The following is a 44,223-nucleotide window of genomic DNA, read 5'->3' as shown; positions in this document are numbered from 1 at the left end:
CTTTAGTTTTAGGTATTCAAATGGATTTCTAGAAGGCATTAATAATAAATCGAAGGTAATGAAACGAAATGCTTATGGTTTTAGAAGTTTTAAGCATTTTAAAGCAAAGATTTTATTAAATAATTTATATAAAGAAATCGGGGTTCATTTAGGTTAACAAGGGTGACGTGCAAGAACACATCACCCCAACATTTGACTAAGAACCCAAAAAGGACGAAGCACTACAAGCAGCATCGCCCTCAAGCATAATTTCTTCTCCTATTAGAACTCCAATACTTTTCTTAAATCATTAATATATGATTGACTTACTGGAAGCTCTATCCCACTTTTTAACTCCACAATAAAATTCGATGCTAAATCTTTAGAAATCCTTTTAATAAAATAAATATTAAGGATATATGAGCGATGTATTCTTACAAAAAACTCAGGCAGCTTTGTTTGTAGTTCCTTCAAAGTAATATTTGTTTTATATTGTTCATTATGCGCGTAGAACCATGTTCGTTTTTGTAAACTTTCAATATATGAAATTTGTTCAATGGGTATCGGTGTCCAATCTTCTTCTTGTTTTCCCGTTAAAAACTTATAAGGCTTTCGCTTTTCCTCTGTATATGAGGATGGAAGAATAACGATTAAGGCGGCTTCTTGCTGTTTGAAATAAATTGGATACCCTATTGCATAATAGGGTTCACCCAAAACTGTATGATCCATAAGTGCTTCTGTTTTTTTTCTTGTTTTGAGGACACGTGAAGCAATGCTCTCTGGATGAATAGAACTTTCCAAATCTAAGTGAAAATGATGTTTACTCTTCGAATGGTAAACATACGAATCCCCCATAGCAATCGCGATTGAAGCATCTTTAGATATCCAGTCTTCTAATATAACTTTAAATTGATCAAATTCTTCCCTCGAAATTTGAAAATTTTCATTCCCCATGTAAAAATATCCCCCTTTGTTTCTTTCTTAATTTGAACTTCATCTTACTTAAATACCCTTTTATCCCAAAAAAACACTATTTCGTCAGAAAATAATGAAAATATTTAAATACTGTTATATATTAATTTACAACAAATACTTCTGTTATGGAACAGTTAAAAATGAATTATTTCACAAAACAGAGTATTTAAACAAAGGGGAAGGTGTTTATATAATGGTAACAAGACAAGAAAGAATCGATGCAATTAAGAAAGATTGGGCAGAAAATCCTCGTTGGAAAGGGATTGAACGCGGATACACTGCTGAGGAAGTAGTAAAATTACAAGGATCATTCGTTCAAGAGCAAACTTTAGCTAAACGTGGTGCTGCTCGCCTATGGAAATCTTTACATGAAGAGCCATTCATTAATGCGCTAGGAGCACTAACAGGTAATCAAGCAGTACAACAAGTAAAAGCTGGTTTAAAAGCAATCTACTTATCTGGTTGGCAAGTAGCTGCAGATGCAAACGTAGCTGGTCAAATGTATCCTGACCAATCATTATACCCAGCAAACTCTGTACCACAAGTTGTTAAACGTATCAATCAAGCTTTACAACGTGCAGACCAAATCGATCACGCTGAAGGTCGCGAAGATGGTTTTGATTGGTTCGCTCCAATCGTAGCAGACGCTGAAGCTGGTTTTGGTGGACCATTAAACGTATTCGAACTTGTTAAGGGTATGATTGAAGCAGGTGCATCAGGCGTACACTTAGAAGACCAATTAGCTTCTGAGAAAAAATGTGGTCACTTAGGTGGTAAAGTATTACTTCCAACACAAAATGCTATTCGTAACTTAATTGCAGCTCGTCTTGCTTGTGACGTTATGGGTGTAGATACAATCTTAATCGCACGTACAGATGCTGATGCTGCTGACATGGTAACATCTGATATTGACCCACGCGATGCAGAATTCTTAACTGGTGAACGCACTCCAGAGGGATTCTATCGCACAAAAGCAGGTATCAAACAAGCAATCGCACGTGGTTTAGCATATGCACCATATGCTGACTTAATCTGGTGTGAAACTTCACATCCATCATTAGAGGAAGCTCGTGAATTCGCTGAAGCAATCCATGAGAAATTCCCTGGAAAAATGTTAGCTTATAACTGCTCTCCATCATTCAACTGGAAAGCAAAATTATCTGATAAAGAAATCGCAGAATACCAACGCGAGTTAGGTAAACTTGGATACAAATTCCAATTCATTACACTTGCTGGTTTCCACAGCTTAAACTACTCAATGTTCGAGCTTGCGCATGATTACAAAGATAACGGTATGGCTGCATACTCAAAATTACAACAAGCTGAATTCGCTGCAGAGTCTAAAGGCTACACAGCAACTCGTCACCAACGTGAAGTAGGTACAGGTTACTTTGATGAAGTGGCACAAACAATTTCTGGTGGTCAGTCTTCAACTACAGCAATGGCTGGTTCAACTGAAACAGAGCAATTCGTATAATAATTATGGAGTGCCTTGGATAAAATCTATTAATTAATCAAATATGTAAGAGATTTATCAGAGGTACTTTAAATATAAAGATAGTTTTGGTACTTAAAGCACAATGTTCGTTGATGTACTTATAGCAAAACAAAGGGAATTTATTGGGGATAAAAGAGCGATTTAAACATGGGGTTCAGATTATCAAAAGGTTGCCTCCTAAATTGATAATCTAATAAATAATTCAATAGCAAATGGGGATGTCTGCCTTACTAGTAACTTTTCTAGTAAGGCTTTCTTTATAACAATAACTATTAAAAGAGCTTTGAAAAAGGGATTTTTGTGGATTTGTAGAATATAAGACTAAACTTCATACATAGCAAAGGGGAGATTATGGATGAGAAATAAAGAATTACTTTTGGTACCGGGTCCTACACCGGTAGTAGATGAAATCTATGATGCATTAGCAAGTGAAACAAGGGGGCATACAGATCCTCGCTTTGTATCAATTTATAAAAGTGCCATCGAGAGAACAAAAGAATTACTGCAAACAGATGGGGAAGTATTTGTAGTAGCAGGTTCTGGCACTCTTGCAATGGAAATGGCCATAGTCAATACAGTTGGCAAAGGGGAAAAATTACTTGTCATTAGTCACGGATATTTTGGAGACCGATTTACACCACTGGCTAAAAGTTTTGGCATTGAAGTTGAAGTTCTACAGTCGGAGTGGGGCAAACAAGTTGATGCAGCTTTAGTTGAAGCAAAGCTAGCAGAAGGGCAATATAAAGCTGTTACGATTACCCATGCAGATACTTCAACAGGGGTTGTATCGGATTTAGATGTTCTTGTACCAATCATTAAGGCTTCAGGAGCATTAGTAATCCTCGATGGTGTTGTAGCGACTGCAGCACTTGAAGAAAATATGAGTAAATCATATGGGGAGCCTGACTACAAAATTGATGTAGTATTAACAGGGTCTCAAAAAGCAATAGGGATTCCTCCAGGGCTTGCAATTGTTGCGTTTAATCAGACAGCATTAAAAGCGAGAGAAGAATTGGGACAGGTATCTGCTTATTATAGCGATATATATAACTGGCTACCGATTATGCAAGATCCATCAAAATACTTTGCAACACCTCCTGTTAATTTAATTTATGCTTATGATACAGCATTAAAAATTGTACTTGATGAAGGCATTCAAAAGCGTGAAATACGTCATATTGCTTTCGGTCAAGGAGTACGTGCAGCATTACGTACTTATGGAATGGTCCCTCTAGCTTCTGAAGAAGTTGCAGCTCCAACTTTAAGCTGTATTTTATATCCAGATGGAGTAAATGATATAGCTTTTCGTTCAAAACTTGCTGAAAGAGGCGTAATTGTTGCTGGTGCTCTAGCTCATTTAGCAGGCAAAGCTTTCAGAATTGGACATATGGGGAATACAACAGCCCAAATGCTTGAACAAGCTATTCAAACAATTGGTGAAGTTCTTCAAGAGCAAGGATTAAAAGTTAATCCAGAAGCTGCCGTAAATGCTCTGAATAATGTAATAGGTGAAGTTGTTAATTCTTAAATAAATCAAAAGGCTCCTTAAAAACAATTTGTTTCTAGGAGTCTTTTCATATTAAGAAGTTTAATTAAATATATTATCAGAAGTAATAATATGGCTAGAGAAGGAGCTGTTAAGATGGATATCCAAAAATTGAAGAAGCAAATCGATTTTTCACAAAATAGAGTTGAGGCAGATTTTATTTTAAAGAACGCTAATATTGCAGATGTCTTTTCACTCTGTTGGAGAAAAGCTGATATTGTTGTAGCGAACGGCATGATTGTTGCACTGGATGAGCAAGAAAAGTTTAATGCAAAGTCAATTGAAGATGCGAATGGAAAATATGTCGTTCCAGGTCTTATTGATGCACATATTCATATAGAATCTTCTATGTTACCTCCCTCTCAGTTTAGCGAAATTTTATTACCCCATGGAATTACTTCAGTTATTTCAGACCCTCATGAAATTGTTAATGTATCAGGTGCAAAGGGTATGCAGTTTATGTTGGATGATGCAAAAAATGCACTAATGGACATCTATTATATGTTGCCATCAAGTGTACCAAGTACCTCTTTTGAGCATGCAGGTGCCACTATGAAAGCAAAAGATTTAGCTCCATTCATTCAAAATGAAAATGTATTAGGTCTTGCAGAAGTCATGGATTTTCCAGCGGTATTAAATACTGATTTCGATATGTTAGATAAACTATCTTTAGCAAAACAGTATAATAAGGTTATTGATGGCCATGGAGCAGGTTTAACTGATGAACAACTACGAGGATACCGTGCAGCAGGAATTCGCACCGATCATGAATGTGTTACTGCAGAGGAAGCTAGGGAGAGAATTAAACAGGGGATGTATGTTTTAATTCGTGAAGGCTCTGCAGCTAAAAATTTGCAGGATTTATTGCCCGCTGTTACACCTATCAATGCCCGCCGTTTTGCTTTTTGTACGGATGATAAGCATTTGGATGAGTTAATGGAAGAGGGAAGTATAAATTATGCAGTAAGCCTTGCAATTAAGTATGGCATGAATCCTCTTCAGGCAATTCAACTTGCAACCATTAATGCTGCTGAATGTTATCGTCTTGATGGTAAAGGTGCTATTGCAGAAGGGTATATTGCTGATTTTATTATGCTAGATGATTTACATAAAATGAAGATTGCAGCCGTTTGGAAAAATGGTGAGAAAGTTGTTACAGATGGAAGTTTACTAAAGACGTGTAAGCAAACAAAGGAGATTGATCAAACTATACTTCATTCAGTTAATATTCCAAAGCTATCAAAAAAAGATTTCGAAATTCGATTTAATGAAGGGAATCGAGCAAATGTTATCGAAATAATACCAAACCAGATAATAACCAAGCATGTTGTGAAAGAAGTCGATGTACAAAATGGAGTGTTTATCCCTTCAATAGAAAATGATTTACTGAAAATTGCAGTGATAGAACGACATCATTCTCTTGGTTTAAAAGGGCTTGGGATTGTTCACGGATTAGGTTTAACAAAAGGTGCAATCGCCACAACCATTGCCCATGATTCGCATAATGCGATTGTTGTTGGAACAAATGATGAAGATATGTTAACTGCACTTGAAGCGTTACAATCGATGCAAGGTGGTTTAGTCGTAGTAGAGGGAGGAAAAGTAATTGGCTCATTAGCTTTACCAATTGCAGGGTTAATGACAACACTATCTCCTGAAGAAGCTGCTATAAAAATTAAAGAGGTTCATGATGCACTAAATGAAGTACATCATGATATATCATTTCATCTATTTTTAACTGTTTCATTTTTAAGCTTACCAGTAATCCCAGAGTTAAAGTTAACGGATACAGGTTTGTTTGATGTTAAAAGTTTTCAACATATACCAGTGGAAGTAGTTTCTAAGAATACTGTTGTGTAGGGCAGTATTCTTTCGTTTCCATTGAATTCCAAAGTTTAGAGAGATAGAATTTATTATAGGTTTAAAACTTTTTACAGAGGGGATGCACTGTGGTAAGAACAGTTGTAGTTATACCTGCACTTAATCCATTAAAATTAATCATAGATTATGTGATTAAGTTAAAAGAATTAAATATTGATAAAATTATTATTATCAATGATGGTAGCGATGAAAAATATAATACGATATTCAAAAAGCTACAGAGTATTGAATGGTGTACCGTATTAGATCATAAAGAGAATTTAGGTAAGGGTAGAGCATTAAAAACAGGCTTTTTATACGTCTTAACTCAATATAAAAAAGTAGATTCAATTATCACTGTAGGAGCGCATGGACAACACAGAATTGAGGAAGTAGGACAAATTCTTCATCATGCGGAACTTTTTTCAGATGGAATAATTCTTGGCGTAAGAAATTTTCATACAAAAGATATGCCTCTTATTAGTACAATCGGAAATAAAGCTGCTTCCGTGTTATTTGAACTGTTCTTCCATAAACGTTTGCTTGATACACAAACAGGCTTACGTTGTATTCCAAAGCAAGCTCTTCCTTGGTTAATAAAGGTAAAAGGGGAAGATTTCAGTTTTGATACAAATATGTTGGTGGAGGCATTGAAAAGAAAGGTACCAATATATGAAATTCCGATAGGTCATGCGCGGGTTAAGAAAAATTCAATTATGTTTTATGATGAAATTACAAATGCACATAAACTGATTCAACAAATTATTACTACATATACAAGAAGTAAGAAGCAACATGAGTAAATGGAACCTTTGCTCTTCCAACTCGTAAACATAGATGTACTGCAAAAAGGGCTGATTTATAAAGTATCTTTATGTAGTACTTTTTTAATTAGTTGGTAATGCTATAAAAGACAGCACTGTATGTACTTAAGGAGGATGTAACATGGATGAAAAGTTGGAATTAGAAACCGTTATAAAAGGAAAAGGAAAACATTATGCGCCTAATAAATTTATAAATAAAGTGAAAACTTATGGACTAAATTTAGGTTTTAGAGCTTTACATGCAGCGGCTACATTATTTAGTGCGTTGAAAAGTCCAAATTTACCAAAAGAACAAAAGCTGTTGATTCTTGGTGTTTTAGGATACTTTATTCTGCCGATTGACCTTATAGCGGACTTTTTACCAACAGTTGGTTTAGCCGATGATGCGGTTGTTATATTTAAAGCCTTGTCTGTTGTATATTCTTCCATTACTGATGAAATGAAAGAAGAAGGTCATGAATTATTAAAGAAATTGTTAGGTGATAAATATATGCCGACAATTGAGTATGAAATTTAAACTTGTTTAAAATCCAAAGCCGAAATCTCTGAGGTGAAGTACTGTGTTAAAACGAATAACATTTCTCGTCATTGTCATTGTACTTATTAAGCCGACGTATGATTTCGGCTTAACTTTCTTTGAAGAAGCAAAGCAATACTTCAACGAGAACAATATTACGATTGAAGATGCAACTACCCAAGTAATTTCTACTGTATCCAATACTGCTAAGGATACGCTTATTTATACCGCTGCAACTGTGAAAAATGCTGAATTACCAAGCACAGTGAAAACAGTTGATGAACTAGCTGATGCGTTTTACTACTATTTTAGTAATTGGGTAACAGATTTTGAAATAACCTATGTAGGTAGTACAACGGATATAGAAAACTTAATTGAGAGTGCGGTAGAGTTAGCTGCGCAGCGGGATCATTATATTCTAGGACACTTATCAAATCGAAAAATTGAATACGAGTATGGCCGCTTTGATGCAAAAATTAAAGTTCATCAAACGTATTTAACAAATGCTGCCCAGGAACAAATCGTTAATGAAAAAGTAGCATCAATCCTTGCAACAGCAACACCAGAAACAATGTCTGATTTTGAAAAAGTAAAATTTGTAAACGACTATATTGTGAAAAATACAGTGTACAGTGAAGATTCTATCGCTAGTCCACATAGTGCATGCGCGGTAGTTGCTGAAGGAAAAGGTGTTTGCCAAGGATACGCGCTCTTAGCTTTAAAATTGTTGCAAGGCTTAGGTATCGAAACGAAATACGTTGTAGGTGAGGTTTATACAGGTGGACATGCTTGGAATCTAGTAAAGGTTGATGGAGAATGGTATCATCTCGATACAACGTGGAATGACCCAACGCCAGATCGTAAAAATGTTGTTCGTTATGAGTATTTTTTAATGAATGACGCAAAGATGAAAGAAGACCATACGTGGATTTTATCTGATTATCCAAAAGCAACTAGTAATAAATATGCTTTTATGGCACAAATCGATCATGCCTATGAAGTAGACGGGATCATTTATTATAGCAATGTAAATGAGGATAATATTCTTTACCGTATAAATCTAAACACAGGTGAAAATGATCGTTTAACCGATAGTCGAGCTCAGTATATTGTAGGATTTGGGGATTGGATTTACTTTAGTAATTATTCAAAAGGAGCATATTTATCGAGAATACGAAAAGACGGCTCAGATGAAATGGTTTTATATAGAGAAAAAGTAGAAGACTTATATATACAGGATGGGTATCTATACTTTTCGACAGATGATGGATTAAAAAGGTTTGAATTATAGAAATCGCGGCTTACAATGGTAGGCCGCGATTTTTCGCTCTTCGTACAATATATTCAATTGGAGGTTCTTCACATAAATGAAAATGAATCATTGGGAAGTGATCATTCATTAACCTTTGAAATTGGCTTAAAATATATGGATGATATCTAAAGATACTTCCATTTAAAAATAATGTGAAGGATTCATCAATGCTAGGTAACTTTTTCAACGTTGAAACAGCTAACTCTGCTAGTTCTTTAGCAGCTTGTTGACTAATCGTAAGTGCCACTTCATCACTTAACTCAACTGCTTTAGGTAATACGGCACTAATGCTAGCAAGCTTTGCATTCGTATAATCTGGAGCATATAGCCAGGTCATAAGTTGTTCGGTATTTTTTATATTTAATTTTCCGAATACAAGTTCCTTTAAAATGGTTGGCGTTTGATTGCGCCCGTCTTCTAAGCGAAATAAGGAATTTACGATTTCTTTTCCAATCCAATAGCCGCTACCTTCATCACCAGTACGATGTCCCCAACCACCAGTTCGATAAATATTATCTTCCTGGTCTGTTGCAAAGCAGATTGCCCCTGTACCAGAAATAATTAAAGCCCCACATTTGTTTGAGTCGACTAATCCTAACAAAGTGGCTTGAACATCATTCTCAACAATGATTGTGTTAATGGCTAGGGGGCTTTTTTCAATTGCATTTATAATCATCTCTTTGACAATGGTTAAATCCTGCTCTGTATCAATACCCGCCATGGCAAAAATAGCTACATCTATCGTTTTAAGTTTAGTAGAGTTATAAATATCGATAAGCAGTTGTTCAATTAATTTCTCCACTTGTTCTATTCCTATTGCTTGATAATTAGAGCCTGTAGCTGTTTTTTCGAAGATACATTCTCCGATACAAGAACGTACCGAAATAGTCGTTTTCGTGGCGCCACCATCAACGGCTAACAGTATTGGATTAGTCATGTTTATTCCAGCCTTCAAGGAATTGATACAGCTGTTTTTCGCAATTTTGAAGGTGTGTTGTTTTTCCTGTTAACCAGTTTTCAAGTAAAGGGGAAACTGCTTGAGCTTGAGTTAAGGAATTACGCATTGTTTCTGGCGCAGGTCCACCTGTTAATGAACGTACATGGACAAAAAATTCGGGTTTTAACACTTTATAAAACTCTTCTTTTGATATTTTCAAAGGTTTACCTGTAATTTCAAGGGATTTTTCATTGGCCAATTCCCACGTTAATTTTTCTAACGATTCTTCTTTAGAATTTAATAGCGTTTTAACGCAGCTGCTCACAATACGATGTGATTGACGGAATGAAATACTCTCCGAACGAACTAATGAATCCGCAAGTTCCGTTACATTAGCAAAGCTATTTTCTGCCCGTTTCAGTAATTTTTCTTTGTTAACATCCATCGTAACAACTACACTGCCAAATAGCTTATAAATGCCTCTTAACTTTTCCATAGCACGCCATAAATAGGGCTGCATATCGTCTTCTGTATCTACAATATCCCCGAACGGTGTATTATGAATCATTTGTAGCACGGTAGAGGCATCACCATACACAGAGGATAAAAGGGATCTTGTATGCTCTATAGAAACTGGATTGCGTTTTTGAGGCATAATAGAACTTACTTGCACATATGGACTTGCAAGATTAATAGCATTAAACTCTTGAGTAGCCCAAAGTAAGAAATCTTGCGAAGTGCGACCAAGATTCAATGCAGCAAGTTGTACGACACCTGCTAATTCAGCAATATAATCTGCACCCGCAACAGCGTCCCATGCATTTTCAATGACCCCGTCAAATCCGAGGAGTTCTTTCATTCGATCACGATTAATATTAAAACCGGTAGTTGTTAATGCAGCTGCTCCCATACTACTTTGATTGACTGTTTCATATGCTGCCTGCATCCGTTTAAAATCTCGAGAAAGCTGGTCAATTACTGCTTTTAAATAATGGGCAAAAGTAGTTGGTTGTGCTTGCTGTGTATGTGTATAACCAATCATAATTGTATCCACGTGTTCCTGTGCAAAAGCAATTAATGATGATCTAAGGGCAAGTAGTTCCTCCATTAATGCAAGCAATTTTTCTCTTAGAGTCATACGATAAATAGCAATGCCCATGTCGTTGCGAGAACGTCCAATGTGTAAGTTTCCCGCAACATCACCAGCTAATTCAATCAGTTTATTTTCAATACGGAAAAATAAATCTTCAAACTGAGGGTTATAGTCTCTTTGTTCAAAATAATTTAAATCCAGTTTAGCTATCGCCTGCCCGATTTGCTTAGCATCCTTATGTGAGATAAGTTGCTGTTCCTCAAGCATTTTTAAATGGGCGATATGTATATGCACCATCGACTTTAAAAAATGCTTTTTTGCTTCGTCATAGGCAGGTTGAAGCACCATTTGACGATAACTATTAGAAGGAAATCGGTCTCCTTCGATTTTATTTATTCGGCTCCTAAAATCTTGAAACACCATAGAATCGCCTCCGAAAAAATACATATCCATCCCCATTTTATCTAAATTGAAGCCTACTTGTACTATATATCAACGCTTTAAAGCACAATATTATGAACATGATACTTACTACTATTAGATGTTAGATTAATTTTTTTCTTTGGGCTAGTACAGTTGGTAAGGTCATGCCAATAAGAACTAGTACAATCCCGAAAATTTGTAACATCGTTAATTTTTCATGTAGTACAAGACTTGCTGCTAGTATTGCAACAGGTAATTCCATCGCACTTAAAATAGACGATAGCCCTCCACCAACTTTAGGACCTGCAATAGAAAATAATAGAATAGGCAGGATAATTCCAAAAAATCCTAGTGCTAAGCCAAACCACAGTAAGTTCGTTTGGATTAATGTACCATTCCAAATAATTTCTGGTGTTAAAAAGATGCTGATCATAATGAGTGCGACAAAGGACATGAAAAATGTACGAGTGATGGTCGAAATGCCCTCAACTTGTCGTGAATTGATTTGTAAAAAGATTGCAAAGCTTAGTGCTGATGCTAAACCGAATACCCATCCTTGCCACGGGATATTGGATAAGTCAACATCCAAAACGCCTGCTGAAAGAATTGTTCCAGCAAATAAAAAAAGAAGGGAAAAACCTTCTGGACGACTAGGTAATCTTTTTCGTCTGATACAATCGATGAGCATTCCAATCCATGTAAACTGAAATAACATAACAACTGCAAGAGAGGCTGGTAAATAGTCTAACGATTTGCCATAAACAATACCTGTTGTTGATGTGAAAATACCTGCAAAAATTATCGTTATTACACCGGCTTTCGTTAAGCGCGGCATTGTTCTTTGTGTAATGAGAAATAAAATAAGCGCTAAAATAAAACCGACTACATATTGACTTGTTACAGCTTCGGCAGAAGTAAACCCATATCCCATCGCTACTTTAATAATTGTGGATAAGATTCCATAGCTACTAGATGCTATTACAATAAGAAGTGCATAAATTAGTTGTGAATTCATGTTGTGACCTACCTACTATTTAATTAGATTTTCTTGACCATATGATAAAAAGGTTCATCAATAATCGTCCATGGTTCTGTAATGACATACCCAACTCGTTCGTATAAATTGCGTGCTTGCTCCTTTTGAATTTCGACATTTAAAGATATTTTTGAAAAGCCTTTGCTCTTTGCTACTTGTTCTGCAAAGTTTAGCAATTTTGTTCCAATTCCTTGTCCTCGTGCAGAATCGTGTACACAAATGGTATCCACATAAAATTCATCATCATGCGCTTCAATTTCAATGGTTGTTACGGGAGCGTTTTTTGATTTAAGACGTTTTTCTAACGATTTATCTAAATTTCTACCATCTAAACCACTGTACACCACAAGGATTCCTGCTATATCTGTTGTCTCAATATTAACTGCAACATACGTATTTAAATAGGAGTGACGATTATCCGTATGGGTAAATAACGTTTCTAGTTCATCAATAATTTGATTGTAATCAGATTGACCTGTTAAACGATTTGCAATTTCCCCGATTGCATCATAAATTAATGGTGCTACATACTTTGCATCACTTGGTTCTGCTTGTCTTATGGAGATATTCATATAATCCTTCCTTTCAAAAGAATTATAGCAAAATATTGAAGGGAATTATGACTTTTTCCCTTGTCTGAATAGTTTAAAACTTTAAGGCTATGTAAATTTTATGTTAATCTTAATTCAGCACATATTCGGAGGTCAGACAACTTTATGAGTCACCCAAACAAAGACTTTGTTTTAGTATACGGAGACGCTTTTGTTGATTATATAGCGAATGATAAAACAAACACATCCTTTACAACTTTTTTAGGTGGGGCAACTGTGAATGTAGCAGCAGGTATTAGCCGAATTGGTGCACCTTCAGCACTAATCACTATTACTGGCGATGATAAAACATCAGAATTTGTTCGATCTGAAATTAGTAAAGAGGGCGTAAATATAGATTATTCCATTATCGTTCCAGAAAAACGTGTTAGTGGGGTATATGTACACTTAACAGAAGAGTGTGAGCGAGTATTTAAAGATTATGTAGATGAGACGCCAGATTTACAAGTAGAACCACATCAGTTAAATGAAGAGGCTTTTAAAAGAGCATCGATTTTTAATGTTTGTTCTGGTACAATGTTTCATCCAACAGCTCTAGATACGACTAGAAAAGGTGTAGAAATGGCGAAGGAGAAGGGCGCTATTATTGCTATTGATGCAAATATTCGTCCTTTACGTTGGAGTAGTGAAGAAAATTGTAGAGAAACAATCATATCCTTTTTTGAGGATGCTCATATTTTAAAATTAACAGATGAAGAACTATTTTTCTTAACACAAACCGATAATCTTCAAGATGGCATAGAAATACTTAATCAATATTTGGTGCCAATTGTGTTAATAACTGTTGGTGCTGATGGAGCATATGCAGTGTTAAATGGTGAGGTTATTCATGTGCCAACTGAAAGAGTAGAAGCAGTTGATACTACTGGAGCAGGAGATGCATTTATGGCGGGAGTATTACGAACTGTCCATTACAATGGGTTACCAACTACTCAAGATGAACTAATCAAATGTGTTAGTTTTGGAAATAAACTTGGTGCATTTGCTGCAACAAAGGCAGGCGCATTATCAGCGCTTCCTAAATTAGTAGAAGTCAACCAATGGTTATAAAAATCGACCGCCGACAACGATTGTTCCGTTGTCGGTTTTTTTATTCAAAATTATACTTAAGGTAACAAATGAAAAGTATAGGAGTGGAGAAAATGGGAGAGTTACAAGCAGTTCCGTGGGCGTTAATTGCTCCATTATTATTCATACAATTAATCTTAATGGTTGTAGCTTTAATTGATTTATCAAGAATCCATGCAACAAACGGACCGAAATGGCTATGGGTGATAATTATCATTTTTGGTAATTTACTTGGATCTATTGTGTACTTTATTATAGGGAGAAAACAATCATGACTCTTATTACCGTATCGGATTTAACAAAAACTTTTGGCAATCAAACAGTAGTTGACAATATATCTTTTTCCATTGAGCCTAATACGTCAACAGCGTTAATCGGACCAAATGGAGCAGGAAAGACAACGACTTTGTCCATGCTAACAGGTTTATTGAGCCAAACATCCGGTAGTATTAAGATGGAGGGCGTAAAAGATATGCGTTCTGTTATTGGATTTTTGCCCCAGTATCCAAAATTCTTTTCATGGTTATCCGCTCTTGAATATACAGAAATGGTCGCGAAACTAAGCGGTATAGAAGTAAAACAAGCAAAATTACAATCACAAAAAATATTAGAGTATGTTGGTTTAGGTGCTGCCCTTCATAAAAAAACAGGTACGTTTTCTGGGGGAATGAAGCAACGTTTGGGTATTGCACAAGCCCTTGTCCATAAACCAAAATTACTTTTATTAGATGAACCGGTTTCTGCTCTTGATCCAGTAGGACGTAGAGAAATTATGAATTTATTAAAGGAAATTCAAAATGAAACGACAATTCTTTATTCTACTCATATTTTAAATGATGCAGAAGAAATGACAGATCAACTTCTCTTTTTAAGAGGTGGGAAATTAGTAGAAAAGGGATCTTTAAAAGAAGTGCGAGCTCGTTTTGAAGAGCCTCGATTCAAAATTAAATTTAGCTCCAGTCAACAAGCATTACAATTTGCTAGTCAGTCAGAACTTCATTGTCATGTAGAAGGAGAAAAGGTTTTTGTAGAAATTGTTCATGAGCAACCAACGATGCAACAGATGCTAAACCGTCTTGCAAATAGTCAGTTCTCCATTGAAAGCATTGAAAAGGTCACAGCAAGTTTAGAAGAAATCTTCATGAAGGTGGTTGGAAGCTATGAGTCAGTTTAAAGTATTAGTAGGTAAAGAGTTACGTGAGAGCTGGCGTAGTTTTAAATTATTATGGCTTCCCCTTGTGTTTATTTTACTAGGTGTGAGTGATCCAATATTAAATTATTACATGATGGATATTTTAAAGGCAGTGGGAGGTATTCCAGAAGGATTTCAAATGGTAATGCCTGAATTTTCAGCTGCCGATATTATTGCAGCATCAACAGGCCAATTTCAATCAATTGGATTAATAGTTTTAATTGCAACCTTTGTTGGTACGATTAGTAGAGAGCGCCAAAATGGAACTGCAACGCTTTTATATGTTCGCCCTATATCACATAGTGCGTTATTTTTAAGTAAATGGTTTGTGGCGACTCTTGTGGCAATGATTAGTGTTATTGCAGGGTATGCAGCAAGTTTATATTACACAGTAATTTTATATGGTCCTGTAGAATGGAATCGTTTTATCGCAATGCTTGCAACCTATTTATTATGGATTTGTTTAGTAATGGCTTTAACAGTAGCAATGAGTGCTTCTTTTAAAACCGTTGTTGCAGCAACATTAACGATTTTCCTCGTAATTGGAGGTACAATCTTTGAAAGTTTAGTTGGTAGTTTTATATCTGTTTCACCATGGAAATTACCAAGCTCATCTTTAGCGTTATTAAGCGATTTTTATGATGGAACAGATTTTATAATAAATTTATGTTTATCCTTTGGGTTGCTAATTATCTTTATCCTGATTGGCATAATGATGTGCAAAAGTAATGCATCGACAACTAAAATATAAATTATAGCCTATCACATATACGTGATGGGCTATTTTATTTAGATTTCAATTGGAATATAATAGTATTTGACTATAAATATCCAGATTTTTCTTAAAATAAGATTGGGAGGTGGATTGGATGACTACCAAGTTAAGAAATTCAGATCGCTTTTTAATAGCTTTTAATCGAATTAGTTTAACATTAAGGGAAATTATTGAAGCAAAAGAGTTTATGCCCTTTTACCGATTAGTAGATTTCGGAAAAAAGAAAAGTGCATTAGTCCGAAAATATGAAGATGATTTACGCTCATTTGCAGATTTACGCAACGCCATCGTTCACCATCGTACGTCAGCAGAATTTGTCATTGCTGAACCTCACACAAAAGTAGTAAGCCGAATTGAATATATTGATCACGTATTATCAAAGCCAAGATTAGTAGGACAAGTTTTTCACAAGAAAGTGCTTTGTTTTCAAATAAACGATTCATTAAAGTATGTATTAAACGTTATTCGTCAACGAAAGTTTACGCAATTTCCAGTTTATGAAGGTCACGAATTTCGTGGACTTGTTACAACAGTAGGTATTACCAATTGGTTAGCGACTACAATTTCAGGCAACCAAATTCCGAAAAAGATGCCTACATTATACGATATTTTGCACCACGAGAAAAATCGTGTAAATTATAAATTTGTTAGTCGATACATAACAATTTACGATGCTGAGGAAATTTTCAAACAGGGTGTAGAGCGCGGGAAACGTTTTGAAGCACTGTTAATTACTGAGCATGGAAAACCACAACAAAAACTGTTAGGCATTATCACACCGATTGACATTATGAAAGTAGATTAAAAAATAAAGTGGTAAAGTTAATTAGGTTCTTTACCACTATCATTTCGTAGGCTAATATACAATGAGCCATTTTCAAGCACTTGTGCATAATAAACATCTTTTAAATTTTGTATTTTTTTCTTACGAAGCTTATTCAAAACCCATTCTTCTGTTAATCCAATCTCCGTTAAGTTTTCTGAGAGTATTTTGCCATTTGAAATTACCTCGGTTGGAGCGTAGGGAGGAATGGATACGTCAGCTTTCACATCTTGCTTTGTTGCTGAATCATGGGCAGGCTTTTTTAATACACTGAGTTCTCCATTTGTTTCGAAAATTGCATAATGAACTTCATCGAAGGAGAAGATACTTTGCTCTCTTAATAACATGGCAAGTTCATCAACATGTAAGCGAGACTTCTTCAAAGCTTTATCCATAATAACTCCATTTTTTACTAAAATCATTGGTTTATCATCCAATAATACACGTATCTTTTTTGAACGTAGCGTAAGAAAACCTACGAGTAATGTTAAAAATGTCCACCATACTAATCCTGTTATTCCATCCCAAAAAGACCCATCTGCTTTTGAGGATATTTCTGCAGCGATTGAACCGAATGTTATGCCAGTTGCGTAATGGAAAAAGGTAAACTGACTTACTTGTTTTTTTCCAATAATCCGGGCAACTATTAACATTGCTGAGAAGGCAATCGTTGTTCTTACTATCATTTCAAAGAAGTGTACATTTGTAAAATCTCCCATGTTGAATCTCCCTTCCTTCATTTCTTAGCATGAACAAAAGAAAGATTTGTATACGAAAAAAGGAGGTGTCTGAAAAGTCATTTTGAGACAACTCCTTTGTGACTGTCGCTTACGCTTTCGTCACAGATAAATTGCGACGAGGATGGTGATAACCACCGCAGGAACAATAATTCATAAGAGATATTTATCGAGAAAGAAAAGAGGTGTCCAAAAAATTATTACTTTTTGGACACCTCTTTTAATGCTTATAGACTAATGAATTGGACTCAATATTGAATGAATGAGGTGTGGATTACTAACAAAACCTTCTTTAATCGTTACTTCATTCATTTTGTTTTCATAAGAAAATTTGAATATACCATTATCAAAATCTGTCCCAATTTCTTTAAAGAATATTCCTTCTAAATATTCTGTTTTAGGACAAGTGAATACAATTTTGTAGTTCTCTACATCACGGATTACATAAGCACGGACACCCTTTTCAAATGTCCCATATAATTCATCTTCTACTGGACGTTTTACAGCAACGATGTGGAAATCGGCAAAAGGAACTTCTTTAAGTAACACATTTAAAAATGATCCTTTTGTTATCTCTTCCCATCTACTTTGGGCACTTTGTCCAACGATAATTTGTGTTATTCCATAATTTTTAGCAACTTCTGCAACAACCTTTTGAATAGGGCGTTTTTCATTGTCACATATAATGAATTTTTCAACTTGTAATTCTTCGGCTAATTGCGTCCATCGTTCAATATACCCTGACTTCTCTGCATCAAAACTATCGATTGGTTTTGAGTCAACAGTTAGTATATAGAGTGGACAATCCAATAATGTCGCAAGTTTATGTCCACGACGAATAAGTCGTTCACCATTAAGTCCGTAATATACACAAACTAAAATACTCTCATCCAATCTCTTTACATGATTCATCGTAGTCTGCTCCTCTTAAAAATAGTTCAATATATCAAAATAATAATGGCAACTGAGAAAAATGACGTTTTAAAAAGAATATAGGGAAGCTAATTAAGTGCAAATGGGTAATTTCTATTGTATACTTTTACATGTAATAATAATTATTATTTTAGTACATTTAACAAAAAAATTACAACTTCGGAAAGTAGTACCTGTTTTAATTTAATCGCCATCTCTATATGACACAATATTATGATGTTCAACCTTTCATAAGTCAAGGGATTGGGATATAAAAAGATAGGAGCTATTACGAAACTAGGAGGTCAGTAGATTGTGACATTTGAGCTTGCCATTATCCTGTTACCTTTTATTGTAGCAGCGTGCATTCCTATTTTTTATAGGCGACTACCCAAAAAGGTTATCGGTTGGGTTGTTTTAGTGGTCCCATTAAGTTTGTTCCTTTTATTAACTACATATATTCCTCGTATTGCGAAGAATCAAACGTTTTCCAATAATTATGAGTGGATCCCCTCATTTAATATAAATTTCACAACATACCTCGATGGTTTAAGTTTAATATTTAGTTTACTTATAACGGGTGTTGGAAGTTTAGTAATCTTATATTCCATCTTTTATTTATCTAAAAAAGAGTCGTTGCACCATTTTTATTGCTACTTGCTGTTATTTATGGGGGCAATGCTTGGCGTTGTATTTTCAGATCATTTATTAGTTTTATATGCATTTTGGGAGTTAACAAGTGTCTCTTCCTTTTTGCTCATTGCTTTTTGGCATCATCGTAAAGCTTCACGAGCAGGGGCTAGGAAATCAATGACCATTACTGTCTCAGGTGGAATTGCAATGTTAGTAGGGTTTCTAATGTTGTATTCAATGAGCGGAACGTTTAGCATACAGGAAATCATATCAAATATTGCTGGTATTAGTGAGCATGCATTATTTATCCCAGCACTTGTATTAGTTCTTTTAGGAGCATTTACAAAGTCTGCACAATTTCCCTTCCATATTTGGCTTCCAGATGCAATGGAAGCGCCAACCCCGGTTAGTGCCTATTTACACTCAGCTACGATGGTGAAAGCTGGTATTTACATAGTAGCTCGGTTTACGCCAATTTTTGGAGGCGAGATGACTTGGTTTTGGGCAGTCACTGGTGTTGGACTATTAACATTATTTTGGGGTTCATTTAATGCTGTGAAACAAGTAGACTTAAAAGCTTTACTTGCCTTTTCAACAGTTAGTCAACTAGGACTTATTATGAGTTTACTTGGGTTAGGCTCTATTGCTGTTTATTTAGGCTATAGTCAAGATTCAATTATTTATACACAAGCAGCCTTTGCAGCACTGTTCCATTTAATTAATCATTCTACATTTAAGGGCGCACTGTTTATGATGGTGGGAATTGTAGACCATGAAATTGGAACAAGAGACATTCGCCGACTTGGTGGACTCATGCCGATTTTACCTTTTACATTTACTGTAGCATTAATCGGTAGTTTATCGATGGCAGGGATGCCTCCATTTAACGGTTTTTTAAGTAAAGAAATGTTCTTTGCAGCTACCTTAAAAATTACACAATTAGATGTGTTTTCGATTGATAGTCTTGGTGTCGTAATACCAGTCATTGCATGGGTAGCTAGTATATTTACTTTTGTTTATTGCTTAATTATCGTTGGAAAAACCTTCTTCGGAAAAATTAAGCCCGATATTTTAGATAAGAATCCTCACGAAGCACCGATAGGTATGTTAATTCCTCCATTTATCCTGATTGGACTAGTAGTAGGAATCTTTGTGTTTCCAAATTTATTAGGTCATTATATTTTACAACCTGCTATGGCAAGCATTTATCCTACATTCCCATCAACAGAAGAATTAACACCACATATTTCTGCGTGGCATGGATTGAATATGGAATTATGGATGACAATTGGGGTAGTCATTTTAGGAGGTACCCTATATTACTTTTTAAAACGGTGGAAGCCAATTTATCGATGGATTCCACAAAGATTTACGTTAAATTCACTATACGAAACAATAATTAGCTTTAGTGAAAACGTATCAGAGAATTTAACAAAACGTTATATGACCGGGAATCTCACTCATTACTTTTCTTATATTTATATGGTGTTTGTCATTGTTGTTGCGGGCATCTTTTTCTTAACAGATTCCTTTGAATGGAGTTTGATGAGTAACTCAAGTGTAGAAAGCTTTGAATTAATTTTAGTGTTTGTTGTAATTTTTGCAGCAGTAGCAATCCTTTTTACAACATCACGTATCGCCTCCGTGTTATTAAATGGGGTACTGGGCTATTCCGTTGCATTTTTCTTTGTTATTTTCCGCGCACCCGATTTAGCATTAACACAACTTGTAGTGGAATCCGTTACAACAGCACTGTTTCTAATTTGTTTCAAATTTTTACCTGATTTAACACCAGAGCGAACATCGAAGCGGGTTAAATTTACAAATGGGGTTATTTCAATTCTTGTAGGTGCAACTGTTACGATCGTTGGTTTAGCTGTTATAAACTATGAAAAATTTGAAACGATCTCAACCTATTTTGAAGACGCCTACAATCTAGCAGGTGGGAAAAATATCGTAAATACAATTTTAGGTGATTTCCGGGCGTTTGATACGATGTTAGAAGTGGTCGTTCTCTTTATAGCAGGCTTAGGAGTTTATACAATCATTAAGCTAAAAGCGAAAAAGGGGGATGCCGATATTGAAAATTAATGATGTAATCTTACGCACAGTTGTAAAAGGTGTCGTATTTATCATTTTAACTTTAGGTGTTTATTTATTCTTTTCAGGGCATAACGCACCAGGTGGAGGTTTCATAGGAGGGCTTGTGTTAGGTTCGGGAATAGTTCTTCTATACATCACTTATGACCTTGAAACAGTGCATAAAAAAATGCCCTTTGATTTTAAAAAAGTAGCTGCATTAGGGGTTCTATTAGCAACAGGTTCTGCAATTGGATCTCTGTACTTTAACGCGCCATTCCTTTCTCAAACAGATGGGTATTTTAATATCCCTATCTTAGGAGAGAAGCATTTAACAACAGTTACAATTTTCGAAGCTGGTGTCGCCTTAACTGTAATAGGAACACTTGTGACGATTATCTTAAGTATAAGTGAGGATGAATAGTATGGAGTCTTTAATTGTCGTATTAGTTGGAATTCTAGTTTCAGTTGGTACCTACTTAATCCTCTCTCGACATATGATTCGTGTCATTGTAGGAACCGCTATATTATCCCATGCAGTCCACTTATTAATATTAGCTATGGGTGGATTAAAAAAAGGGATTGTCCCATTACTTGGTCAATCTGAAGGCGAGTTTACAGATGCCTTGCCTCAAGCCTTAATATTAACTGCAATTGTTATTAGTTTTGCCACTACGGCATTTTTGCTAGTACTGGCTTATCGAACGTATAAAACGAATGGAACTGCTGATTTTCGTGAATTGAGGGGAGTTTCTGATGAATAATTTAATCGTACTTCCCCTAATTATTCCAATTATTACAGGCATCATTCTCGTATTTCTACGAAGTTCCATTATGCTACAACGTGTTATTAGTATAATTACAATGATTACAGTTAGTGTCATTAGCTTTTTACTATTAGATATTGTCCAAACGGAAGGAATTATTAGGCTAGACTTTAGCGGCTGGTTACCTCCATTTGGTATTTTGTTTGTAGCGGATTCCTTTGCTTTGCTGCTTGTTTTAACTGCAAGTGTTGTAACAACGATTTGTTTACTGTACGCCTTTTCAACTATTGGTAAAGATAACGAAAAGATGTTTTTCTACCCGTTTGTGATGTTTTTAATAGCAGGGGTAAATGGATCATTTTTAACTGGGGATATTTTCAACTTATTTGTTTGTTTCGAAGTGATGTTACTCGCATCTTATGTACTAGTAGCGATGGGTGGTAAAAAGGTTCAACTTCGAGAATCTTTAAAATATGTATTAATAAATGTAGTGGCATCATGGTTGTTCTTAGTTGCACTTGCATTTCTATATGGGACAGTCAAAACATTAAATATGGCCCATATTGCAGAACGTGTTGCAGAAGCTGGTCAAGAGCCATTACTAACTACAGTAGCTATTTTATTCCTACTTGTTTTTGGCTTAAAAGCAGGTTTACTATTATTCTTTTGGTTACCAGGTTCTTATAGTGTGCCGCCAGCTGCAGTGCAGGCTTTATTTTCTGCATTATTAACAAAGGTAGGGATTTACGCTTTAATCCGTACATTTACATTAATGTTCCCTTTAAATCAAGAGATTACCCATACTTTGATTGGTATTATGGCTGGAATCACAATCATTGCTGGTTGTCTGGGTGCATTGTCAGGTAGGGATGTTTATACCATTGGAACGTATAACGTCATCATTGGTGTTGGTTTTATTTTAATTGGTTTAGCAGCAGGAACAGAAACCGCCATGACAGGTGCTGTTTATTATTTAATGCACGATATGGTTGCGAAAGCTCTATTATTTTTAATTATTGGAATGATGGTTTATTTAACAGATGAAACCATAATAAAAAATATGAGTGGATTAATTCGTAACTATCCTCTATTTGGATGGATCTACTTTATTGTCTTGCTTGCTTTAACTGGAATCCCGCCTTTAAGCGGTTTTGTTGGGAAAATATTAATTGGTCAAGGTGCATTAGAAGCTGAGTCTTACATATTGTTAGCGATTGGTTTTGCTTCGAGCATTATTGTTCTATATTCTCTGTTAAGAATCTTCTTAGCTTCATTCTTTGGTGAAACTACTATTAGTTTTGAAGATCGTAAGCGGATTCCAAAGGGTGCTTATAGCTCCTTTATATTACTAGCAATCTCAATAGTATTTATTGGAGTTGGGGCAGAGTCGTTGGCAGTATATGTGAAAGATGCAGTAAACACATTAATTAATCCATCTGTCTACATTGATGCAGTGTTAAAGGAGTGAGTGGGTTGTTTGGTCAATTTTTATTAAATCTATTTATAGCACTATTGTGGCTGTTATTAGTTGATGCACCTACTCCAGAAATTACAACTTTCTTTAGCGGATTTGTAGTAGGAATAGGAATTTTATATGTCATGCATCGTTTCTTTGGTACAAGATTCTATTTAAATCGAGTAATTAAATTAATCAATTTGATCTTGTTATTTATAAAGGAAATCTTAATATCCAGTTTTTCTGTTATGAAACAAATCCTTACACCAAAATTAAATATCACGCCTGGTATTTTCACTTATAAAACAAACTTAGAAGGTGAATGGGAAGTTACGGCATTGGCGTTGTTATTAACTCTAACTCCAGGTTCTGTTGTAATGGAGGTCTCAGAAAAAGGAGATGTGTTTTATATTCATGCTATGGATATAGAACAATCGAAGGAAGAAGTTATTCGATCGATTGGGAAATATGAAAAAGCAATTATGGAGGTGACACGAGAATGAAAGAAACTATTATGTTAGTTGCATTAACTTTATTTATGATAGCGATAGCTATTCTTCTATATCGTGTCATAATGGGACCTTCAATGCCTGATCGCGCCATTGCATTAGATACGATTGGTGTGAATCTAATTTCTGCGATAGCCATCGTATCCATTCTTTTGAATACGAAAGCCTTTTTAGAGGCAATTTTAATTTTAGGTATTTTAGCTTTTATTGGAACGATTGCCTTTTCGAAATATATCGAAAGGGGTGTTATTGTTGAACGCAAAGGAGATAATTGAGTGGGGTGCAATTCTACTAATTTTACTAGGCGGTATAATTAGTGTAATTAGTGCTTTGGGATTGATTCGATTACCAGATGTATATACACGATCCCACGCAGCTTCAAAAAGCTCTACGTTAGCAGTATTAGTTAGTTTAACAGGTGCTTTCATTTATTTTTGGTTTCATGATGGATATGTGAGCATCCGTTTAATATTAGGTATTATATTTGTGTTTATTACAGCGCCTGTTGCCGGACATTTAATTTGTCGCGCGGCTTATCGTTCCCGAGTACCATTAGCGGAAGGTTCAGGCGAGGATGAATTAAAACCATTATTGTTTGCAAATGAAGAAAATAAAGAGTTAAAGATAGATAATAATTAAGTTATCCACAATTTGATACATCCACTTTTCACGTTAAGTAGCGTAAAAGTGGATGTTTTTTTAATTGTGGATAATATTTTTTCATCTTATGGGGGAGAATTGGATTTTTAATGTGGACAACTGATGCAACTGAGGATAAAGGTGTGGAGAACTTCGGATTAGTGGATAAGATAGATTAGAATTGTGGATAATTTTTTGAAAAATGAAGGATGTCGTCAGAAATTTTATCCATTACCTTATACTTGAATGTCGTTAAGCATATGAAATAATATGGAGAAGTGTGATTTTTTGAATAAAACTAATCAATGAATTGAGCGAGTAGCTTTGAAAAAAATATTAATTTTATTTTCCATAATTATTGGGGTTTATTTATTTTTGTATATAAATAATCACTGGATTGTTATTACCGAACATATCTATGAATCGGAAGAGGTACCGAAAAGTTTTAATGGTTTACGAATAGCACAGGTGTCTGATTTACATGATGCAACATTTGGAATAGAACAAGGTAAGCTTGTTGAAAAAGTACGAGAATCGAATCCAGATATCATTGTGATTACAGGTGATGTGATTGATAGCAATCGATATGATTTACAACAAAGCCTTAATGCAGTGGAGCAATTTGTGGAGATAGCCGAGGTTTATTATGTAATAGGAAATCATGAAGTAGCAATAAATGAAGTAAGTGAAATTTATGGAGCATTGAAGGAATTAGGTGTACATGTCCTGCCAAATACTTCTGTTACGCTCGAACGTAATGAAGAATATCTTAATATCCTTGGTATTGAGGATCCTTTAAATGGGTATGAAACGCAAACTATGTTAAATGTAGCGAAGTCAGAAATTAATGAGGATTATTTTACAATTTTATTAGCCCATCGTCCAGAAATGTTTTACACATATGTTGTTAATAATATTGATTTAGTGTTTTCAGGACATGCCCACGGTGGACAGGTACGTATACCATTTATCGGCGGGTTATTTGCACCTTCACAAGGTTTTTTCCCAACGTATACTGCTGGGGTGTATGAAGAGGACGAGACAACAATGGCAGTTAGTCGTGGATTAGGAAATAGTACCGTTCCATTTAGAATACTTAATTTACCTGAAATCGTTGTAGTTGAGCTGAAAACGAAATAAAGGATGAATCTGAAAAGTATTTTAGTTCTCTGTGTGACGGTCGCTTCGCTTTCTGTCACAGATAAATTGTGATGAGGATGGTGGCATTTTAATGCGACCACCGCAGAAGTAATATTTTATTTAAAAGGTGTCCAAAGAGTTTTGACTTTTTGGACACTTTTTTTAATTCGTTCTTTTAAATAAACTTCAATATATACACTGTGTAAATGGTGGATATTTAATAAAAATAAAAAATATTTACTATTAAATTCATCTTATGGTAACCTAATAATATCTAGTTAATTTTACGAAATTATACATAATGAATTTGGTAGATTCTATAAAATCTTTATTTAACCTGCCATTAAGGGGCGTAAATTTTATGTAGGGAGACATAGTCATGAATAAATTTACGAATTGTCTAATGGAATGTGAAGATTTTAATAAAAGAAAAATCTATTATTATATACCTATCTCAACATTACAATTTTTTATTACGTATCAAAGGTATCATAATGATCATTGTCTTTTATTACAAAGATTATTTAATGGAACCATGTTTGAAAAATCAGAACTACTTTATGGGGGAAATAAACCGCCAAAAAGTATATCAACTAGATTAGAATTTGAAGGTTGTATGGTTTATTTAAAGGGAAAAATTGTATTAGATAGGTATTTAATTAGTAAGAAAGAATATCAAGAAATTAAGGCAAATATTGAACGCTTACATAAATATGGATTGGAAAATTACTTATGCATAAAGAAAATTACAAAATAAATTGAAAGCAGTATTTCTTAATAACCGAAATACTGCTTTTGCCTATTTTATCACTTGTTTTATCATGTGTTGTAACAGCTCTTGTGCAGAAATCAGTTTCTCTCCGCCACCTTGTACAAATGCATCATTTCCGCCACCCTTACCATTAATCAATGGCAATACTTCACTTGAAACATTCTTCATGCTAATTTCAATATTGCTACCGCGGGCAGCAATAAATTGAATCTTGTCCTCATTCTGAGCAACAAGTAAAGCAATCGCATTATCTTGAAGTGAAATAATGGAGCGGCCAAGCTTTTGTAAAGTTTGAACTGTACGATTTTCAAAGATTGCGGTAATTATACCATTTTCACCAGATTCCAATAACTCTTTTGCTTCATATTGTAATAACGTATCCTGTGCTTCTGAAAGTGCTTTCTCAGTCGCTTTTGCACTTAGTAAAACTTTACGCAGTGCATCAGCTGCATTTTCTTCTGGTACACTTAATTGTTTTGAAACATCTGATAACACTGTTTTTCGCATTGCAAGTTGATTAAGAACACGGTTTCCACAAACGAAAGAAACTCGTGTGATTTTCTTCATTTTTTCTGTTCCCATAATTTTGATAGAGCTTACTTGGCCAGTGGAAGTAGGGTGGGTACCTCCACAACCGTTATAGTCATAGTCAGGGATAATGACTAAACGAATATCTTCATCGACAGATACCTCTTTTCTCAAATTGTATTGAGAAAGCTCGTCTTTACTTACCCATTTTATTTCGATTGGTCGATTTTCTAAAATGATTTCATTGGCTCTTTTTTCGGCGAGGGCAAGTTGATCATCGGTAATGTGTTCCGTATTTAAATCAATTGTTACTAGTTCACTTCCGAGATGGAAACTAACTGTTGCGATGTCGAAGAGTTCTACAAATGCTGCAGTTAAAATGTGTTGGCCACAATGTTGTTGCATATGATCAAAGCGTCGTTCCCAATCTAAATAGCCTCGTACTTCTCCAGTGAAATTACACTCTTTTTCAGTGTAATGGCGAATTTCATCATCTACTTTTTCAACATCAATTACCCGAATGTCATTTATTAAGCCAGTATCATGTGGTTGACCTCCGCCAGTTGGATAAAAAGCAGTGTTTGAAAGGACGACATATGGACGATTTCCATCTACACCAGTTTTCAAAACTTGAGCAGTAAATTCTTTTATCATTACGTCTTGGTAAAATAATAAATTACGCATTTTTCAGGGTACTCCTTTAAGAATGATTATTTTTATTTTGTCATATATGGTGAATGGTGTCACATTACAAGGCTTTTAATTGACCATAACTCAATTTTGATTATTATATAGAGATAGAAGTCTCTTTGTAAGAGGATACGTTAAAGGAGAAATTGAATAAATGGAGATAACACAATTTTCGGTAGAGGAAATAAAAGACCCTACAAATATCATTGAGGGAAAACGTTTCGAGTTTTTAATAGATGTAGAAGTAGATGAAGAAGATGAACTTTATACTGAAGCTGGAATTGAAATTCGAGTGTTGATTGGTCAAAATGAAGAAGGAGAAACGAAACTTCTAAATTACTTCATTATGGACAAGGGAGAAAATAAGTACTTAGATTTTGGTTTGGAAGATGAAGAAGAATCAATGATTTTGGAATTTTGTAAAGAACAAATTGTAAATGAATAATAAATTTAGGGGTATCCAAAAGTAAAAATATTTTCTAAATATATCTTAGGAAGAAATGCTCCTGCGGTGGTTAACACCATCCTCGTCGCAGAAAAAATGCTCCTGCGGTGGTTAACACCATCCTCGTCGCAGAAAAAATGCTCCTGCGGTGGTTAACACCATCCTCGTTGCAATTTATCTATGATGAAAGCGATAGCGACAATCGCAAAGTGACCGTCTCACAAAAATGATTTTCAGACGGCCACTTTTTTATTGATTTTATAGGACTGAAAATTTAGAATATTTACAATGTATAAAAATACACATTTCATAAAAAAGAACTGGGGTGATACAGTGGATACACAAATTGCTGTAATTTGTTCAAACGAATTTGCAAAACGAGTAAAAACAATTGAAACAGAGCTCTCATCAATTAAACTCCAATATTATATATATAGAAACCCACAGGAGGCGGCTGCACTTATTGCACAGATTAAACCGTGCGATGCAGTATTTTTTTCGGGCTCATTGCCTTATTTTTATGCAAAGAAAAATTGTGATGAGCTTCCAATACCAACACACTATTTAAAGTAAGATGGGACGGCCATTGCTACAACGTTACTTGCATTAACAAACAGAGGAACTACGCTGCAAGAAGTATCCATTGATATTACTGACCCAAATATTGCAACAGGTATATTAGAAGACATAAGTACTAATGAATTTCCATGGATGTATAAAATAGAACCAAATGTTGATATTGAGGAAATTGTGAAGTTTCATTATGATCTTTATCAAAATCAAAAAACAACTCAAGCGGTAACTAGTATTCATGCAGTTTATGAAATTTTACAGAAGCAAAATGTTCCTGTCATAAGAATGATTGACCCAAGAAGTTCTATTATTAAAGGGATTAGTGAAACTAAAAACCTCGCCATTTTAACTAAAAGTCAATCAGCAAAAATTGCGGTAGGTTATATACAATTTGAAAATAATAGAGAAATTCAAATTAACGAACTGGGTCAGTTCACCTTATTATTTAAAACGAGATTAATTGAGGTAGAAAGAAATTTATTTACTTTATTTACTACTCAAGGAGATGTTCAAAGAATATTTGAATACTTATCAGAAATACAGTGGAAAAGGTTAAGTGATACGTCTTTTAAATTGGCATTTGGATATGGTAGTAATATCGAAGAGGCAACACAGAATGCAAAAGATGCTCTTCTTTTAACAAAATCAAATACTGCATATGTATTGACTGAACATAAACAATTACTTGGACCATATCCTAAATATCATCGTTGTATTGAATTACGTACACAGGAACCTGTACTCGTTGAAGTGGCAAAATCGACCTCTTTAAGTCCTGCTAATCTTTCAAAGGTAATTCAATTTAGTAAGTATCATACAGCCAATGAGTTTACTGCTCATGATTTGGAATCATTTTTACAGGTAAGTAGACGTACATCAGAACGAATTCTGAAAAAGTTAGTTGATCATCAATATGCTGAGGTTGTTGGAGAAGAAATGACATACCAACAGGGAAGGCCGCGCGCGGTTTATCGATTAAATTTTCCGACATACCTTTAACTCTTTGCATAACTAAATATCAAAACAAAAGGAGGTTAATCATTTTAGATTAACCTCCGATTTTTTAGTTAGTAGTCGTTTGCAATTCTTCTAATTCTTTTAGCTCATCCATTCGGTCTAATTCTGCGATTTCTTCTTCAGATAATTTCTGGATTGTGAAGCCTATAAACGCATAAATAATCGAGAGAATTGGAACAACGTAGTTTAATACCGCGTAAGGTGCATATTCCATTGCTCCTACACCCAGTGTACCAAGAATAAATACACCACAAGTATTCCACGGAACAAATACAGAAGTTAATGTTCCGCCATCTTCTAAGGCACGAGATAAGTTTTTCGAATGTAACCCTTTTTTACGATATGTTGATGCGAACATACGAGCGGGTACAACAATTGAAATATATTGTTCTGAACATGTAGCATTTGTTGTAAAACAAGCTAAAATTGTAGTCGCTATTAGACTACCAGTTGATTTTGCTAATTTAATAATTTGATTCATAATGGATTGCAACATACCTGAAAATTCAAGTATTCCACCGAAAGTCATCGCAACAATCGTCATTGATACAGTATACATCATTGAGTCAAGGCCACCACGATTGAATAGGTTATCTACCATTTCGTTACCTGTTTCAATTATATACCCACTTTGTAATGAAGCGATTGCTTCAGCTAATGTATCACCTTGAATGAATACTTGAGATAATGTACCTAATAAAATACCAATCACTAATGAAGGAATCGCTGGTACTTTTAAAGCCACAAGTACAATAACGGCAACAGGAATTAATAAAAGCCAAGGGGAGATTGTAAAACTCTCCTCTAAAACGGATAGCGTTTGTTGAATGCTTGCAGTATCAATATTGCTATCTTTATAGTTCATCCCAATGATTCCATAAACTATTAAGGCAATTAAAATACCTGGAATCGTTGTAAAAAACATATGTTTAATGTGATCAAAAAGGTCTGTGTTTGTTAATCCAGATGCAAGGTTTGTTGTATCAGATAAAGGTGACATTTTATCACCAAAATATGCCCCTGAAATTACTGCGCCGGCGATGATTGGAGCTGGAATTCCCATGCTTAGTCCAATCCCCATACCAGCAACACCGATTGTCCCCATTGTTGACCATGAACTTCCGATTGCAAGAGAAACAACAATACAAATTAATGTAATCGTTACCAAAAAGAAAGATGGTGTAATAATTTGTAAACCATAGTAAATCATTGTTCCAACTACACCGCCGCCAATCCATGATCCAATAATTAATCCTACTAAAATGATAATGACGATAGCTGGCAATGCGAGTTTAATTCCTTTGTACATCATTTCTTCTAGTTCTGCCCATTTAAAACCTTGTTTCCAGGCAACAAGTGCAGCAACAGTTGTCCCAATGATTAAAGGAATATGTGGTCCTTGTTCTAAGAAGATAATTGTAATAATCATAGATGCAATCATGATTATTAATGGCAATAAAGCCCAAAATAGAGGTATTTCTTTTTTACTTAACTCTTTTTTGTCTCCCATCTTAAATCCCCATTTCTGATAAATGTAATACCCTAAAAAACATGACGTTTAATAGTCGTTTAATTTTATAGAGTTATAGTATAAGTTTTATTATTTGGTGTCAATATATTTTGAAATGTCTATCATGTTTAATATAATTGAAAATACGAGAATAATCGATACATATAATAGAATTTCCATTTATTAAAATAATCTGATAATTTATTAAATAATGTTAGGTAAAATGCTATTAAATTGTTATAATACTGTTAATAGTAATGTAAACTGTATTAATACAGAGGGGCGTAATATAGAAGGAAGGTAATGGTTGGTATATTTGTGTTTTAAAGGGGGATGGGGAAAATGTCAATTTTACAAGGGTTAAAGATTCTCGATTTTTCATCAATGTTACCTGGAGCGTTTGCTACAATGATGTTCGCGGATTATGGAGCGGATATTATCCATATTGAGTCTTCAAAAAGGGTGGACATGATGAGAATTATGCCACCATATGATAACGAGCGTGAGTCATTTATTCATCAACATTTAAATCGATCGAAAAAGTCAATTAGCTTAGATTTAAAAACACCTGAGGCAATCGATATTGTTAAGTCATTAATACATGAATATGACATTGTGATAGAAGGGTTTCGACCAGGTGTGATGCAACGATTAGGTCTTGATTATGACACGTTAAAATGTGAAAATCCAAAACTTATCTATTGTTCTATTACTGGCTATGGTCAAACAGGTCCATACCGAGATCGGCCAGGACACGATAATAATTTTTTATCTATCGCAGGGGTTCTTGATCATTCACGCCTTAAAGATAAGAAACCTGTACCAATGGGTATTCAAATGGCAGATATTGCAGGAGGGGCGATGCACGCAGCAGTAGGGGTGCTAGCTGCAGCATTACACCGAGAAAAAACGGGACAAGGGAAATATATCGATGTATCGATGGTAGATGCAGTTTTCACAATGAATGCTTTATATGGAACAACATATTTAACAAGTGGACATCTAGCACAAGCAGAAGAAGAAATATTAAATGGCGGCACATTTTATGATTACTATAAAACAAAGGATGGCAGATATTTTTCTGTTGGTAGCCTTGAGCCGCATTTCCGTAAGTTACTATGTGAAGCTTTAGATATTCCTGAATTAATCCAAAGTACATTTAATGATTCAACTTATACACAAAAACGATTTAAAGAAGCAGTGAAAGATGCGTTTTTAACAAAAACTTTTGATGAGTGGTTAGAAGTATTTAATGAGGATTTCCATGGATGTGTAGAGCCTGTTTTAACTTTTAAAGATTCCTGTGAACACCCACAATTAGCTGCTCGTAACATGATTGTTGAAATACCAGATCGAGAAGGCAATGTACAAAAACAAATTGGAGCAGCGATTAAATTTGACCAAGAGGAACCAACATATAAGTTTGTAGGAGCAAAGCTGGGTGAGCATAATACTGAGATTCTAGAAGGGTTAGGGTATTCGAATGAGGAAATTGAAGCGCTGAAGGAAAAAGGGGTATTACAGTAGGAGAGGATTTTTTTCTTTCGGTGCAGAAAAAGATACGTCTCTTTTGGATTAAATTAGTTTTACTAAAAGGTACAGTTCTAATAAATCATTTTTGCACCTGCCGCTACACTTTCGGTGCAGAAAAGAATGCATCTGTATCAGATTAAATTATTGGAAAAATAAAGTTCAAAATTTTTGCACCTGTAGCTACGCTTTCGGTGCAGAAAAAGATACGTCTCTACCCGTAGAGACGTATCTTTTTTGAAACCAAGACATATCTTGAAACGTATTTCTATATATAGACGTCAAATATTAAGGGAATCTTAATTTTTACATTACAAGTTTCTTAATATTTTATAGGTAATATACGTATATGATTTGGTTTCAGGGGTGATTCAGATGAGTAAAGTCATTTACATAGTACTTACAGAGACTGGCTCTCTGTTATCAAGGGCAATTCAGTTATATACGCAAGAGAATTTTAATCATATATCAATTTCTTTTGATGAAGAATTAAGAGAAATGTACAGTTTTGGGAGGAAGCGAGAGAATAATCCGTTTATTGGGGGATTTGTTCATGAAAATCCTTCTTCTAAGCTATTAGGAAGTGCTAGTTGTGCAGTATATGAGTGCCCAGTGACAGAAGAACAATATTATTTATTAAAGGAACATGTACAGCATTATAAATTGAATAAAAATATATATAAATATAATTTTATTGGGTTATTTGGGGTTGCCTGTCGATTGAAAGTTAAGAGACATAATGCCTTTTTCTGCTCTCAATTTATCGCAACCCTCTTCCAATATGTAGGGCTATCCCTTTGTGGAAAGTGCCCATACTTTATGAAACCTACTGATTTTACAAAGCTTCCATATTTACAATTGCGTTATACTGGTACCATTCACGAATATATTCAAATTTACCGGACAAAACCTATGAGAAATGTCCCAGTATCTTCTATACAATCTATAGCTTAAGCTTTTACGTATTTTGATACAAATTCTCGGAGCTCGTAATAGTGTGAGTCGATTTTAAGATATTTGTTATAAACCTCTATTAATTTCTCAAAAAGCTCATATTGCTCAGTTGCAAAAAATACCTTCAATAGATTACAAACATGATTTGACGTTTCAATGGCAATTTCATAATATGGGCTTTTTACATTTTGATAATCGTTAAGCCAAATTTCAATTGATTGTAATACATGTTGTGGTGAATTATGAACAATATAAGCAATATCTCTCTGTACGGTAGCTTCAATTCGATGCAGCATGTCTTGATCGAATTGAGGTGCATTGAAATAGTCGTAAATACTAGAGCATGACGCGATTTCATGTTTCTTTAGTAAGGAGATTACTTCATCAAATTGCTCATTTTGAATAAGTGCATCAATTAAAATATAAAAAATTTGTTCTAAATAATTTTTGTTATATCCTTTAACCAGTGTAGCTGGCTCAGGTTTTAAGTTAGGTAAAACATTACTATATTCTACAAGTAATTCAATGGAATGATTAATAAGACGATCTTGATGAATTAAATACCTTCCATATTCAATTACTTTTTCAATATCATTTTGCTCCGATGCATTCATTGCTAACATATAGACTAAAAGTGCATTTTCCTTTTCAGATAGAGCCCATTTTCCATTTCCCCAAGAAGAAAGTATCCACTCAATTAACCTATTTAACTTCTTATAGTGTCGTTTTCCACCATTAAAATGTAAGATGAGATTAAATAAATGTAGTTCCTTTAATTGATAGGATCGGACGTTTTGCTCATCAAGTTGTTTTATGAGGTTATTCGTAACAACGACTGATTGATTCAATGTATAATGTTTTTCTAATATAAATTTAAAGCAATCCATTAATTGCATGACATCTTTAATTTTTTGTAATGGCGTTTGCAAAAAAATAGAGTATATTTTTTTTGCAAATAAAATATTCCAAAATTCATTTTTATCATTATAGATAATATGTAAAAAAAACTTTTTGCCTATTTGGAATAAATTTATTTGTTGAAGGCCGCCTGCAGGAAATGATAGTTTGATATCTTTACCGAAAACGAGAGCTAATAAATTATCAAATTCAAAATGATTATGTATAAGTAAATGATCAAAAATTGCCTTTTTACCAGTTTTAGATGTAATGAATGAATGGAGACGTTCATTCGCATTCTCTATATCAATGGTTGTAGTTTGTAACGTTGAGTGTAAAAATAAATCAATATTTCCCCAAAATTCTTCAACAGTGGAGTAGATAATATTCTTAGCTTTTTCCTTCGTAATGAGAATAGAATCGAGAGCAAGTAGGGAGCCAAAAACGCTATCATCAATTTCTTTTTTACATGGACAAACTCTTTGAATGGCTTCTTCAAGAGAGTTGTCAATCTTGCCCTTTGTTTCGGCGAGAAGTAGCTCATCAATTTTCAGCAAATTAAACCCTCCCATAAAAGAGATCCTTATCTTGAATATACCAAATTTTCGCAAAGAAAATGAATCAAATATTTAAAACATTAATTTTTATTATTTTTCATAGTATAGGCCGCTAAAATTGTAGCAATATAAATGACTACCGTAACTAATATACTTCCGATTGATATTTTCCCTGTATTGAAATAATTTTTTACAATGTTAACTGTGAAGAGCACAGAAATAAAAAGGCAAATGTAAAAATGTCTTTTACTTTTTTTATTCATAAATGATTCCTCTCTAAATTAATTTTATATATGTTAACAGAAGTAAATTTCCTTTGCAAAGAGTGTTAAGATAGGGGATAGATATTAGTTAAATGCGAGGAAATATATATGAATTACTTATCAATGATATTCTTTCAAATTGTAGCACCAATCTTGGTATTACTAATCGTAGGTGTGATGTTACAAAAGAAGTTTCGATTTAATTTAAAGGCAATGTCCCAACTCATTACATACTGTTTTATGCCAGTGGCAGTATTTTTAAATATTTATGAAACTACTATTGAAATGGCCGTTTTAGGGCAAGTAGCTATCTTTATTACATTGTTTATTGGATGTCAAATGCTTATAAGTCACTTTATTGCAAAAATGTTAGGTTTAAATCGAATGGAGTCTGCAGTTTTTAAAAACAGTGTCGTCTTAATCAATTCAGGAAATTATGGGATTCCTGTAGCCCAAATGGTCTTTTCTACTCAACCAATCGGAGTTGCAATTCAAGTCATTCTCGTTATATTTCAAAATATGACGACCTATACTTATGGTCTATATAATTTAATTTCAACGACAAAATCTGGATTAGAGATCATAAAAGATTTTACGAAGATGCCAATTGTTCATGGTTTAATATTAGGCATAATATTAAATGTATTAAATTTTGAAATCCCTCAGACATTTCGTATTCCACTTGATCATATTTCGGATGGGTTTATTGCAGTTGCGTTAATTACACTTGGTGCACAGCTTTCTCAAATCGAATTAAAAACAATGATTAATAAAACGATTATAATTAGTTGTTTTACAAGGTTAGTGGTAGGACCTGCAACAGCACTTCTGATTATTTATTTATTAGGTCTCGATGGGGTAGTGGCTCAATCATTATTCATTGCAAGTGCCTTTCCGACATCTAGAAACAGTTCGAGTCTAGCTTTAGAATATGATGTAGAATCGAATACGGCAGCTCAAACGGTGTTATTCTCAACAATTGTTAGCTGTTTAACTGTTACAGTAGTCATATATTTATCAACTATATTATTTACATAGCATCTTTCATTTGAAAGATGCTTTTTTTTATAAAAAAAGCTTTGTGTACCGAGTAAACTCGATAAACACAAAGCTTTTGGATTTGGATATCAATGAGATGAGATTAGAATCTAGTAGATAGATTCATAATCTATAAATCTATTAAATTATTGCCCAACCTTTGTTAAGTATGGGTTTGAAAGATCCATACCGTCTAAAGTTAAACCAAGTGCTTTTGCTACACCTTCACCATAAGCTGGGTCAGCTAAATAGCAGTGTAAGATATGACGACGTTGGATGAATTCTTCAACACCTTGTAAGTTTGCAGCAGTGTTATCGAATAGGCGTTGTTTTTCTTCTGCTGTCATTAAGTTAAACAGTTTACCAGGTTGTTCGAAGTAGTTGTTGTCATCTTCACGGAAGTCATAGATGCCAGCACCACCATCAAGTTCTAGTAATGGTTCTTTTAAGTCAGTGTTATGTTCCCATTCACCATAGCTGTTTGGCTCGTAACCTAATGTAGAACCTAAGTTGCCATCAAAACGCATTGCACCATCACGATGGAATGTGCGGAATGGGCATTTTGGAGCGTTTACAGGTAACATGTAGTGGTTTACACCTAAACGGTAGCGTTGTGCATCAGCATAAGCAAAGATACGTCCTTGTAACATACGGTCTGGTGAGAAACCAATACCAGGAACAATGTTAGAAGGAGCAAATGCAGCTTGTTCAACTTCTGCAAAGTAGTTATCTGGGTTTTTATTTAATTCAAACTCACCTACTGGAATTAGAGGGAAGTCTTTTTTGTACCATACTTTTGTTAAGTCGAATGGGTTGTATGGTAATTCTTTCGCTTGTTCTTCTGTCATTACTTGAATGTACATTTTCCATTTAGGGAAATCTCCACGCTCAATTGATTCATAAAGGTCGCGTTGAGAAGATTCACGGTCTTTACCTATAATTTCAGCTGCTTCAGCATCCGTTAAGTTTTTAATACCTTGTTCTGTACGGAAGTGGAATTTTACCCATACACGTTCATTATCTTCATTAATTAAGCTATAAGTATGAGATCCGAAACCATGCATATGACGGTAACCATCTGGAATACCACGGTCAGACATAACGATTGTTACTTGATGTAATGCTTCCGGAAGGGATGTCCAGAAGTCCCAGTTACTATTTGCATTATGCATATTTGTACGTGGGTCACGTTTTACAACATGATTTAAATCAGTGAAATGTAATGGATCACGGAAGAAGAAAACAGGTGTATTATTACCAACTAAATCCCAGTTACCTTCCTCAGTGTAGAATTTTAAAGCAAATCCTCGAATGTCACGCTCTGCATCAGCTGCACCACGTTCACCAGCTACTGTTGAGAAACGAGCAAACATAGGAGTTTGTTTACCTACTTCTGAGAAAATTTTTGCTTTTGTATATTTTGTAATGTCGTGAGTTACAGTGAAAGTACCGAATGCACCAGAACCTTTTGCATGCATACGACGCTCAGGAATAACTTCACGGTTAAAGTTTGCTAATTTTTCTACTAACCAAACATCTTGTAGTAAAAGTGGTCCACGTTTTCCAGCAGACATTGAATCATGGTTACTTACTACTGGAGCACCACCAGCAGTTGTAAAACGGCGTCTTTTATCATTAGTCATCATTAATTACCTCCTAAAGTAAAACTCTACGTAAATTACTATAACAAATCTAAATCATAATTTCTACTAAATTATAATAATTCTTTTTAAGAAATTTATATTTTATAGTTTTTACTATTTATAAGTTGGAAAAGAAGTGACTGTTACAATCGTTGATATGTCGTAATTTGTTGTAAATGCTCGATATGTCTGCGATATTAATCGTGTGTGTTTAATGTGAAAAATAAAGGGAAATCGTACAATGATAGTGTACAAGAAGAGTTTATTATTGTTGTTATTGAAAATATTACTATCTAATTGAAAATTGAATTGTTAAATTTTATTGAAATAACGGCTAGTCTTATTAACAATTCGTGAAGTATACCGACAGTTAACCAGAGTAAATACATTGAAAGGAATCAATGAAATTGGAACTGACATTAACTTTTATTATTTTAGGTATCACAATTATATTGTTTACCACAAATAAGGTTCGTGGAGATTTAGTGGCTGTTACAGCTTTACTTGCATTTGTTGTATGTGGAATATTGACTCCGGTTGAAGCGTTAGCCGGATTTTCTAATTCGGTTGTCATTATGATTGCAGGTCTCTTTGTTATAGGAGCAGGTCTATTAAGAACAGGATTAGCTGGAGTGGCAGGCAATTTGTTATTGAAATGGTCAGGGGATAGTGAATTAAAATTATTTGTACTACTTCTAATCATTGTTGCAACTGTAGGGGCATTTATGAGTAATACGGGTACAGTTGCCTTGATGTTACCAATTGTTGTAAGTGTAGCGATGAGTATTAAGGTAAGTCCATCTAAATTTTTATTACCTCTTTCATATATTGCAAGTATGTCTGGGCTTATGACGTTAATTGCATCGCCACCAAACTTAATTGTTAGTCAAACATTAGAGGACAACGGTTATGGAAAATTGGGGTTTTTTGATATAACACCAATCGGGATTATTGCAACAATAACAGTCATTATTTATTTGGTCATTGTTCGCAATAAGTTATTGCCTAATGAAAAAAGTAGAATCAATAATGATGCGGGATATAAGTTATCGCCGAAGAAAATTGTGAAGGAATATCATTTAAACGATCGACTTTTCCGAATTTATGTTCCAGAAGACTCAAAAATTATTGATCGTCCACTTTCTGATTTGAAGTTACCTGCAATTTATCAAATTTATATTATGAAGATTCACCGTCATCAAAATGAAGGAATAAAGTTAATGCCGATGACTTATCAAGAAATGGCAGGTCCTTCAAGTATCATCCATCCTAAAGATGAATTTTATGTTCAAGGTGAAAAAGAAGATGTAATGAAGTTTATTGAAGATTATGGACTTGAATTAAGAGAATTTGAAACTGAAGATAAAGGATACTTGATTTCAAAACAAATCGGTGTTGCAGAAGTTTTATTAACGCCACAATCGCGTTTAATTGGAGAAACAGTAAGTAATATTGGTTTTCGTGAAAAATATAATTTGAATATTTTAGGGATCAATCAAAAAGGGGATTATTTACTCCAAAATATGGCCAATAAAAAATTGCGGTTTGGAGACGCCATTTTAGTGCAGGGGACATGGGAGGAAATTGAATTATTATCTAGAGAAACCCATGATGTTGTAGTAGTAGGAAAACCTAAGGAACATGCAGGGGTGGCTGCTGCAACAGGAAAAGCTCCGATTGCAGCCATTATCTTACTGTTAATGATTGTGGGTATGGTTTTTGAAGTATTAGATGCTGTGATTTTAGTGTTGATTGGTGCTGTGTTAATGATTATGACCGGATGCTTACGGAATATGGATGATGCCTATGAAAAGATAAATTTTGAAAGTATCGTTCTTGTTGCAGCAATGCTTCCGATGGCAACAGCACTGCAGAAAACTGGAGGAATGACAATCATTTCAGATGGCATGATTGATATGCTTGGTCGTTATGGTCCTTATGGCGTTTTAATTGGGATTTATGTAATTACAATTATCTTTGGGCAGTTTGTTAGTAATACGGCAACAGCTGTATTATTTGCACCAATCGCCATGAATGCCGCAATTATAATGGATGTGAGTCCTCATACTTTCATGATTGCTGTTGCGGCTGCTGCGGGAATGGCCTTTGCCACACCAATCGCATCCCCAACAAACTCGTTAGTATTGACAGCTGGTGGCTATAAATTTATGGACTTTGTGCGTGTCGGAGTCCCATTACAAATCATCATGTTTATTGTTATGATGATTGCCATTCCATTAATCTATCCATTTTAAATTTCTATGGGCAGTTTCCGTTGGGAGACTGTCTTTATTATTTAGCTCCACCACATTTGAAGTTTTTATGTCATATATGTAAAATACATCTTTTTCATGTGTCGAATATTGTTGTCATCGCTATTTTATCACTTCAAAATGAAGATAACGGAGGCGGGGAAATGAATATACAAGAGACGGAGCAATTTTTAATTCAATATAAGAATGAAATGGGTTTAAGCGATGATTGGTATAAAAATAGATTATCTGAAATTAAATTAATGAACGAATACATACCTACTACGGATGAATTAATTTTTGGTGCTAAAGTTGCTTGGCGTAATAGTAACCGATGTATTGGACGCCTTTTTTGGCAATCGTTAAAAGTGTTTGATGAACGTCTATTAGAAACAGAAGAACAAATGTTTCAAGCTCTACTCCGACATATTGAATATGCTACGAATGACGGTAAAATCAGACCGGCAATTACAATATTTAGAGAAAATGATGTTCGTGTTTGGAATTACCAATTGATTCGATATGCTGGATATGAAGGGGAGAATGGTATCATTGGCGATCCAGACTCCATTGCGTTTACAAAGGTTTGTCAAAAACTAGGCTGGCAAGGAAAAGGGACCCCTTTTGATATTTTGCCTATTGTAATCCAAATTGGAAATAATGAACCGAAGATGTTCCCTATACCAAACGAATATGTCCTAGAAGTTCCAATACGCCATCCAGAATACGAATCCTTTTCTGAACTTAGATTAAAGTGGTATGCAGTTCCAATTGTATCAAATATGAAATTAAGTTGTGGGGGAATTCAGTACAATGCAGCACCATTCAATGGATGGTATATGGGAACTGAAATCGGTGCGCGGAATTTTGCAGATGAATATCGCTATAACATGCTCCCAAAGGTTGCAGAGATATTAGGACTGGATACAAAAACCAATAGTTCTTTATGGAAAGATCGTGCTCTTGTAGAGTTGAATATTGCTGTTCTTCATTCTTTTAAAGAAGATGGAGTAAGTATTGTCGATCATCATACAGCAAGTCAGCAATTCAAATTGTTTGAAGAACAGGAGATCGAAAGGGAGCGTCAAGTGACAGGGAATTGGACATGGCTAATTCCACCTGTATCGCCTGCAACTACCCATATCTTTCACAAGCCAATCGCGAACATAATAAAAAAACCTAATTACTTTTATCAAAAGAATCCTTATTAATTAAAAGAGATGTGCCAATTTCCAGCACATCTCTTATCTTTTCTTCAGAATCATTTCAATTAACTCATCACGATCAATTAAGTATACATCGTTGGATTCTGCTAATTTTTCTGCTTGTCTTGTAAAATAACTATTTGTTACGACCCAGGCTTGAGTTGCATCATACATTTTTAGTGCTCCGATTATTTCTTGGACCGCTTTGACACCAACAGAACCAGAATAACGTTTAGCTTGAACCGCGATTGTATCTTCGCGATCTTGTAATATTAAATCAGCTCCGTAATCTCCTGATGTTTTTGTATAGGATACTTTAAATCCACGTTTTTTAAAGAGCATGCCTAAATATTGCTCGAACTCTTCGCCGGTCATCGCATCAATTTGTTTAATACCCGCTTTTCTTAGACGAGCATAACCTCTTGTTCCACGCCAAATTTTGAAAAAAATCACGAGAACAACGAAGACAATAATGGTAGTTAGTGCGCCATTTGTAGAATGAGTATAATACCAACCCGCATATCCAACGATGGCTAATATTAAGAGTGATGGAAATAGTTTTATTCTTTTTTTCTTTTTCTCTTTGCGCTTTCGCAAAACCGTTAACCCCTTTTAATGCAATAATAATACTATTGTATCATAAAAAGGGTACATATGTTTGTATTTATAAATAACGCTCTTTTGCACTTATAAAAGATGCAACAAATAGAATAATTGATGAAACAATAAATAATAAAATTGGAAGATTCCAGCTTAGTGTTGCATCGTGTAAATAGCCAAATAACACGGGTCCTACTGCTGCAAGTAAATAACCAACTGATTGAGCGAAACCTGAAATTTGCGCGGCTTCATAGGCTGTTTTTGTTCGTAGAGTAAAGAACATGAGCACAAGACCAAAAGATGCGCCTCCAGCAAGACCTAAAAATATCATCCATAATGCAGTTAATTCTGTCCACTTTAAGTAAATACCGATAAAAGCGATAATATAGCACGTTGTAAAGAAATAAACGATGGATCGTTGAGATTTTAGCTTCTCAGAAAGTATCGGAATTAAAAAAGTCATCGGAAGCTGTGAATACTGCATAATCGAAGTCATCCAGCCTGCACTTGATTCGGTAAATCCTTGAGAAATTAAAATTTCCGGCAACCATGTTGTTGAGCAATAGAATAATAAAGATTGGAACCCCATAGCTATTGCTATTGCCCAAGCTAAAGGGGAATGCCAAAGTTTTTTCTCATTTCCATTACTATTGGAATTACCTAAAGAACTTAAATCTACTTTGTCTCCTCGTAAAAGTGGAATCCACACAATCAAAGTAATTAAAGTGATTACAATTGAAGAGGCCAGAGCACCTTGCCAACCAAATGCTGGATTTGACGCAATAGGATGACTAATCCCTAAAGCCACACCAGCTGAAACATTCATTGAAACGGTATAAATTCCTGTTAAAAGACCAATATGATATGGATATTTTAATTTGAAAAAGCCTTGCATTAGTACATTTCCAAACGCAATTGCAATCCCTATTAGAGCAGTACCAAATATCAATAAAGAGATAGAACCGAATGAGCGTAATGCAATCCCGATAGTAAGCAAGATGATAGAATAGTATAATGTCTTTTCCATCCCAAATTTACGAGAAATGCCTGGAACAAAAGGTGAAACGATTGCAAATGCTAATAACGGAATCGTTGTTAAAAAACCTGCAAGGACATTTGAAATACCTAGTCCTTCTCGAATATCACCAATAATTGGACCAACTCCTGTTATTGGCGTTCGAAGTGTCATTGCAAAAAATATGATGGCAATAACAAACACTATAGTTGATGTTGATTTCTTCGGTCTGTCTTTTTGGTTTTGTTTGAGTGTAGCCACTATAATGCCTCCAAAATCTTTATAATTACTCCTTCAAATGAACGATGAAGAAGAATTAAATCATACATCTTTATCCCCTAATAAAACAAATGAACAAAATTAGCTTAACTTACTATTTGCAACTTATCCACAATCAATGTACATTTATTAGTTGGACATACTGTATTTATGTGAACAACAAAAGGAGATCACATCATGAATAACTCAGAAGAAAATAATCATCAGCAGCAAGAGCTGAAAAGGGGATTGAAAAGTCGCCATATAACCATGATTTCATTAGGAGGAACAATTGGAACAGGGTTGTTCTTAGCTAGTGGGGCATCAATTGCTCAGGCAGGTCCTGGCGGTGCATTAGTTGCTTATGCTTTAATTGGTGCAATGGTGTATTTTTTAATGACAAGTTTAGGGGAAATGGCTGCTTATATGCCAACGTCAGGTTCCTTTAGCACATATGCAACAAAATTCGTTGACCCAGCATTTGGTTTTGCGATGGGTTGGAATTATTGGTATAACTGGGCAATTACGATTGCAGCTGAAATCTCAGCAGTAACACTAATTATGAAATACTGGTTTCCGAATAGCTCATCAGCACTTTGGACAGTATTGTTTATTATAGTAGTACTTACATTTAATCTGTTATCTGTTAGAGCGTATGGTGAAGGTGAATATTGGTTCGCAATGATTAAGGTCATAACGGTTATTATCTTTATCATTGTATCTTTTTTAATGATTATCGGAATTTTAGGTGGGAATGACCCGATTGGTTTTGAAAACTTCTTTGCAGGAGATGCGCCATTTAATGGAGGCTTTTTAGCTATCTTTGGTATCTTTTTAGCTGCAGGATTTTCATTCCAAGGAACAGAATTGTTAGGGATTACAGCTGGGGAAACAGATAATCCAGGTAAAAATATCCCAAAAGCAGTTCGCTCCGTATTTTGGAGAATTTTATTATTTTACATTTTGGCTATCCTCGCAATTGGATTATTAATTCCTTACACAGATCCACGGTTGTTATCAGAAGATGTTGCAGTTTCTCCATTTACTTTAGTTTTTGATAAATTAGGAATTGCCTTTGCTGCATCTGTTATGAACGCAATTATTTTAACGGCGATGCTTTCTGCAGGGAATTCAG

General features: G+C 34.7%; 43 protein-coding genes (1 of these 43 cut by a window edge). 30 read left to right on the top strand and 13 right to left on the bottom strand.

The genetic code is table 11. From position 1 onward, the window contains the following. Positions 1–157: transposase (locus D8M03_RS05095; protein WP_147404814.1), on the top strand; the 157-nt coding region annotated here is incomplete at its 5' end. A gap of 104 nt (positions 158–261) precedes the next feature. On the opposite strand, the gene D8M03_RS05090 is transcribed toward D8M03_RS05095, so the two are convergent. Further along, entirely contained in the window at positions 262–933 is a 672-nt protein-coding gene (locus D8M03_RS05090; RefSeq protein ID WP_121213693.1) for a LytR/AlgR family response regulator transcription factor, read from the bottom strand. A gap of 214 nt (positions 934–1,147) precedes the next feature. Between D8M03_RS05090 and aceA the strand changes: the two genes are divergently transcribed. The 6 genes from aceA to D8M03_RS05060 all read left to right on the top strand — a co-directional run bounded on the left by aceA (position 1,148) and on the right by D8M03_RS05060 (position 8,490). Next, positions 1,148–2,431, top strand: coding sequence for an isocitrate lyase (gene aceA, locus D8M03_RS05085; RefSeq protein ID WP_121213692.1), 1,284 nt, complete (start codon positions 1,148–1,150; stop codon positions 2,429–2,431). A gap of 376 nt (positions 2,432–2,807) precedes the next feature. Then, on the top strand, positions 2,808–3,980 hold the full coding sequence (locus D8M03_RS05080) for a pyridoxal-phosphate-dependent aminotransferase family protein (RefSeq protein WP_121213691.1): 1,173 nt from the start codon (positions 2,808–2,810) through the stop codon (positions 3,978–3,980). A gap of 90 nt (positions 3,981–4,070) precedes the next feature. Then, positions 4,071–5,858 (top strand): adenine deaminase, encoded by a 1,788-nt coding sequence (gene ade, locus D8M03_RS05075; protein ID WP_245987457.1) that lies wholly within the window; start codon positions 4,071–4,073, stop codon positions 5,856–5,858. An 89-nt stretch (positions 5,859–5,947) separates the two neighbouring features. Beyond that, positions 5,948–6,661 carry a glycosyltransferase gene (locus tag D8M03_RS05070; RefSeq protein WP_121213690.1) on the top strand — a complete coding sequence of 238 codons (714 nt, stop codon included), beginning with the start codon at positions 5,948–5,950 and terminating at the stop codon, positions 6,659–6,661. Between the two features lie 142 nt (positions 6,662–6,803). Next, positions 6,804–7,199, top strand: a complete 396-nt coding sequence (locus tag D8M03_RS05065) for a YkvA family protein (RefSeq protein WP_121213689.1) — start codon at positions 6,804–6,806, stop codon at positions 7,197–7,199. A gap of 43 nt (positions 7,200–7,242) precedes the next feature. Next, positions 7,243–8,490, top strand: coding sequence for a DUF5050 domain-containing protein (locus D8M03_RS05060; RefSeq protein WP_121213688.1), 1,248 nt, complete (start codon positions 7,243–7,245; stop codon positions 8,488–8,490). A gap of 10 nt (positions 8,491–8,500) precedes the next feature. Here D8M03_RS05060 and D8M03_RS05055 read toward each other — a convergent pair whose 3' ends face one another. The 4 genes from D8M03_RS05055 to D8M03_RS05040 form a co-directional block, all read right to left on the bottom strand. Then, complete coding sequence (locus D8M03_RS05055; RefSeq protein WP_121213687.1) at positions 8,501–9,448, bottom strand: N-acetylglucosamine kinase; 948 nt, start codon at positions 9,446–9,448, stop codon at positions 8,501–8,503. After that, positions 9,441–10,964 carry an argininosuccinate lyase gene (gene argH / locus D8M03_RS05050; protein WP_121213686.1) on the bottom strand — a complete coding sequence of 508 codons (1,524 nt, stop codon included), beginning with the start codon at positions 10,962–10,964 and terminating at the stop codon, positions 9,441–9,443. The genes D8M03_RS05055 and argH overlap by 8 nt, the downstream gene beginning before the upstream one ends. Positions 10,965–11,085: 121 nt before the next feature. Continuing rightward, a complete protein-coding gene (locus D8M03_RS05045) occupies positions 11,086–11,979 on the bottom strand; it encodes an EamA family transporter (RefSeq protein ID WP_121213685.1) in 894 nt (297 codons plus the stop codon). A gap of 23 nt (positions 11,980–12,002) precedes the next feature. Next, on the bottom strand, positions 12,003–12,572 hold the full coding sequence (locus D8M03_RS05040; protein ID WP_121213684.1) for a GNAT family N-acetyltransferase: 570 nt from the start codon (positions 12,570–12,572) through the stop codon (positions 12,003–12,005). A gap of 144 nt (positions 12,573–12,716) precedes the next feature. Here D8M03_RS05040 and D8M03_RS05035 point away from each other — a divergent pair, with 144 nt between their 5' ends. The 5 genes from D8M03_RS05035 (at position 12,717) to D8M03_RS05015 (ending at position 16,451) form a co-directional block, all read left to right on the top strand. Continuing rightward, the gene (locus D8M03_RS05035; RefSeq protein ID WP_121213683.1) at positions 12,717–13,661 is read left to right on the top strand and encodes a carbohydrate kinase family protein; all 945 of its coding nucleotides are present in this window, start codon (positions 12,717–12,719) and stop codon (positions 13,659–13,661) included. Positions 13,662–13,753: 92 nt separating this feature from the next. Further along, complete coding sequence (locus D8M03_RS05030; RefSeq protein WP_121213682.1) at positions 13,754–13,954, top strand: PLDc N-terminal domain-containing protein; 201 nt, start codon at positions 13,754–13,756, stop codon at positions 13,952–13,954. Further along, entirely contained in the window at positions 13,951–14,853 is a 903-nt protein-coding gene (locus D8M03_RS05025; RefSeq protein WP_121213681.1) for an ABC transporter ATP-binding protein, read from the top strand. Before D8M03_RS05030 ends, D8M03_RS05025 begins: the two co-directional genes overlap by 4 nt. Continuing rightward, entirely contained in the window at positions 14,840–15,622 is a 783-nt protein-coding gene (locus D8M03_RS05020) for an ABC transporter permease (protein ID WP_121213680.1), read from the top strand. The genes D8M03_RS05025 and D8M03_RS05020 overlap by 14 nt, the downstream gene beginning before the upstream one ends. Before the next feature lie 118 nt (positions 15,623–15,740). Further along, positions 15,741–16,451: a CBS domain-containing protein gene (locus D8M03_RS05015; RefSeq protein ID WP_121213679.1), complete on the top strand. Its 711-nt coding sequence runs from the start codon at positions 15,741–15,743 to the stop codon at positions 16,449–16,451. A gap of 17 nt (positions 16,452–16,468) precedes the next feature. Here the strand turns inward: D8M03_RS05015 and D8M03_RS05010 are convergent, their stop codons facing one another. After that, positions 16,469–17,188, bottom strand: coding sequence for a YetF domain-containing protein (locus tag D8M03_RS05010; RefSeq protein WP_245987456.1), 720 nt, complete (start codon positions 17,186–17,188; stop codon positions 16,469–16,471). 252 nt (positions 17,189–17,440) lie between these two features. Beyond that, complete coding sequence (locus tag D8M03_RS05005) at positions 17,441–18,118, bottom strand: adenine nucleotide alpha hydrolase family protein (protein WP_121213678.1); 678 nt, start codon at positions 18,116–18,118, stop codon at positions 17,441–17,443. A 312-nt stretch (positions 18,119–18,430) separates the two neighbouring features. Between D8M03_RS05005 and D8M03_RS05000 the strand changes: the two genes are divergently transcribed. The 9 genes from D8M03_RS05000 to D8M03_RS04960 all read left to right on the top strand — a co-directional run bounded on the left by D8M03_RS05000 (position 18,431) and on the right by D8M03_RS04960 (position 26,098). After that, on the top strand, positions 18,431–20,842 hold the full coding sequence (locus D8M03_RS05000; protein ID WP_121213677.1) for a Na+/H+ antiporter subunit A: 2,412 nt from the start codon (positions 18,431–18,433) through the stop codon (positions 20,840–20,842). After that, on the top strand, positions 20,832–21,254 hold the full coding sequence (locus D8M03_RS04995) for a Na(+)/H(+) antiporter subunit B (protein WP_121213676.1): 423 nt from the start codon (positions 20,832–20,834) through the stop codon (positions 21,252–21,254). Before D8M03_RS05000 ends, D8M03_RS04995 begins: the two co-directional genes overlap by 11 nt. Before the next feature lies 1 nt (position 21,255). Continuing rightward, positions 21,256–21,594 (top strand): Na(+)/H(+) antiporter subunit C, encoded by a 339-nt coding sequence (locus tag D8M03_RS04990; RefSeq protein ID WP_121213675.1) that lies wholly within the window; start codon positions 21,256–21,258, stop codon positions 21,592–21,594. After that, the gene (locus D8M03_RS04985; RefSeq protein WP_121213674.1) at positions 21,587–23,065 is read left to right on the top strand and encodes a Na+/H+ antiporter subunit D; all 1,479 of its coding nucleotides are present in this window, start codon (positions 21,587–21,589) and stop codon (positions 23,063–23,065) included. The genes D8M03_RS04990 and D8M03_RS04985 overlap by 8 nt, the downstream gene beginning before the upstream one ends. A gap of 5 nt (positions 23,066–23,070) precedes the next feature. Beyond that, positions 23,071–23,556, top strand: coding sequence for a Na+/H+ antiporter subunit E (locus D8M03_RS04980; RefSeq protein WP_121213673.1), 486 nt, complete (start codon positions 23,071–23,073; stop codon positions 23,554–23,556). Next, positions 23,553–23,837 carry a Na(+)/H(+) antiporter subunit F1 gene (locus D8M03_RS04975; RefSeq protein ID WP_121213672.1) on the top strand — a complete coding sequence of 95 codons (285 nt, stop codon included), beginning with the start codon at positions 23,553–23,555 and terminating at the stop codon, positions 23,835–23,837. The genes D8M03_RS04980 and D8M03_RS04975 overlap by 4 nt, the downstream gene beginning before the upstream one ends. Further along, a complete protein-coding gene (locus D8M03_RS04970; protein ID WP_121213671.1) occupies positions 23,815–24,201 on the top strand; it encodes a Na+/H+ antiporter subunit G in 387 nt (128 codons plus the stop codon). The genes D8M03_RS04975 and D8M03_RS04970 overlap by 23 nt, the downstream gene beginning before the upstream one ends. Before the next feature lie 324 nt (positions 24,202–24,525). Continuing rightward, on the top strand, positions 24,526–25,341 hold the full coding sequence (locus D8M03_RS04965; protein WP_121213670.1) for a metallophosphoesterase: 816 nt from the start codon (positions 24,526–24,528) through the stop codon (positions 25,339–25,341). Positions 25,342–25,720: 379 nt separating this feature from the next. Then, positions 25,721–26,098, top strand: a complete 378-nt coding sequence (locus D8M03_RS04960) for a hypothetical protein (RefSeq protein WP_121213669.1) — start codon at positions 25,721–25,723, stop codon at positions 26,096–26,098. Between the two features lie 42 nt (positions 26,099–26,140). Here the strand turns inward: D8M03_RS04960 and D8M03_RS04955 are convergent, their stop codons facing one another. Further along, positions 26,141–27,325 carry an alanyl-tRNA editing protein gene (locus tag D8M03_RS04955; protein ID WP_121213668.1) on the bottom strand — a complete coding sequence of 395 codons (1,185 nt, stop codon included), beginning with the start codon at positions 27,323–27,325 and terminating at the stop codon, positions 26,141–26,143. A gap of 160 nt (positions 27,326–27,485) precedes the next feature. Here D8M03_RS04955 and D8M03_RS04950 point away from each other — a divergent pair, with 160 nt between their 5' ends. From D8M03_RS04950 to D8M03_RS04940, 3 genes are all read left to right on the top strand, one after another. Next, complete coding sequence (locus D8M03_RS04950) at positions 27,486–27,776, top strand: DUF6509 family protein (protein WP_121213667.1); 291 nt, start codon at positions 27,486–27,488, stop codon at positions 27,774–27,776. Between the two features lie 333 nt (positions 27,777–28,109). Next, positions 28,110–28,349: a hypothetical protein gene (locus D8M03_RS04945; RefSeq protein ID WP_121213666.1), complete on the top strand. Its 240-nt coding sequence runs from the start codon at positions 28,110–28,112 to the stop codon at positions 28,347–28,349. Between the two features lie 138 nt (positions 28,350–28,487). Further along, positions 28,488–29,348, top strand: a complete 861-nt coding sequence (locus D8M03_RS04940) for a hypothetical protein (protein ID WP_121213665.1) — start codon at positions 28,488–28,490, stop codon at positions 29,346–29,348. A 64-nt stretch (positions 29,349–29,412) separates the two neighbouring features. Here the strand turns inward: D8M03_RS04940 and nhaC are convergent, their stop codons facing one another. Continuing rightward, complete coding sequence (nhaC, locus tag D8M03_RS04935; protein ID WP_121213664.1) at positions 29,413–30,876, bottom strand: Na+/H+ antiporter NhaC; 1,464 nt, start codon at positions 30,874–30,876, stop codon at positions 29,413–29,415. A 342-nt stretch (positions 30,877–31,218) separates the two neighbouring features. On the opposite strand from nhaC, the gene D8M03_RS04930 reads away from it, so the two are divergent. Together D8M03_RS04930 and D8M03_RS04925 are read left to right on the top strand one after the other, a co-directional pair. Continuing rightward, a complete protein-coding gene (locus D8M03_RS04930; RefSeq protein ID WP_121213663.1) occupies positions 31,219–32,403 on the top strand; it encodes a CaiB/BaiF CoA transferase family protein in 1,185 nt (394 codons plus the stop codon). A gap of 378 nt (positions 32,404–32,781) precedes the next feature. Then, the gene (locus D8M03_RS04925; protein WP_121213662.1) at positions 32,782–33,360 is read left to right on the top strand and encodes a hypothetical protein; all 579 of its coding nucleotides are present in this window, start codon (positions 32,782–32,784) and stop codon (positions 33,358–33,360) included. Here D8M03_RS04925 and D8M03_RS04920 read toward each other — a convergent pair. Further along, positions 33,357–34,814, bottom strand: coding sequence for a hypothetical protein (locus tag D8M03_RS04920; protein ID WP_121213661.1), 1,458 nt, complete (start codon positions 34,812–34,814; stop codon positions 33,357–33,359). The genes D8M03_RS04925 and D8M03_RS04920 overlap by 4 nt on opposite strands. A gap of 371 nt (positions 34,815–35,185) precedes the next feature. On the opposite strand from D8M03_RS04920, the gene D8M03_RS04910 reads away from it, so the two are divergent. After that, positions 35,186–36,115, top strand: a complete 930-nt coding sequence (locus D8M03_RS04910) for an AEC family transporter (RefSeq protein ID WP_121213659.1) — start codon at positions 35,186–35,188, stop codon at positions 36,113–36,115. A gap of 146 nt (positions 36,116–36,261) precedes the next feature. On the opposite strand, the gene D8M03_RS04905 is transcribed toward D8M03_RS04910, so the two are convergent. Further along, positions 36,262–37,761, bottom strand: coding sequence for a catalase (locus tag D8M03_RS04905; protein WP_414674147.1), 1,500 nt, complete (start codon positions 37,759–37,761; stop codon positions 36,262–36,264). Between the two features lie 398 nt (positions 37,762–38,159). On the opposite strand from D8M03_RS04905, the gene D8M03_RS04900 reads away from it, so the two are divergent. Then, positions 38,160–40,013, top strand: coding sequence for an SLC13 family permease (locus D8M03_RS04900; protein ID WP_211330868.1), 1,854 nt, complete (start codon positions 38,160–38,162; stop codon positions 40,011–40,013). A gap of 161 nt (positions 40,014–40,174) precedes the next feature. Beyond that, positions 40,175–41,221, top strand: coding sequence for a nitric oxide synthase oxygenase (locus D8M03_RS04895; RefSeq protein WP_121213657.1), 1,047 nt, complete (start codon positions 40,175–40,177; stop codon positions 41,219–41,221). A gap of 33 nt (positions 41,222–41,254) precedes the next feature. Here the strand turns inward: D8M03_RS04895 and D8M03_RS04890 are convergent, their stop codons facing one another. After that, positions 41,255–41,812 carry a restriction endonuclease gene (locus D8M03_RS04890; RefSeq protein WP_121213656.1) on the bottom strand — a complete coding sequence of 186 codons (558 nt, stop codon included), beginning with the start codon at positions 41,810–41,812 and terminating at the stop codon, positions 41,255–41,257. 67 nt (positions 41,813–41,879) lie between these two features. Beyond that, positions 41,880–43,091: a CynX/NimT family MFS transporter gene (locus D8M03_RS04885; protein WP_245987455.1), complete on the bottom strand. Its 1,212-nt coding sequence runs from the start codon at positions 43,089–43,091 to the stop codon at positions 41,880–41,882. A 195-nt stretch (positions 43,092–43,286) separates the two neighbouring features. Here D8M03_RS04885 and D8M03_RS04880 point away from each other — a divergent pair, with 195 nt between their 5' ends. Beyond that, a protein-coding gene (locus D8M03_RS04880) for an amino acid permease (protein WP_121213655.1) crosses the window boundary here: on the top strand, positions 43,287–44,223 show its 5' portion. Its footprint extends 512 nt past the window's final position; only the first 937 of its 1,449 coding nucleotides appear in the window; it begins with the start codon at positions 43,287–43,289; the stop codon falls past the right edge of the window.

Origin of the sequence: Ureibacillus endophyticus (assembly GCF_003628435.1) — a bacterium.
In the GTDB taxonomy this organism is placed as follows: domain Bacteria; phylum Bacillota; class Bacilli; order Bacillales_A; family Planococcaceae; genus Ureibacillus; species Ureibacillus endophyticus.
The sequence above is the reverse complement of the archived record's forward strand: the minus strand, read 5'-3'. Positions and strand labels throughout refer to the sequence as shown.

Coding starts and splice junctions, on each gene's coding strand:
- D8M03_RS05090 (WP_121213693.1), bottom strand. CDS start 933: ATGGGGAATGAAAATTTTCAAATTTCGAGGGAAGAATTTGATCAATTT.
- aceA (WP_121213692.1), top strand. CDS start 1,148: ATGGTAACAAGACAAGAAAGAATCGATGCAATTAAGAAAGATTGGGCA.
- D8M03_RS05080 (WP_121213691.1), top strand. CDS start 2,808: ATGAGAAATAAAGAATTACTTTTGGTACCGGGTCCTACACCGGTAGTA.
- ade (WP_245987457.1), top strand. CDS start 4,071: ATGGCTAGAGAAGGAGCTGTTAAGATGGATATCCAAAAATTGAAGAAG.
- D8M03_RS05065 (WP_121213689.1), top strand. CDS start 6,804: ATGGATGAAAAGTTGGAATTAGAAACCGTTATAAAAGGAAAAGGAAAA.
- D8M03_RS05055 (WP_121213687.1), bottom strand. CDS start 9,448: ATGACTAATCCAATACTGTTAGCCGTTGATGGTGGCGCCACGAAAACG.
- argH (WP_121213686.1), bottom strand. CDS start 10,964: ATGGTGTTTCAAGATTTTAGGAGCCGAATAAATAAAATCGAAGGAGAC.
- D8M03_RS05045 (WP_121213685.1), bottom strand. CDS start 11,979: ATGAATTCACAACTAATTTATGCACTTCTTATTGTAATAGCATCTAGT.
- D8M03_RS05040 (WP_121213684.1), bottom strand. CDS start 12,572: ATGAATATCTCCATAAGACAAGCAGAACCAAGTGATGCAAAGTATGTA.
- D8M03_RS05035 (WP_121213683.1), top strand. CDS start 12,717: ATGAGTCACCCAAACAAAGACTTTGTTTTAGTATACGGAGACGCTTTT.
- D8M03_RS05030 (WP_121213682.1), top strand. CDS start 13,754: ATGGGAGAGTTACAAGCAGTTCCGTGGGCGTTAATTGCTCCATTATTA.
- D8M03_RS05025 (WP_121213681.1), top strand. CDS start 13,951: ATGACTCTTATTACCGTATCGGATTTAACAAAAACTTTTGGCAATCAA.
- D8M03_RS05020 (WP_121213680.1), top strand. CDS start 14,840: ATGAGTCAGTTTAAAGTATTAGTAGGTAAAGAGTTACGTGAGAGCTGG.
- D8M03_RS05015 (WP_121213679.1), top strand. CDS start 15,741: ATGACTACCAAGTTAAGAAATTCAGATCGCTTTTTAATAGCTTTTAAT.
- D8M03_RS05010 (WP_245987456.1), bottom strand. CDS start 17,188: ATGGGAGATTTTACAAATGTACACTTCTTTGAAATGATAGTAAGAACA.
- D8M03_RS05005 (WP_121213678.1), bottom strand. CDS start 18,118: ATGAATCATGTAAAGAGATTGGATGAGAGTATTTTAGTTTGTGTATAT.
- D8M03_RS04990 (WP_121213675.1), top strand. CDS start 21,256: ATGGAGTCTTTAATTGTCGTATTAGTTGGAATTCTAGTTTCAGTTGGT.
- D8M03_RS04985 (WP_121213674.1), top strand. CDS start 21,587: ATGAATAATTTAATCGTACTTCCCCTAATTATTCCAATTATTACAGGC.
- D8M03_RS04975 (WP_121213672.1), top strand. CDS start 23,553: ATGAAAGAAACTATTATGTTAGTTGCATTAACTTTATTTATGATAGCG.
- D8M03_RS04960 (WP_121213669.1), top strand. CDS start 25,721: ATGAATAAATTTACGAATTGTCTAATGGAATGTGAAGATTTTAATAAA.
- D8M03_RS04955 (WP_121213668.1), bottom strand. CDS start 27,325: ATGCGTAATTTATTATTTTACCAAGACGTAATGATAAAAGAATTTACT.
- D8M03_RS04950 (WP_121213667.1), top strand. CDS start 27,486: ATGGAGATAACACAATTTTCGGTAGAGGAAATAAAAGACCCTACAAAT.
- D8M03_RS04940 (WP_121213665.1), top strand. CDS start 28,488: ATGTATAAAATAGAACCAAATGTTGATATTGAGGAAATTGTGAAGTTT.
- nhaC (WP_121213664.1), bottom strand. CDS start 30,876: ATGGGAGACAAAAAAGAGTTAAGTAAAAAAGAAATACCTCTATTTTGG.
- D8M03_RS04930 (WP_121213663.1), top strand. CDS start 31,219: ATGTCAATTTTACAAGGGTTAAAGATTCTCGATTTTTCATCAATGTTA.
- D8M03_RS04925 (WP_121213662.1), top strand. CDS start 32,782: ATGAGTAAAGTCATTTACATAGTACTTACAGAGACTGGCTCTCTGTTA.
- D8M03_RS04910 (WP_121213659.1), top strand. CDS start 35,186: ATGAATTACTTATCAATGATATTCTTTCAAATTGTAGCACCAATCTTG.
- D8M03_RS04905 (WP_414674147.1), bottom strand. CDS start 37,761: ATGATGACTAATGATAAAAGACGCCGTTTTACAACTGCTGGTGGTGCT.
- D8M03_RS04900 (WP_211330868.1), top strand. CDS start 38,160: ATGAAATTGGAACTGACATTAACTTTTATTATTTTAGGTATCACAATT.
- D8M03_RS04895 (WP_121213657.1), top strand. CDS start 40,175: ATGAATATACAAGAGACGGAGCAATTTTTAATTCAATATAAGAATGAA.